The 57671-nt window shown below is 31.1% G+C and carries 49 protein-coding genes, 1 tRNA gene, 1 riboswitch and 1 other annotated feature (1 of these 52 running past the window's edge); of the genes, 35 read left to right on the top strand and 15 right to left on the bottom strand.

Features of this window, described 5'->3' with window-relative positions; all coding sequences use genetic code 11:
* From hcp to HV819_RS10435, 5 genes are all read left to right on the top strand, one after another.
* On the top strand, positions 1 to 323 hold the 3' end of the coding sequence (hcp, locus tag HV819_RS10455) for a hydroxylamine reductase (RefSeq protein ID WP_176270176.1). 1294 nt of this gene lie to the left of the window's left edge; only the last 323 of its 1617 coding nucleotides appear in the window; its start codon lies off the left edge, out of view; its stop codon occupies positions 321 to 323.
* Between the two features lie 220 nt (positions 324 to 543).
* Positions 544 to 2301, top strand: coding sequence for an adenine deaminase (gene ade, locus HV819_RS10450; protein WP_176270175.1), 1758 nt, complete (start codon positions 544 to 546; stop codon positions 2299 to 2301).
* A 165-nt stretch (positions 2302 to 2466) separates the two neighbouring features.
* Positions 2467 to 2988 (top strand): DUF1836 domain-containing protein, encoded by a 522-nt coding sequence (locus tag HV819_RS10445; RefSeq protein WP_176270174.1) that lies wholly within the window; start codon positions 2467 to 2469, stop codon positions 2986 to 2988.
* Positions 2989 to 3573: 585 nt separating this feature from the next.
* Positions 3574 to 4320, top strand: coding sequence for an SDR family NAD(P)-dependent oxidoreductase (locus tag HV819_RS10440; protein WP_176270173.1), 747 nt, complete (start codon positions 3574 to 3576; stop codon positions 4318 to 4320).
* Positions 4321 to 4854: 534 nt separating this feature from the next.
* Positions 4855 to 4930, top strand: a tRNA-Ala gene (locus tag HV819_RS10435).
* Positions 4931 to 5533: 603 nt separating this feature from the next.
* Here the strand turns inward: HV819_RS10435 and HV819_RS10430 are convergent.
* From HV819_RS10430 to HV819_RS10420, 3 genes are read right to left on the bottom strand one after another with little or no spacing between them, the layout of a single operon-like run.
* Positions 5534 to 6574, bottom strand: coding sequence for a s-methyl-5-thioribose-1-phosphate isomerase (locus HV819_RS10430; protein WP_176270172.1), 1041 nt, complete (start codon positions 6572 to 6574; stop codon positions 5534 to 5536).
* Between the two features lie 15 nt (positions 6575 to 6589).
* Positions 6590 to 7414 carry a purine-nucleoside phosphorylase gene (locus HV819_RS10425; RefSeq protein ID WP_176270171.1) on the bottom strand — a complete coding sequence of 275 codons (825 nt, stop codon included), beginning with the start codon at positions 7412 to 7414 and terminating at the stop codon, positions 6590 to 6592.
* Positions 7404 to 8717, bottom strand: a complete 1314-nt coding sequence (locus HV819_RS10420; RefSeq protein WP_154540449.1) for an APC family permease — start codon at positions 8715 to 8717, stop codon at positions 7404 to 7406. The genes HV819_RS10425 and HV819_RS10420 overlap by 11 nt, the downstream gene beginning before the upstream one ends.
* A gap of 167 nt (positions 8718 to 8884) precedes the next feature.
* Between HV819_RS10420 and HV819_RS10415 the strand changes: the two genes are divergently transcribed.
* Complete coding sequence (locus HV819_RS10415; RefSeq protein ID WP_154540451.1) at positions 8885 to 9649, top strand: DeoR/GlpR family DNA-binding transcription regulator; 765 nt, start codon at positions 8885 to 8887, stop codon at positions 9647 to 9649.
* 2 nt (positions 9650 to 9651) lie between these two features.
* Positions 9652 to 10233: a class II aldolase/adducin family protein gene (locus tag HV819_RS10410; RefSeq protein WP_176270170.1), complete on the top strand. Its 582-nt coding sequence runs from the start codon at positions 9652 to 9654 to the stop codon at positions 10231 to 10233.
* Between the two features lie 97 nt (positions 10234 to 10330).
* On the opposite strand, the gene HV819_RS10405 is transcribed toward HV819_RS10410, so the two are convergent.
* Both HV819_RS10405 and HV819_RS10400 read right to left on the bottom strand, forming a co-directional pair.
* A complete protein-coding gene (locus tag HV819_RS10405; protein WP_176270169.1) occupies positions 10331 to 11329 on the bottom strand; it encodes a DUF979 domain-containing protein in 999 nt (332 codons plus the stop codon).
* Positions 11322 to 11993, bottom strand: a complete 672-nt coding sequence (locus tag HV819_RS10400; protein WP_154540457.1) for a DUF969 domain-containing protein — start codon at positions 11991 to 11993, stop codon at positions 11322 to 11324. The genes HV819_RS10405 and HV819_RS10400 overlap by 8 nt, the downstream gene beginning before the upstream one ends.
* Before the next feature lie 114 nt (positions 11994 to 12107).
* Between HV819_RS10400 and HV819_RS10395 the strand changes: the two genes are divergently transcribed.
* From HV819_RS10395 to thiE, 15 genes are all read left to right on the top strand, one after another.
* Entirely contained in the window at positions 12108 to 13277 is a 1170-nt protein-coding gene (locus tag HV819_RS10395) for an iron-containing alcohol dehydrogenase (RefSeq protein ID WP_154540459.1), read from the top strand.
* A 92-nt stretch (positions 13278 to 13369) separates the two neighbouring features.
* Positions 13370 to 13588 (top strand) — a binding site (T-box leader).
* A 186-nt stretch (positions 13589 to 13774) separates the two neighbouring features.
* Positions 13775 to 14881, top strand: coding sequence for a 5-methyltetrahydropteroyltriglutamate--homocysteine S-methyltransferase (locus tag HV819_RS10390; protein ID WP_176270168.1), 1107 nt, complete (start codon positions 13775 to 13777; stop codon positions 14879 to 14881).
* A gap of 208 nt (positions 14882 to 15089) precedes the next feature.
* Entirely contained in the window at positions 15090 to 15914 is an 825-nt protein-coding gene (proB, locus tag HV819_RS10385; protein ID WP_154540463.1) for a glutamate 5-kinase, read from the top strand.
* Positions 15853 to 17115, top strand: a complete 1263-nt coding sequence (locus HV819_RS10380) for a glutamate-5-semialdehyde dehydrogenase (protein ID WP_176270167.1) — start codon at positions 15853 to 15855, stop codon at positions 17113 to 17115. Before proB ends, HV819_RS10380 begins: the two co-directional genes overlap by 62 nt.
* 397 nt (positions 17116 to 17512) lie before the next feature.
* Complete coding sequence (proC, locus tag HV819_RS10375; protein ID WP_176270166.1) at positions 17513 to 18280, top strand: pyrroline-5-carboxylate reductase; 768 nt, start codon at positions 17513 to 17515, stop codon at positions 18278 to 18280.
* A 121-nt stretch (positions 18281 to 18401) separates the two neighbouring features.
* Positions 18402 to 20333: an aconitate hydratase gene (locus tag HV819_RS10370; protein WP_176270165.1), complete on the top strand. Its 1932-nt coding sequence runs from the start codon at positions 18402 to 18404 to the stop codon at positions 20331 to 20333.
* Between the two features lie 2 nt (positions 20334 to 20335).
* Entirely contained in the window at positions 20336 to 21334 is a 999-nt protein-coding gene (locus HV819_RS10365) for an isocitrate/isopropylmalate dehydrogenase family protein (RefSeq protein ID WP_176270164.1), read from the top strand.
* A 1-nt stretch (position 21335) separates the two neighbouring features.
* Positions 21336 to 22682, top strand: a complete 1347-nt coding sequence (locus HV819_RS10360; protein WP_154540473.1) for a citrate synthase — start codon at positions 21336 to 21338, stop codon at positions 22680 to 22682.
* A 283-nt stretch (positions 22683 to 22965) separates the two neighbouring features.
* A riboswitch (TPP riboswitch) is annotated at positions 22966 to 23066 on the top strand.
* Positions 23067 to 23222: 156 nt separating this feature from the next.
* Positions 23223 to 23420: a sulfur carrier protein ThiS gene (thiS, locus tag HV819_RS10355; protein ID WP_154540475.1), complete on the top strand. Its 198-nt coding sequence runs from the start codon at positions 23223 to 23225 to the stop codon at positions 23418 to 23420.
* On the top strand, positions 23420 to 24034 hold the full coding sequence (gene thiF / locus HV819_RS10350) for a sulfur carrier protein ThiS adenylyltransferase ThiF (protein WP_154540532.1): 615 nt from the start codon (positions 23420 to 23422) through the stop codon (positions 24032 to 24034). The genes thiS and thiF overlap by 1 nt, the downstream gene beginning before the upstream one ends.
* Entirely contained in the window at positions 24027 to 24791 is a 765-nt protein-coding gene (locus tag HV819_RS10345; protein WP_154540477.1) for a thiazole synthase, read from the top strand. The genes thiF and HV819_RS10345 overlap by 8 nt, the downstream gene beginning before the upstream one ends.
* 1 nt (position 24792) lies before the next feature.
* The gene (gene thiH, locus HV819_RS10340) at positions 24793 to 25947 is read left to right on the top strand and encodes a 2-iminoacetate synthase ThiH (protein WP_176270163.1); all 1155 of its coding nucleotides are present in this window, start codon (positions 24793 to 24795) and stop codon (positions 25945 to 25947) included.
* Between the two features lie 28 nt (positions 25948 to 25975).
* On the top strand, positions 25976 to 26521 hold the full coding sequence (gene thiW / locus HV819_RS10335; RefSeq protein ID WP_154540481.1) for an energy coupling factor transporter S component ThiW: 546 nt from the start codon (positions 25976 to 25978) through the stop codon (positions 26519 to 26521).
* Positions 26490 to 27311, top strand: a complete 822-nt coding sequence (gene thiM, locus HV819_RS10330) for a hydroxyethylthiazole kinase (protein WP_154540483.1) — start codon at positions 26490 to 26492, stop codon at positions 27309 to 27311. Before thiW ends, thiM begins: the two co-directional genes overlap by 32 nt.
* On the top strand, positions 27308 to 27919 hold the full coding sequence (gene thiE, locus HV819_RS10325; protein WP_154540485.1) for a thiamine phosphate synthase: 612 nt from the start codon (positions 27308 to 27310) through the stop codon (positions 27917 to 27919). Before thiM ends, thiE begins: the two co-directional genes overlap by 4 nt.
* Before the next feature lie 83 nt (positions 27920 to 28002).
* Here thiE and HV819_RS10320 read toward each other — a convergent pair whose 3' ends face one another.
* The 4 genes from HV819_RS10320 to HV819_RS10305 form a co-directional block, all read right to left on the bottom strand.
* Positions 28003 to 29340 carry an MATE family efflux transporter gene (locus tag HV819_RS10320; RefSeq protein ID WP_176270162.1) on the bottom strand — a complete coding sequence of 446 codons (1338 nt, stop codon included), beginning with the start codon at positions 29338 to 29340 and terminating at the stop codon, positions 28003 to 28005.
* A gap of 15 nt (positions 29341 to 29355) precedes the next feature.
* Complete coding sequence (locus tag HV819_RS10315) at positions 29356 to 29871, bottom strand: hypothetical protein (RefSeq protein ID WP_154540490.1); 516 nt, start codon at positions 29869 to 29871, stop codon at positions 29356 to 29358.
* 65 nt (positions 29872 to 29936) lie between these two features.
* Complete coding sequence (locus HV819_RS10310; protein WP_216629244.1) at positions 29937 to 30671, bottom strand: amino acid ABC transporter ATP-binding protein; 735 nt, start codon at positions 30669 to 30671, stop codon at positions 29937 to 29939.
* Entirely contained in the window at positions 30655 to 32226 is a 1572-nt protein-coding gene (locus HV819_RS10305) for an ABC transporter substrate-binding protein/permease (RefSeq protein WP_176270161.1), read from the bottom strand. Before HV819_RS10305 ends, HV819_RS10310 begins: the two co-directional genes overlap by 17 nt.
* Before the next feature lie 474 nt (positions 32227 to 32700).
* On the opposite strand from HV819_RS10305, the gene trhA reads away from it, so the two are divergent.
* The 6 genes from trhA (at position 32701) to HV819_RS10275 (ending at position 36991) form a co-directional block, all read left to right on the top strand.
* Positions 32701 to 33351: a PAQR family membrane homeostasis protein TrhA gene (trhA, locus tag HV819_RS10300; protein WP_154540496.1), complete on the top strand. Its 651-nt coding sequence runs from the start codon at positions 32701 to 32703 to the stop codon at positions 33349 to 33351.
* A gap of 65 nt (positions 33352 to 33416) precedes the next feature.
* Entirely contained in the window at positions 33417 to 34205 is a 789-nt protein-coding gene (locus HV819_RS10295) for an Mrp/NBP35 family ATP-binding protein (RefSeq protein WP_154540498.1), read from the top strand.
* A gap of 8 nt (positions 34206 to 34213) precedes the next feature.
* Positions 34214 to 35182: a DUF1002 domain-containing protein gene (locus tag HV819_RS10290; RefSeq protein WP_176270160.1), complete on the top strand. Its 969-nt coding sequence runs from the start codon at positions 34214 to 34216 to the stop codon at positions 35180 to 35182.
* A 7-nt stretch (positions 35183 to 35189) separates the two neighbouring features.
* Positions 35190 to 36287 (top strand): threonine synthase, encoded by a 1098-nt coding sequence (locus HV819_RS10285; protein WP_176270159.1) that lies wholly within the window; start codon positions 35190 to 35192, stop codon positions 36285 to 36287.
* A 169-nt stretch (positions 36288 to 36456) separates the two neighbouring features.
* Positions 36457 to 36777, top strand: a complete 321-nt coding sequence (locus HV819_RS10280) for a DUF6442 family protein (RefSeq protein ID WP_176270158.1) — start codon at positions 36457 to 36459, stop codon at positions 36775 to 36777.
* Between the two features lie 7 nt (positions 36778 to 36784).
* Positions 36785 to 36991 carry a helix-turn-helix transcriptional regulator gene (locus HV819_RS10275; protein ID WP_154540504.1) on the top strand — a complete coding sequence of 69 codons (207 nt, stop codon included), beginning with the start codon at positions 36785 to 36787 and terminating at the stop codon, positions 36989 to 36991.
* 438 nt (positions 36992 to 37429) lie between these two features.
* On the opposite strand, the gene HV819_RS10270 is transcribed toward HV819_RS10275, so the two are convergent.
* Both HV819_RS10270 and HV819_RS10265 read right to left on the bottom strand, forming a co-directional pair.
* Positions 37430 to 38701, bottom strand: a complete 1272-nt coding sequence (locus tag HV819_RS10270) for a Glu/Leu/Phe/Val family dehydrogenase (protein ID WP_176270157.1) — start codon at positions 38699 to 38701, stop codon at positions 37430 to 37432.
* A gap of 133 nt (positions 38702 to 38834) precedes the next feature.
* Positions 38835 to 39896, bottom strand: a complete 1062-nt coding sequence (locus HV819_RS10265; protein WP_176270156.1) for a C40 family peptidase — start codon at positions 39894 to 39896, stop codon at positions 38835 to 38837.
* Positions 39897 to 40070: 174 nt separating this feature from the next.
* Here HV819_RS10265 and HV819_RS10260 point away from each other — a divergent pair, with 174 nt between their 5' ends.
* The 3 genes from HV819_RS10260 to HV819_RS10250 all read left to right on the top strand — a co-directional run bounded on the left by HV819_RS10260 (position 40071) and on the right by HV819_RS10250 (position 44067).
* A complete protein-coding gene (locus tag HV819_RS10260; protein ID WP_176270155.1) occupies positions 40071 to 42137 on the top strand; it encodes a glutamine synthetase III in 2067 nt (688 codons plus the stop codon).
* Between the two features lie 186 nt (positions 42138 to 42323).
* On the top strand, positions 42324 to 42926 hold the full coding sequence (locus HV819_RS10255) for a hypothetical protein (RefSeq protein ID WP_176270154.1): 603 nt from the start codon (positions 42324 to 42326) through the stop codon (positions 42924 to 42926).
* Positions 42919 to 44067, top strand: a complete 1149-nt coding sequence (locus HV819_RS10250) for an MFS transporter (protein ID WP_176270153.1) — start codon at positions 42919 to 42921, stop codon at positions 44065 to 44067. Before HV819_RS10255 ends, HV819_RS10250 begins: the two co-directional genes overlap by 8 nt.
* Positions 44068 to 44116: 49 nt before the next feature.
* Here HV819_RS10250 and HV819_RS10245 read toward each other — a convergent pair whose 3' ends face one another.
* Positions 44117 to 44392, bottom strand: a complete 276-nt coding sequence (locus HV819_RS10245) for a GNAT family N-acetyltransferase (protein ID WP_176270152.1) — start codon at positions 44390 to 44392, stop codon at positions 44117 to 44119.
* Between the two features lie 143 nt (positions 44393 to 44535).
* Here HV819_RS10245 and HV819_RS10240 point away from each other — a divergent pair, with 143 nt between their 5' ends.
* Entirely contained in the window at positions 44536 to 45318 is a 783-nt protein-coding gene (locus tag HV819_RS10240; protein ID WP_154540518.1) for a hypothetical protein, read from the top strand.
* Positions 45319 to 45357: 39 nt separating this feature from the next.
* On the opposite strand, the gene HV819_RS10235 is transcribed toward HV819_RS10240, so the two are convergent.
* From HV819_RS10235 to HV819_RS10225, 3 genes are all read right to left on the bottom strand, one after another.
* Positions 45358 to 47205, bottom strand: coding sequence for a heavy metal translocating P-type ATPase (locus tag HV819_RS10235; protein WP_176270151.1), 1848 nt, complete (start codon positions 47203 to 47205; stop codon positions 45358 to 45360).
* On the bottom strand, positions 47206 to 47427 hold the full coding sequence (locus HV819_RS10230; protein WP_176270150.1) for a heavy-metal-associated domain-containing protein: 222 nt from the start codon (positions 47425 to 47427) through the stop codon (positions 47206 to 47208).
* A gap of 213 nt (positions 47428 to 47640) precedes the next feature.
* Positions 47641 to 47946, bottom strand: a complete 306-nt coding sequence (locus HV819_RS10225) for an ArsR/SmtB family transcription factor (RefSeq protein ID WP_154540524.1) — start codon at positions 47944 to 47946, stop codon at positions 47641 to 47643.
* A 176-nt stretch (positions 47947 to 48122) separates the two neighbouring features.
* On the opposite strand from HV819_RS10225, the gene uvrB reads away from it, so the two are divergent.
* The 3 genes from uvrB to HV819_RS10210 form a co-directional block, all read left to right on the top strand.
* On the top strand, positions 48123 to 50105 hold the full coding sequence (gene uvrB, locus HV819_RS10220; protein WP_154540526.1) for an excinuclease ABC subunit UvrB: 1983 nt from the start codon (positions 48123 to 48125) through the stop codon (positions 50103 to 50105).
* A 1-nt stretch (position 50106) separates the two neighbouring features.
* Entirely contained in the window at positions 50107 to 52920 is a 2814-nt protein-coding gene (uvrA, locus tag HV819_RS10215; RefSeq protein WP_176270149.1) for an excinuclease ABC subunit UvrA, read from the top strand.
* A gap of 522 nt (positions 52921 to 53442) precedes the next feature.
* A partial coding sequence (locus HV819_RS10210; RefSeq protein WP_176270148.1) for a Rib/alpha-like domain-containing protein occupies positions 53443 to 57671 on the top strand: 4229 nt, incomplete at its 3' end.

Raw genomic sequence — 57671 nt, 5'->3', positions numbered from 1 at the left:
GAGATATAAATGGAATACCAAGAGTACTCGATGCAGGTCAATGTAACGATTCATACTCATTAGTTAAAACTGCACTTTTACTTAAAGATGCATTTGAACTTGATAGCGTAAATGACCTACCACTTGAATTTAATATAGCTTGGTATGAACAAAAAGCAGTTATAGTTTTACTTGCCTTGTTAAGTCTTGGAGTTAAAAATATCCACCTTGGACCAACACTTCCTGCATTTCTTTCAGAAACAGTAGTAAACTTTTTAGTAGAAAACTTCAATATTGCACCAATTACAAATGTAGAAGATGATCTCAAAATAATGACAGCTTAATAAACAATTAAGGGACTGTTGCAAATTATGAATTTCTATCATTACAAGTTACTTATAGACAATTTGAGAATATCCTTTCAGCTCATGGAGGCCAAATTGTCTTTGAGAATCTTGTAATGATAGAACGATTAATTCATTTAGCAATATCCCTTTTTTAATATAATGCCTTAATGATATGTGATATAATATATTTAAATATACATATATGGAGGCTCATAAGATGAGAAGTAAAGATGAAATAATAAAAAATATCAAAGTTGGACTAGGTAAAGAAGATTGCGATTTGGTTCTTAATAATGTTAAACTAATAAATGTTTATTCTAAAGAAATATTAGAAACCAATATTTACATAAATAATAAAAGAATAGTATCTATAGATCCAAATACAAATTTACATGCAAGAAAAGAAATCGATTGCAAGGATATGTATGCTTATCCTGGCCTTATAGACTCCCATATGCATTTTGAATCAACAATGCTCTCACCGGAAGCTTTGGCAAATCTTATAGTTCCATTTGGAGTAACTAGTGTATTTTCTGATATGATGGAGATTGCAAATGTAGCTGGTGAAAAGGGAATAGAAGAGATGTTAATTTCTTCTAAAAATCTTCCTTATCATATGTTTGTAGAAGTATCTTCATGTGTTCCAGCAGCACCAGGTCTTGAGACAACAGGAGATATAATAGATGTAGGATCTATGGATAGACTTATGCAAAAAAATGAAAGTTTGAGTATGGGCGAGATTGATCCTGCTAAAATCTTATCTATAAATGAAGACTATATCCAAATGATTTCAAATACAATTAAAAGAAGAAAAATAGTCAATGGTCATGCTATAGGAAGATTAGGTCATGATTTAAATATTTATGCATCAGCGGGAATTTTAGATGATCATGAATGTGTAACAAAAGAAGAAATGATTCAAAGGCTTAGAGTTGGAATGAGCGTATTTATAAGAGAAGGTTCATCTGAAAGAAATCTTGATACAATGATTAGGGCTATTCTTAATCATAATCTTCCTATAGAAAATTTCATGTTTTGTACTGATGATAAGCATGTTGACGATACCCTAGAAGAAGGTCATATTAACTACAACGTAAAAAGATCGATAGAACTAGGAATGGATATGATAGATGCTATAAAGATTGCAAGTGTAAATGCAGCTAAACACTTTAGAATAGAAGATGAAATAGGTTCTATATCTCCAGGAAGACTTGCAGATATAGTAATATCAAAAGACTTAAGTCAAAAATACCCTGACATGGTGTTTTATGAAGGAGATTTAGTAGCAGAAAATGGAAAGATGCTTAGAAAGATTGAAAAAAGAGAGTATCCAGCTTGGATTAAAGATACAGTAAAGCTTTTAAATCCTATAGATTTTAAGTCTTTCTCAATAAAATCTAATAGAGAAAATAAGACTATGGTAAGGGTGATTGATCTTATCAAAGATCAAATTATAAATAATATTCTAATACAAGAGCTTGATGTAAAAAAAGGAGAAATTCAAAATAATCTTGCTAGGGATATTATAAAAATTGCAGTTGTTGAAAGATATGGAAAAAATGGAAATATAGGTTTAGGTTTTGTTCGTGGGATGGGACTTAAAAAGGGAGCTTTAGCTTACTCAATGAGTCATGACAACCATAATATAGTTGTAGTAGGAGAAAATGATTATGACATGGCCAAGGCTGTAAATCATATAGAGAAGATAAACGGTGGTATAGCAATAAGCCTTGATGGTGAAATAATTGGCGAAATGAAACTTCCTATTGGTGGACTTATGAGCGAGAAAGGTGTAGAAGAAGTAGAAAGTGAAATAAGTGCTTTGAATAAGATAGCAAAAGACTTAGGCTGTGATTTGAAATCACCTTTTATGACCCTAAGTTTTATAGCTCTTCCAGTAGTGCCAAAATTAGGTTTAACTGATTTAGGTCTTGTTGATGTTTTGGCATATAAAATTATAGACTTAGAAGTTTAATATAAGAAAATGAGAATAAAATTCCTTATGAATTTTTTTTAAATAAAGATATTAGAACTAAGTTACTAGTTCTAAGTGATTTAATAAAAGCTTAATTGAATAATGATTTTTTATTTTATATTACTTTTAGATACTAGATAAAGTATAATGGCTTTGAGGTGACTTATGAAAAATATAGGAACGATGAAAGAATTAGAACAATTAAGAAAGCTTACTCTACCAAGTTGGAAAAACATTCCAAATGATGGGCTTTATAAAGAAGAGCTAATAAGTTTTGTTAAAAATATTTTAGCACCTCTTTTTATATATGGAGAAAATTTCATAACATCATCAATGATAAATAACTATGTAAAGCAAGGTCATATTAAGGAGCCTATTAAGAAAAAGTATTATAGAGATTCTATAGCCCAACTTTTAACTATTATTATATTCAAACAAGCCTTGCAAATTGATGAAATTTCAAAAGGAATCGAAATTGAGGTAAAAACTTTTACCCTAAAAGCTGTGTATGATAATTTTGTAGAAATATTCCAAGATGCAAAAGAAAAAATTTTGGCAGATTTTGACGATAGGGTAGGAATAGAATTTTCTATAGAAAATCATCATGATAAGGTCTTATATTACCTAGTTATATCACTATTTACCAAGCTTTATACAATGATAACCATAAAAAACAGACAAATTTGATGAGAAAATTATAAAAAAGTATAATAAATTAGTTGAATAGTAAGATAAATCTTTGAGTTGACCAATAGAAAATAAACGAAAATAATTTTTTACTTAAGTTATACAGTGTTTATAAGTTTTGTTCATATAATAGTAAAATAAGTTAAAATTGAGTATTAAAATATAAGTTTGAAGAAGCATAAAAGTTTCAAATCTCCTATTTATCAAAATTCGCATTTTTTTAACTATTGTATTTGAAGAGTTCTCATACTCTAGAATTTTCTATAATATAGCTAGATTTCACTTAAACTTGTTAGATATTTCTTAAAATTATATATCAAGCTATTGCTATATTATATAACAAATCTTAGATATATTTAGAAAAGAGTGCAACAAAAATAATACTTAATTTAAAGATTTTCTTTTAATAAGTTCAATAATATATTATTATGATTTGTATTAGTTAGGAAAAGTTTAAATAACTTGTTATTTATAAAATGAGATAGTTTTATTTATATTGAAGAATTAATAATATTTTTATTTTTGGTGATTTTTTGAAAAAATAGGGTATATATTAAGATGGAAAATTAAGAAAGGAAGTATACTATGTTATTAAAAGATAAGGTAGCAGTTATTACAGGTGCAGGCTCAGGGTTTGGTAAGCTTACATCAAAGCTTTTTGCAAAAGAGGGAGCTAAGATTGTGGCAGTAGATTATAATGAAGAATCTGCAAAGGAAACTGTAGAAGAAATAAAAAAAGATGGAGGAAAAGCTATCTCTGTTAAGGCAGATGTTTCAAAGGATTCTGATGTTAAAAACTTTATAGCAGAAGCAGTCAATGAATTTGGAAAGATAGATATACTTTTTAACAACGCTGGTGTATTTAAGCCAGGTAATGTTGAAGAAGTAAGCTTTGACGATTTCAAAACTTCTTTCGGTGTAAATGTTGATTCTATCTTTTTAGCATGTAAGTATGCTATGAAATATTTAAAAGAATCTAAAGGAGTTATTATAAATACTGCATCAGCTGGTGGAATCATAGGATTTCCTCAAGCAGTAGCTTATGGTGCAAGTAAGGGGGCAGTAATTTCTCTAACTCAAGCTTTAGCAGTAGATTATGCCAAAGATGGGATAAGAGTTAATGCAATATGTCCTGGTACATCAAAGACAAGCATGACAAAAGAAACTCTAGAAGATAAAGATATGTGCAATGCTTATCTTTCACCAATACCTATGGCAAGATTTGGAACTGTTGAAGATATAGCTAAAGCAGCTCTATTTTTAGCTAGTGATCAATCATCTTATATAACAGGACATGCCCTACCAGTTGATGGTGGATGGACAATGTCATAGACTTAATTTAATAAGAATTCTAAATATTTATAGTAATTTCATAATTTTGAACTAAATGCCAGAGCTAGTTTAACACTTTCTCTGGTATTTTTTACTTTTTATATCTTGTGATATGAATTATTTTACTATTTTAAAGAATAATTTGATAATATAGAGCTTGAATCATTTGAATTTAAAATAAGCCAGTTTGCTTTAAAGTGGGCAAAATATACACACTATGGTAATTCAAAAGCAAAGGCTAAAGAAAATATTAATCTTAATAAGGCTATTGACTTATGATTAGCAAATACTGGAAGTAAAAATATTAAGGAAAGTAAAGCTTTATTGGATATGGATAGCTTAAGGGTCCGCAAGAGCTTAAGTGAGGATTTAAAGACACAAATCGATAACTTGAAAAAATCTGATGGTTAAATATTTAAATTGAATATTTATTAAAATAGGATTATTTAAATTAGTAGAATTATCTTATTTATTAGGGTATTTTTATATGGACTTTTTAAGTTCAATATGATATATTATATTTATTAAATTCATGGGGAATTAGCTCAGCTGGGAGAGCGCATGGCTGGCAGCCATGAGGTCAGGGGTTCAAGTCCCCTATTCTCCACCAATTTTTATAAGATAGCTTAATTTCAATATTAATAAGCTATCTTATTTTATTTCAGTACTTTTAAGAATTTTTCCTAATAAATCTTCCACAATATAAATTCGGACTTTTTGAAATTTATGAGCTTTAAATTTTCATCTACTAATACTAAACTTAGTTTTATAAAATTATTTTTTTGATAAATAGTTTTTGTAATTAATAATGTTGAAACTAAAAAGTACTACAATTACAACTATTATTGATTAGTCTAATATAAATGTAGTTTGAAAAATTTGAACAAGTAATTATTGTAGTTCTCGCAATATTGCTTTTTATGATTAATGTTACAATATACTTAAGAAAGACTAACACTAATCTTTAATTTTCTAAATATTTAATTTATAGTAAGTTTTATATAAAATTCTTATTAGACCATTTCTTTTTTCGATGATTTTATTTTTATGGAAATAACAAAAAGATTAAAAATACTTTGTTAATGATATATTATAGAGTCTTCTATATAGTAGCGATTTTGTTTAAGTAAGAAGACTTTATATCATAGTAAAAAGCGAGTTTTTAATCTCGCTTTTTATAAATTAATAAAAATTCTATTTTTGTGTTATAAAACTAATAAAATCTCTTGGTTTCACTATCAAAATATGTGTGGAGATTTTCAGGATCATAGTTTCCCTTATCAGTTACTATCTTATCTATAAATTCCTTTCCTGTTATATCAAATGAAGGATACAGTGCTTTGACATTTTTTGCTGTTCTTCCTTCTAGGACAAGATTTGGGTCACGCATTTCTATAGTAATATCCTCTCTTGTATATTTATCATCATCTGGTATACCTGTTACATAGTAAGGAATATTAAAATGTTTAGAAAGTATAGCTATTTGGTAGGTTCCTATTTTATTAGCAACATTTCCATCTCTTGTGATTGTATCAGCTGCAGATGTAAATAAATCTATACCAATATTTTCCATAAGATATGCTATGGCATTATCTGTAACAATGGTTGTTTCAAATCCCATTTCACTACAACAAGTTGCTGTAAGTCTTGCTCCCTGATAGTATGGACGAGTTTCGGCACAGTAAAAACTTACATTTTTCTCTTCTTCTTTTAGGATTCTTAACATCATTCCTATAATTGTTTCGCCAAAACATTGAGTTAGAATCTTATCCCCATCTTTTATAAGTGAACATAGATTTTTAGCTACAATTTTCATAGTTGAATATCTTCTATTAAGAGATTTTATGGTATCATTCTTAATAGCTTCAGCTGGATTCTTTTTCTCTTTTATAGCTTTAATTCCAATATACAGACTATTTTCAGTGATTTTTCTCATCCTATTTGCTGTAGTTGGGCGAGCAGTTGCAATTTGTTCGGACGCATTTTTTAGAAACTCTATTTTATCATCATCTTCAAGATTTCTTGCCTGATAAGCTGCAAGAGCCATTCCCATTCCAGCTGCAGTATAAGGACCTGCACTTTGGGTTACCATGTCCTTTATAGCTTGGCGAACATCCATGTATGATTTACAATTAACGTATGATACTTCTTTTGGATATATTCTCCTATCTAAGATTTTGACTTCTCCTTCTTCATACCAAGCCACATGTTCATATTGGAGCATATAAGGCAAATTGTAATCGTATCTTTCCACGAGTACTCCTTTCTATTATATTTTCTTTAAGATATTTAAAATAAGTCTTTGGAACTTATCTGATGCTTTTTCAGCAACTTCTTCCACTTCACTTCCATCCATATTTTCTATCCTATCTGAACTGTAGTTTGTTGCAAGAGATAGGCATAAGACCTTTATACCACAATGGCCTGCTGTAAGTGATTCTGTTAAGGTAGACATACCAACCATGTCTGCACCTAAAAGTCTCATAGCTCTAATTTCTGCTGGTGTTTCAAAAAAAGGCCCCACTGTATAGAAGTAAACTCCTTCTTTTAAGGCAAAACCTTCTTCGATTGCTGACTTTATTGCTACTTTTCTTAATTCTTTATCATATAAGTTATCTATTGGATAAAATCTTTCCCCAAACTCATATAGATTATTTCCTCTGGTTGGACTAACAGATGCAAAGTTTAGGTGGTCTGTTATTAGACATATATCACCAGGATGAATATTGTAATTAATAGCACCAGCTGCATTTGTTAAAATTAGGGTTTTTATACCTAAAAGTTTCATAACATATACTGGTCTTGCAAGTTCACTATATTCATATCCTTCATAATAATGGAATCTTCCAGCCATACATAAGACTTTTTTTCCAGAAAGTTTTCCATATATAAACTTCCCCGGGTGACTTTTTACGGTAGATTCTAGGAAATCAGGTATATCTGTATATGGTATTTCTATCTTATCTTCCATAATATCTAATAGCTTTCCAAGACCTGTTCCTAAAACTACTGCATAAGATACTTCATCTTTTATTATTGATTTTATATAATCAGCTGATTTTTTATAAGAATCATAAGATTTTTTATTTATCATCTTTACTCCTTATTTTTACATATGGTTCTCTTAACTTAGCATAAATGGCGACTATTACACAATAGATAAACATAACTCCTATACCAAATGGACCTATAAAGTCAATATTAGAATAAAACCCACCTGCAAATACAAACAGGCAAAATATAGGTAGAACAGTCATAGCCCATCTAGGAAGTTTAAAGTAAGCCTTTTCATAAGCATCTTTATTTCTTTTTGGTAGAAACATAACAGCTATAATAGGCATCGCTGCAAATATTAGACCTATATTATTTCCTAAAACAGCAATTATTTCAAGTGTTCCACCAGTTACTATTGGAATCATTCCAAGAATATAAAATATTAGTAAAAGGAAGTGAGGGGTATTAAATTTCTTATTTCTTTTAGCTAAAATTTTAGGCAACCAACCATCTTCAACAGCAACAGCTAATCCTTTAGGAGCCCACGCAAAAACAGCATTTAAAGATGATGCAACTGCAAACATAGCACCACCTACCATAAAGAAATAGTAAATAGGTTTCGTGAATATTTCATTTGCTACATTTCCTAAAGTTTTATAAGCAACTTCTTCAATAGGAAGTACTCCAGTTGCTACAAAACCAACACATAAATATATTATTGAAACCAATACAGTTGAAATTATCATAGCTAGCGGAATATTTTTGCCGGGATTTTCAGCATCTTCACCAAATTCGTTTATGTATTCAGCACCAACAAGAGAAAATCTTACCAAGAAAATACCGGCTACAAACTCTGTAAAACCATTTGGCATAATAGTCTTCATTTGGGTATAAGGTTTGAATGTGGTGATTTTTGGAAAGCCTAATACTATAAATAGGCCAATAGAGATTACCAGCACTATAACTAGTAAATTTTGAAATTTTACTGCTGTTTTAACTCCCATTATATTTACTAAAAATACAACTGTCATCATTATACCAGCAACAATACCTACATTTATACTGGGAATTAGCTCTTTCATATACTCTGCGAAACCGATTGCATAGTTTGCTAAAACTAGTTGTCCTGCTGCAAGTAAAGCTACATAGAAGAATCCTGCCTTCTTTCCTATAAGATCTCTTACATAAGTATATTGTCCTCCATTTGCTGGTATTGCAGAACCTAGGGTTGCAAGACATATATTGGTAATAGCGACAATAATTCCTGCTACAATAAATGCTAGGGGAACACCATGTCCTGTTTTTCCAATGGCAATACCTGTTAGAATCATAACTCCTGATCCTATAATTTGCCCCACTCCTATACCTATGAGGTCAAATAAGGATATCTTTGAATTTTTCATAAAACCTCCTTTAAGTTTATTTACAATAAGTATAACAAATTAAAAACAAAAAATAAAGATATTATTGTAAAAAGTTGGAATTTTATGATGATAAAAAACTAGAAATTTTAAGATTTATAGGTTATCATATTATTATAATTGGAAAAAATTGGAATGTAGGAGCTAATATGCTTAAAGAAGAAAGACATAATAAAATTATTAAAGAACTAGATAGAAATCACTTATTAAATTTAAAAGAATTTGCAAAAAAGATAAATGTAAGTGAGGAGACTATTAGGAAAGATTTTATAGCATTAGAAAATTTAAATGTTTTAAAAAGAACTAGGGGTGGAGCAGTATCAACAGATGAAAAGTATTTTGGTATTTCAAATCTAGTAAAGAAAAATTTATGCAAGAAGGAAAAACAATATATAGGAAAGCTTGCTATAAAATATATCCATACCAAGGATACTATTTTTGTTGACAATTCTACTACTTGTATAGAGTTGGCTAAGCTAATAGTTGAGAAAAAGCTTTGTGTAAGAATCATTACCAATTCTATGGAGATAGCGAATATAGTCTGTCAATCAAATAATATAGAACTTTTTATTCTTGCAGGAAAATATAGTAAACATAGTAATTCTTTTATGGGAGCTTTGACTATGAATAACATAGAAAACTATAAGTCGGATATAGCTTTTGTAAGCTTTGCCACTATAAACCATGATTTAGGATTTGGAGATAATAATTTTGATAATTTACTTTTAAGAAGTAAGATGATTAGTCGTTCAGATAGAAGTATTGCATTGATGGACTATACCAAGTTTTCTGATGATACTGCCAAATTTTTTTGTGAAACTAAATTGGTAGATATGATTATAACTGACCAAAATATAAGTGATGATATTTTTAGAAAATTTAAGAAATCAGGTATAAGAATAATAAAGGAGTAAGTATGAATTATAGGAAAAAATTAGTAGAAGCAGGAAAAAAACTTTATAATCTAGGTCTTGTAGCAGGAACAAGTGGAAATATATCAATTAAAGAAAATGATGATAGCTATTATATTACCCCATCTGGTTTATCATATGAAAGTATGAAAGAAGAAGATATAGTTAGGATTCATAAAGATGGTTCAGCATATAAAAAAGAGCAAAAGCCATCATCAGAGTGGATGATGCATCTTGAAATATACAAAAAATATCCAAATTATGAAGCCATAGTCCATACTCATTCTACTGTAGCTACTTCATTTGCAGTTTCTAGGGTTAATATTCCCTTGATATTAATTGAAATGAAACCTTTTTTAGGTGGAGATATAAAAGTTGCTCCATTTAAGCCTGCTGGAAGTAAGGAGCTTGCTAAAGCTATTATTCCATTTCTAAAAGATAGAAACTCATGTCTTTTGGCAAACCATGGGGTTGTTTCATGTGGAAAAGATTTAGAGAGTGTCTTTTTATCAGCAGAATATGTTGAAGATGCCGCAAAAATTTATTTCAATTCAAAACTTATTGGAAATCCAAACATTATAGAATAACAATAAAGAGGAATTGCAAGTTATGACATATACCACTTTACCGTCTTATCTAGTAAAGTGGACATATGAGTTATTTGCAAATCCTCTTTTATTTTACCTAAAACGCTAAGACAAGCATTAGGATAATGTGAACTACTATAAGTGCTAGGGCTACTGGTGTTTGAATTTTCATTATTGATTTTTCATTTTCACACTCAAGTATTGCTGCTGGTACTATATTAAAGTTTGCTGCCATTGGGGTCATCAAGGTTCCACAAAAACCACAAGTCATTCCTAAAGATGCTACTATGGCTGGATCTCCGCCATTTCCTATTACAAATGGAACTGCAACACCTATTGTCATTACCGTAAAGGCTGCAAAGGCATTTCCCATAATCATAGTAAATAAAACCATTCCTATACAGTATGCTATTACACCAAATACTTTTGATTCAGCTGGCACTATTGCACTCATACCAGCTCCTATTATATCACCTACACCTGCTGTTGCAAAGATTCCACCCAATGCTCCTAAAAGTTGTGGAAGTAGGGATGATGAGCCTATTTGCATAAGCATTTTTGCTGTATCTTCACGAGTTTCTTTAAATTTTGCATGAGTAATTGCAATTGCAAGAATTATTGCTATAACTGAAGTTATTCCTAAAACTTGGGCGGCTGAAAAACCGAAGAATATTTCAGATCCATCCTTCGCTGAATCTACTACAATTTTAAAGCTTTTAAATTGAGACATAATCATTGCTATAATTCCCATAGCCAAAGCTGGGATAAAGATTTTATTTCCAGCTATTTTAGCATATTTAATCTTTTGTTCCTGACTTTGTTCTTTAAAATTACCCATTTTAACATTGTTACTTACAGTTATGATAGCAATAACCATAAGGATTGCTCCTATAAATGCACCACCATATTGAAACTTATCGATTATAAATTTACCACATGAGAATAAAAATCCTAAAAGAGTCCAGAATAAAAATGTCCCTATAGGAGCATTCTTATTAGAAAGTCCTTTAATACCTGCAAGCAAACATATTAGACCACAAATTATATAAATAAATTCATCGATAATTATTGTGTTTTGATAGATAAAATTAAACATTCTTATCCTCCTTTCTTATCTTTCTTTCAAATAAATAACATTGGATAAGAGATATGACTATCATAGCAACACCTGCGAATATTGATGCATTAGCTATGCTTGCTGCTGTTACATTATAACCTGCTTCAGCAAGTACACCTTGCATCAATAAAACACCACTTGAAACAGGGAAAATATTTTGACCAAAAAAGTTTCCATAATTTTCACTAGCACCTGCAAGTGCCTTTAATTGCTCAATTTCTTCATCTGTTAGTTTGCGATTTTTCTCTGCTGCACCTTGAGCCATTGGTAAGATTATTGGCCTTATAAATTGAATATGACCACCTAATCTAAGTGAAAGAGCCGCAGCTACAGTTCTTATAACTATATAAAGACCAATAACAGCTCCAGCTGATGCTGATTTAATTTTTTGGATAGCTTCAGCAGCTCTTTCCTTTAAGCCATATCTTTCCATAATTGCTATAAGTGGTAAACCTAACAAAAATAAAGACATGTACCTATTGTTTACAAATCCATTACCAATTAAATCAAGTACTTTTATAAGGCTCATTCCTGAGACAAGACCTGTAACAAGGCTTGAGAATAAAACGACTGCTACTACATCAAGTTTTAGGGCAAACCCTATAACTATAATAAGTATTCCTACTAATACGAAATAATTCATAATACCTCCTTTTTAAAAATTATATATTAAAAAAGATTTTTTTAAAAGACTTTCATAATTTTACTAAATGATATTTTACAATTTTGGGTAAAAATAAACTAGAAGGGGGTTTTTATGTTAAATTTTACTTACGATATACCAACAAAAGTACACTTTGGAGATGATGCTCTAGATTATATAGGGGAAGAGGCGAGGAAGTTTACAGATAAGATTCTTTTAACCTACGGTGGTGGTTCTATTAAGGATAACGGAATCTATGAGAAGGTTTTATTAGAACTTGAAGCAAGTGGAGTAAAAGTTTATGAATTATCTGGAATAAAACCAAATCCGAGAATAGACTCTGTTAGAGAGGGAATAAGAATAATAAAAGAAAAAGAGATAGGTGCAATTATTGCAGTAGGTGGAGGTTCAACTATAGATGCTTCTAAATTTATGGCTGCAGGAGCTATGGTTGACTTTGATCCATGGAAATTTATATCAGAAAATAAGCCAATGAGTCCAGCTCTACCGCTACTTACAGTCTTAACAATGGCAGCTACAGGAAGTGAGATGGACTGCGGAGGAGTCATTACAAATCTTGAAACTAATGAAAAATTATCATCAGGTCATAAAGATACAAGACCTAAGGTTTCATTCCTAGATCCTACACTTACCTATACTGTAAATAAATACCAGACAGCCTGTGGGACGGTAGATATTCTTTCTCACATTTTTGAAAATTATTTTAATGTTGATGAATCTATGTACATGCTCGATAGGATAATGGAATCTCTTATGAAAACCGTAATAAAATATGGTCCAATAGCCTTAAAGGAGCCTGAAAATTATGAGGCAAGAGCAAATCTTATGTGGGCATCAAGTTGGGCTATAAATGGCTTTGTATCAGCATCAAGTAAGTCATCTTGGACTGTTCACCCAATGGAGCATGAACTTTCAGCCTTTTATGATATAACTCACGGTCTTGGACTTGCTATACTTACACCAAGGTGGATGGAGTATGTCCTAAATGAAAAAACAGCCCATAAGTTTTATGATTTAGGAGTTAATGTTTTTGATATAGATAAAAACCTAGATAAGCTAGAAGTAGGAAAGATTGTAATCAAGAAGTTAAATAAATTTTTCTTTAAAGACCTAGAACTTGATTCAAATTTGAAAGATATAGGCATAGATGAAAGTAAGTTTGATCAAATGTCTAAAAAAGCCTGTGGTAAAAAAGGAAAGATAGAGGGATTTGTTGAACTTAGTCCAGCTGATGTAAAAGAGATTTACTCAATGTGCTTATAAAACTGGAAATTTTCATATTTATTAAAAAAATTAAAATTATTTGACATATAATAAATTTGAGGTTAAAATATGTTCTAAGTTAAAGTATTTATTAAAACCAAAAAACGAGAAAAGTAATTTAGCCAAGACTTAACAGAGAGTCCCATAAGCTGAGAAGGGATAAGATGAAGCAAAAATGAAAATGGCCTCCGATGGGCTTGTTCGATATTTAGAGCAAGACGGGATCTCCCGTTATAGAGATAGGATATGAAAGTATCTAAAGTGGCATAATATGCAAAAAAGGTGGTAACGCGGAAAAATTCGTCCTTATTGTTTCGTAAGAAATGATAAGGACTTTTTTAATGGAAACTTCCAAAGAGAAAGTCTAAGAGACATTTAAGTATCCTTACACCGTGAATGTTAATTATTTTATGAGGTTTTACTTTATGAATTTTAAAAGCTATCATAACATTACTATTTAACTTAGGCCTAAAATATAATAATTTTAAGGAGACAATATGACAATCAAAGCACCATACAAATTCGACATAGTAGGATCATTTCTAAGGCCAGAAAGACTTAAAAAGGCTAGAAAAGACTACGATAGTGGATTTATTACAGATGTTGAATTAAGAAAAATTGAAGATGAAGAAATTGAAAAATTAGTAAAAAAAGAAAAAGAAGCAGGTCTTAAATTTATAACAGATGGTGAATTTAGGAGAAGTTGGTGGCATTATGATTTTTTCTGGGGACTTAATGGAGTAGAAAAATACCAATTAGATGAAAAAGATAGAATAAAATTTCATGGTGAAACCCTTAGGCCTGATTCAGTAAGGATAGTTGGAAAAATAACAGCTAAGGGCCATCCGTTCTTAGAACATTTTAAATTCTTGCAACAATTTGAAGAAGAAGAGGTCAAAGCAAAACAAACAATTCCTGCACCAGCCCAATTTTTAAGAACAGTCTATACTCAAATAAAAGAGGGGGCTATCTATGAAAATGAAGAAGATTTTATAAAAGATGTTTCTAATGCTTATGGAGAATTTTTCCAACAAATCTATGATTTAGGTTGTAGAACAGTTCAAATAGATGATTGTACTTGGGGAGCATTAGTAGACGATGATGCTATAAAAGAATATGAAAAAGCTGGTAAAGATGTTGAAAAGTTAAAGGAAATTTACCTAAAAATAAATAACGAATCAATAGACAAGGCTCCAATAGGATTGAACGTACTTACCCATATTTGTAGAGGAAATTATAAATCAACTTTTCATTTTAAGGGTGGTTATGACAAGATAGCAGACTATTTACTAGCTGGTGAACATGTAAATGGATTTTTCCTAGAATATGATGATAAAAGATCAGGTTCCTTTGAAGCTTTAAAAAAAGTTCCAGAAGGAAAAAGTGTTGTTTTAGGTCTTGTAACAAGTAAACTTGCTAATCTTGAAAAAAAGGAAGATATAATAGATAGAATAAAAGAAGCGAGTAAATATCTTGATAAGTCTCAAATAGCAATCTCACCTCAATGTGGTTTCTCATCTACAGAAGAAGGAAATAAATTAAAAGAAGAAGATCAATGGAAAAAAATTGCTTTACTAAGAGAAATAGCTGAAGAAATTTTATAAAATAAGGGAGCTGTTGCAAATTTTGAATTTTTAACCTTGTATCATTATAAGTTACTTATATACAACTTGAGAATAGTCTACCACTTAAGGAAACCAAATTGTAGTAAAGGAGCTGGTAATGGTTTTAGAACGATTAATTCATTCTGCAACAGTTCCTTTTTAATTGCCTAAAGTGGAATTATCCTATACAATATAAAAAGGTGAAATTATGAGAGAATTTAGTAGAGAAATCAAAAAAATAGTTATAAAAGTAGGTTCGTCTTCAGTTACCCATCAAAATGGTGGGGTTAATATAGAAAGAATTGAAGAATTGGCCAAAGAAATTGTAAATTTAGAAAATAAGGGAATAAGAGTAATCCTTGTATCAAGTGGTGCAATTGCAACAGGCGCTCATAGACTTGATATAGAAAGACCGAGAGGAGATGTTTCAGCAAAACAGGCTACTGCGGCAGTAGGTCAAGTTACCCTAATGAATACTTTTCTTAAGGCCTTTGCAGAGTATGGATTTTCTATAGGTCAAATTCTTCTTACAAGAATGGTTGAAACTAATAAGATTATGCATGAAAATGCCGAAAATACCATAAATAGACTTATAGATATGGGAGTTATACCAATAGTAAATGAAAATGACACTATATCAACATTTGAAATAAATTTTGGGGACAATGATACCCTCTCGGCAGTAGTTGCAAAGCTAGTTGATGCCGACCTTCTTTTATTATTATCAGACATTGATGGACTTTATACAAATGATCCAAGAATAGATGAAGATGCAAAGCTTATAAGTGAGGTAAGTATCATAGATGAAAAACTTAGATCCATGGGAAAAGATGCCTATTCTAAAGTTGGTACAGGAGGGATGGCAACAAAGATAAATGCGGCAGCTCTTTGTATGGAAAGAGGAATTGATACAATAATAGCAAATTCAATAGATTTAAAGAACATTAGAAGAATAATTAGAGGTGAGGATATTGGAACAATCTTTAAGGGAAAAACTAATAAAAATGGGGAAGCTTTCAAAAATATCAAATAGAAAGCTTAAAAAACTTAAAACAATAGATAAAAATAAAATACTAGAAAATATAAAAACTTCTCTTGAAAAAAATAGGGGAAAAATCATAAAAGCAAATGATATAGACTATAAAAATGGAGAAGATAATAATATGGCAGATGGTCTATTGGATAGACTAAAACTTGACAATGATAGGATTGATTCTATGATTTTATCAATTGATCAAATGATAGCTTTAAAAGATCCAGTAGGAAAAATGGAAGATGTAAGACGACTTGAAAATGGCTTACTTATAGGAAAGAAAAAAGTACCTATAGGAGTTTTGGCAATGATTTATGAAGCACGTCCGAATGTAACTCTCGATGCATCAATCCTTGCAATTAAATCATCAAATTCTATTATACTAAGATGTGGGAAAGAAGCCATAAACTCATCACTCGCTATAGCAGCTGCTATTAGAGAAGGAATTGATAAGGCAGGATTTGATAAAAATATAGTCCAAATAATAGATGATATAACAAGACAGTCATCAACCGAGCTTATGAGATTAAGTGGATATATAGACCTACTTATACCAAGAGGTTCCTCATCTCTTATAAATGCAGTAGTAGAAAATGCAAGTGTACCAACCCTTGAAACAGGAGTAGGAAACTGTCACCTATATGTGGATAAGTATGCAGATATTGAAAAAGCACTTAAAATTTTTGAAAATGGTAAGACTCAAAGAATAGGAGTATGTAATGCTTTAGAATCCTTGCTTATTCATAAGGAAGTTAAAGATGAATTTTATGATGGCTTAAATGAAATCATAGAAAAATATAATATAAAAGTTCATGCTTGTGATAGAACTTTAGGGAAAATAAAAAATTCCATACCAGCAAATGACGAGGACTATGGTAAAGAATACTTAGACTATGAATTTTCAGTAAAGATGGTAGATGACATAGATGAGGCTATAGACCATATTTATAAATACTCATCAGGTCACTCAGATGCAATAATTACAGAAAAAATAAATGAAGCTAATAAATTTACAGAAGAAGTAGATTCAGCCTGTGTATATATAAATGCATCAACAAGATTTACAGATGGTTCTGAATTTGGATTTGGAGCAGAAATAGGGATATCAACTCAAAGACTCCATGCAAGAGGACCTGTTGGACTTAATGAACTTACGACTTATAAGTATGTTATTTTGGGTGATGGACAAATAAGGGGATAGTTAAATTTTAAATATTATATATAGAATATTGTAAGTAATTATATATTAAAATAATTCTTTGTATCTTGGGAGATATCCCAAGGGGATTTGCTCAATTAAGATAAGCATTATAAATATTAATTTTTAATATTTTTTTGTATTACAAGTAATAATAATTTAACTTTACTTCTTTGTCTTAGGGGGGAGGGAAAAAGGGGAGAATCGAAACTCTCCTGTTCCCTTCGCGCTAAGTATACGTAGAATTATCTTAATAAGAAAATTTATTAAAATATCGAAACTACTAATTAAAGATATTTATTTAATAGATACAAAGCAGCATACTTTTGAAAATAGACAAATTAAAATATAGAAATAAGTAAATTTAGAAAAATATAATTTTCTATAAGGAGGAGGAAATATGAAAATTGGTATTATTGGTATTGGTAATATGGGATCTGCTATTGCCAAAGGACTTTTAGATGACAATGAATTGTTTTTATCTAATAGGGGATCTAATCTTGATTTCTTTAAAGATAAAGATTGCACTATTAGTGATAATGAAAGTGTTGTTGAAAACAGTGATTATATAGTTTTAGCAGTAAAGCCAAAATATTATCCATCTGTAATAGCTGAAATTAAAGATTTTTTAAAAGATAAGATTTTTATCTCTATTGCTGCAGGGTTCACTATAAAAAAACTTCAAGATTTACTTGGAGATAATAAAAAAATAGTTATGACTATGCCAAATACTCCAGCATCAATTGGAGAGGGCATGTCAATTCTTCTTCCAAATAAAAATGTAAGTGATGATGAAATCCAAAATGTTTTATCTATATTTTCATCTTTAGGAAAAGCAATAATAATTGATGAAGATCAATTTGATGTGGCAGCTGTTATAAATGGTTGTCTTCCTGCCTTTGTTGATTTATTTATGGAAGGTTTATCTGATGGGGCTGTATTGTGTGGACTTAAAAGAGATATATCCTATGAACTTATAGCTCAAACTATAGTAGGTGCTGCTAAGCTTATTGATAAGACTAAAGAACATCCAGGTCTATTAAAAGATAAGGTGACAAGTCCTGCGGGAACAACTATAGAAGGAGTTAAAGCTCTTGAATTGAATAATTTTAGGGCTGCCCTTATTAAGGCTGTTGAAGCTTCTTTTAACAAGTCAAAATCTATGTAATTTAGCTATGGAAATCTTTCAAGATAAGTCTTGGGAGATTTTTTACTAGGAAAAATAATTTCCAAAATTCAACATATCAGTGTATAATATTAATACATCATTGGATTAAAGGAGTAAGGTTATGAAAAAATCACTTGCACTTAAAATTTTAGAAAATCATCTCCTAAAGGGAGAGATTAAAACAGGTAATGAAGTTTGTATCAAAATCGACCAAACTTTAACTCAAGATTCTACTGGGACTATGGCTTACTTACAGCTTGAAGCAATGGATATAGAAGATGTCAAGACTGAAAAGTCAATAGCATACATAGACCATAATATTTTACAAGCAGGTTTTGAAAATGCAGATGATCATGAATTTATAAAGTCTGCTGCAAATAAATATGGAATAACTTTTTCAAAGGCAGGTTGTGGAATTTGTCACCAAGTTCAACTTGAACAATTTGGAAAACCAGGTAAAACTCTTCTTGGCTCTGATTCTCACACTCCAACAGGGGGAGCTTTAGCTCAAATTGCTATAGGAGCAGGTGGACTTGACGTTGCTGTTGCTATGGCTAGGGGATTTTATTTTATAAAGGTACCAAAGATTTATAGGATTAATCTAAAAAATGAACTAAAAGATTCAGTCAATGCTAAGGATCTTATTTTATATATACTGGGAAAACTTTCTGTAAAGGGTGGTACAGGATTTATTATGGAATATACAGGAGAAGGAGTGAAGTCTCTTTCTGTAACAGACAGGGCAACAATTTGTAATATGGGAGCTGAACTTGGTGCTACAACTTCTATTTTTCCATCAGATGAAAACACCTTAAAATATCTAAAGAGTCAAAATAGGGAAAAAGATTATGTAATGCTTTCTGCAGATGATGATGCAATCTATGATGAAAGCATGGAAATTGACTTAAGGGATATAAAACCAGCAGTTGCTAAGCCTCATTTTCCAGATCAATATGAAATTGTAGAGAATCTTCCAAAAATAAAGCTTGACCAAGTAGCCATAGGTTCTTGTACTAACTCATCATATAAGGATATGATGAAAGTTGCATCAATACTTGATGGCAAGAAAGTACACCCTGATATTTCTTTAGTAATATCTCCAGGTTCTGCAACAATTTTAGAAAAATTATCTGAAAATGGAGCCTTGTCAAAGATGATAAAGGCAGGAGCAAGGATTCTCGAATCGGGATGTGGTCCTTGCATAGGAATGGGTCAAGCTCCAAAGTCCAAAGGAGTAAGCCTTAGGTCTTTTAATAGGAATTTCAAGGGTCGTTCTGGAACTATGGATGCTGAAATCTATCTTGCAAGTCCAGAAACTTGTGCTGTAAGTGCAATAAAGGGATATATAGCTGATCCAAGTGATTTCTCTTATGAGAAGAATTTTGATGAAAATATAATCTTTAACCATACCAAGGCTTATTTTATTGAAAGAGAAGAGGATTTATCAAAAAGATATAAGAAAACTGTAAAGGGACCAAATATCAAACCATTTCCAAAGGCAAAACCTATAAGTAATATAGATAAAAAGATAATATACAAGGCAGGTGATGGAATTACTACTGACGATATCTGCCCATCAAATGCAAAACTTCTGCCATTTAGGTCAAATATTGAATATCTTTCAAATTTTGCCTTTAGCACAAAGATTAGTGATTTTAAGAATAGATCCATTGAAAATGATGGTGGAGTAATTGTGGCAGGAGAAAATTATGGTCAAGGCTCTTCTAGAGAACACGCAGCCTTAATTCCTTTATATTTAGGTGTCAAAGCTGTTCTTGCTAAGTCTTTTGCAAGAATTCACAGATCAAATCTAATTAATAATGCCATACTTCCTCTTGAGTTTGTAGATTTTAATGACTATGAAAAACTTGGAGAATTTGATAATATCAAGATTTCAAATGTCGAAGATTCCATTGAAAGTGGGAATTTTATCATAGAAAATATAGATAAAAATATTTCTATAAATTTAAAAGGAGTATTTTCAGATAGGGAAAAAGAAATATTAAGAGAAGGCGGTTACCTAAATTACGCCAAAAATTTAGAATTGGAGTAAGTATGAAAGTCACATTAATTAAGGGAGATGGCATAGGTCCAGAAATTTGTGAATCTATGAAGCAAATCCTCAAGCGATTAGGCTCAAAAATAGAATTTGAAGAAATAAACGCTGGAGCAAGTGTTTTTGAAAAAGAAGGAAAGTTTATTCCAGATGAGCTATTTGAATCTATAAAAAGAAATAAGATTGCAATAAAGGGTCCTATAACAACACCTATAGGCCATGGTTTTAGGTCTATAAATGTTGAACTTAGAAAGAAATTTGATCTCTATCAAAATATAAGACCAATTAAATCTATATCAAGTATAAAAACCAAATATGATAATGTAGATATGATTATCTTTAGGGAAAATACTGAGGATTTATATATGGGAATAGAAGAGAAGATTTCAGATGATGAAAGTCATTCTATAAAGGTTATAACAAGAAAGAAATCTCAAAGAATTATAAAGGCAGCTTTTGAATATGCAAGGAAATTTAACAGAAAGAAAATAACTATAGTTACCAAGGCCAATATAATGAAACTAACTGATGGCCTATTCTTAGAAGTTGGAAGGGAAGTATCAAAAGACTATCCGGAAATCGAATTTGAAGAACTTTTGGTAGATAATACTGCCATGCAAATGGTTATAAATCCAAATAAGTTTGATATTATAGTTACAGAAAATTTATATGGAGATATACTTTCGGATCTAGGTGCAGGTCTTGTTGGAGGACTTGGTTTAATTCCTGGAGTAAATAAGGGTAAAGATATTGCAATTTATGAATCAGTTCATGGTGCAGCTCTTGATATTGCTGGTGAAGATTTGGCAAATCCAACAGCTATGCTTTTGACATCTTGTCTTATGCTTGATGATATAGAAGAGAAGGAAAAGGCTAAGAAATTAAGAGAAACTATAGAAGACGTTTTGAAAGATAAGAAGAATCATACCAAAGACTTGGGTGGAAGTTCAAGCCTTTCTGATTTTACCAAGGCGGTTATTGATAAAATAGGAGAATAGTATGATAAGTGCTAGCGATAAATTAAAATTCTATGCAAAAAATATAAAAGAAGAAAATACCATAAAGAAAGACCTTTATGATAAGTATGATATAAAAAGAGGCCTTAGAAATAAAAATGGCACAGGTGTTTTGGTTGGAGTAACCAAGGTTGGAGACGTATATGGTTATAGGATGGAAGATGGAGAAAAAATACCAGAAGAAGGTGAGCTTTATTATAGAGGATATGCCCTAACTGATATGGTAAAAGACTTTAACGATAATAAAAGACTAGGTTTTGAAGAGATAATCTACCTTCTTTTATTTAATCAGCTTCCTAAAGCTTGTGAACTTTCAGATTTTAAGGAAGTATTGACCAATGAAAGAATCCTACCTAAGAAGTTTTTTGAAGATACTATTCTTAATATTCCTGGAAATAATATAGTAAATATTATGATGCGTTCAGTCCTTGCCCTTTATTCATATGACAAAAAAGCCGATGATACTGATACTTTAAATGTTTTGTCTCAATCCTTATCCTTAATATCAAAGATGCCAATAATAGCTGTATATTCTTATATGGTTAAGATTCATAATTTTGAGAAAAAATCTCTGATAATTCATAACCCAATTGAAGATAATACTATAGCAGAAAATATTCTATCCATGCTAAGAACTGATCAAATTTATAAAAAAGAAGAGGCAGAACTATTGGATCTACTCCTTATAATCCATGCAGAACATGGTGGCGGTAATAACTCTGCTTTTGCAACTCACGTTGTTTCATCATCAGGTACTGATACATATTCCGCTATAGCTACAGGACTTGGTTCCCTTAAAGGACCAAGACATGGTGGAGCAAGTCTAAGAGTAAGTCAAATGCTTGAGAATATAAGAGAAAATATCAAAGATTTAAAAGATGAAGATCAAATAAAAGACTATCTATCTAAGATGATTGATGGGAAAGTTTTTGATAAAAAAGGACTTATATATGGACTAGGACACGCAGTATATACTCTATCAGACCCAAGGGCAGTGCTACTTAAAGAAAAGGCTAGAGAGCTTTCTAAAATAAAGAAAAGAGAAGAAGATTTCTTATTTATAGAAAGAGTAGAAAAAATTGGTGGAAAGCTAATTATGGAAAAATTAAAAAGAGACTATCCTGCCTGCGCAAATGTGGACTTATACTCTGGTTTCTGCTATGAAATGCTAAAAATTCCAAAAGATTTATATATACCAATCTTTGCAATAGCAAGAACAGTTGGTTGGTCTGCTCACAGACTTGAGCAAATTGAAGATTCAAAAATAATAAGACCTGCTTATAAGTCTTTAAGTCAAAAAAAGGATTATCTAAGTCTTAAAGATAGGTAGTCTAAGTAAATTAAGATTAAGTTAGATGTGGAAAAAATATTCTAGTAAATTATCTTTAGCCTATCTTTTGGTAAAATTGGAAAGTCTAATATGAAAAACAATCAATTTGTATATTATAATATTTCCTTATATTGAGAATCTCTATATTTGAAGTTTCAAATATATCTTTAATAGTAATCCTTTATATACTTACTCATATATTTACCTAAATATTGCCTAGATATCAAAAAATAGAAATAAAATTAAAATTAATTTTGCAAATAAAAATGATTTGTCTTATAATGAAAATAGCTAGGGGTGCTATTTAGCTGAGAGATGGTATACCATTAACCCTTTAAACTTGATTAGGTTAAAACCTGCGTAAGAAAGCGATTATATATTGAAGTTTAAAGACCCTAGTATTAGGGTCTTTTTATTATGATTCTAATAAAATTATTATTTGTTATTGTTTCCATATTAATTATTGGACACGAAAGGGGCATACCACCTCGGGTATGGTGCACTTTTCGTGTCTTTTTTTTAAAAAAAGGATGTGAGGAAATGCTTTTGATAAATGGATTGGAAGTAGAATTTCAAAATAATTTATCACTTTATGATTTATTAAAAAAAGAAAATTTTAATCCTGACTTTGTAGCTTGTGAAGTAAACAAAGAGCTTGTAAAAAGAGAAGATTTTAAATTGTTTATAGTAAAAGATGGCTATACTATAGAAGTTTTTTCTTTTGTAGGAGGGGGATGATGGAAGATATAAGAGATAAAATTTTAAAAAGACAAGATATAAGAGATAATGAAATCTTTAAGTATGCTAAGGTATCAGTCTTAGGTTGTGGAGGGCTTGGTTCAACTGTTTCTATGATTCTTGCAAGATCTGGAGTAACTGAGTTAAACCTTTATGATTTTGACTATATAGAATATTCAAATCTTAATAGGCAAAACTATAGGCTAGATGAAGTAGGAAAGAAAAAGACCCTTACTACCAAAAAAAGAATAGAAGAAACTCTGCCATACGTTAAGGTAAACACCAAGGATATCTATATAGATAAAGATAACATAAAAGAAATAATTGATGATGCTGATTTTTTCATAGAAGCCTTTGATAATAGGGAGTCTAAAACCATGCTTTTTGACTATTTTACAAATATAAAGGATAAATATCTTTTTACAGCATCTGGCATGGCGGGACTTGGAGATATATCTGATATAAAAATAAAGAAATTTAAAAATATTACAATGCTTGGAGATTTTAAGTCCAACGCCAAAAAGGATGGGCTTTATCTTGCCTATGTGGGAATAGTAGCATCGCTAGAAGCTTTAGAATGTTTAAAAAAAATTAGAGAGGTAAAAAATGGATGATAAATTAATATTAGGTGATAAGGAATTTAGTTCAAGATTTATACTAGGAAGTGGAAAATATGCAATCAACCTTATAGATGCTGCTGTAAAAAATGCAGAATGCGAAATGATTACAGTTGCTCTAAGACGAGCCAATACAAAAGATGTCGCTAATATCTTAAATTATATACCAAAGCATGTGACAATAATTCCAAATACATCTGGAGCAAGAAATTCAGATGAAGCCGTAAGAATAGCAAGACTTGCAAGAGAAATGGGATGTGGTAATTTTGTGAAAATTGAAATTATGGGAGATACAAAATACCTTCTTCCTGATAATGTAGAAACATTAAAAGCGACAGAAATTTTAGCGAAAGATGGATTTGTAGTCTTGCCTTACATGTATCCAGACTTAAATTTTGCAAGAGACCTAAGAGATGCTGGTGCTGCTTCAATAATGCCCCTTGCCGCACCAATTGGTTCAAATAAGGGACTTATTACAAAAGAATTTATAAAAATTATTATTGATGAAGTAGACTTACCAGTAATTGTTGATGCAGGAATTGGTGTTCCAAGCCAAGCTGCAGAAGCAATGGAGATGGGAGCTAGTGCTATAATGGCAAATACAGCTATATCATCAGCATCTGACATAAGCCTTATGGCACGTGCCTTTAAACTAGGAATAGAGGCAGGAAGATTAGCCTATCTTTCAAAACCAGGAAGAGTCTTAGAAGCTGGAGCTGATCCATCATCACCACTAAGGGACTTTTTTGATTAATATGAATATAGGAAAGGTAACAGATTATTTTCCAACAATGGATATAATTGATTCAAATATAAAAGATAAATTAGAAAAAAGCTACAAAAATATAATAAATAAAAAAGTATTACAGGCTGATGTTTTAGCTTCTTTGGAAAAAATTGATTTAGATGATGAAGATTTTTATAACCTATTGTCAGATACAGCTAGTAACTTTCTTGATAAAATGGGAAAGATTGCCCAAGATAAGAGAGTAAGGTATTTTGGAAATAATGTATTTCTATTTTCACCACTTTATATAGCAAACTACTGTGAAAATTCTTGTAGGTATTGTGGTTTTAGAGAAAAATCCAATATAAAAAGAGCAAAGCTTAATAGAAATGAGATTGAAGATGAAATGAAGGCCTTAGCAGATACTGGAATAGAAGAAGTATTAATTCTAACAGGAGAAAGTGAAAGATTTTCATCAATCGACTATATAGCAAATGCTTGTAAGCTTGCAAGTAAGTATTTTAAAACAGTAGGTATAGAAATTTATCCTGCAAATATTAAAGATTATGAAAAATTAAGAGAAGCCGGAGCTGATTTTGTTACAGTTTTTCAAGAATCTTATAATAAAAAATCATACAACTACTACCACCCTTATGGCCACAAGAGATCTTTTGTGTATAGAATAGATACACAAGAAAGAGCCCTAATGGCAGGTTTTAGAGGAGTTGGATTTGGTGCACTTTTTGGATTAAATAATCCGATAGAAGAGGCCTATAAACTTGGACTTCATGCAAAAGAAGTTCAAAGAAAATATCCCCATGCAGAAGTATCCATATCACTTCCAAGAATAAGACCTACTCATGGGGCGGATAAGCTTGATTTTTGTGAGATAGATGATAAGAAATTTTTCCAAATCATGCTTGCATTAAGGATTTTCTTGCCATTTGCATCAATTACTCTTTCTACAAGAGAAGATAAAGATTTTAGAAATTTGGCAATAAAATATGCGGCAACAAAAATATCAGCATCTGTTGATACATCTATAGGTCATAGGTCTAAAAGAAGCAAAGATGAAGGAGATGAACAATTTGAAATTGCAGATTCTAGATCTTGTGATGATGTGATTAAGGATTTAAAAAGTTTTGGTATGAGCCCAGTATTTACAGATTATATCAATCTTTAAGACTAATATATGAAGTCAAGGAGAAGAAATGAAAAAAGATAATAAATTACTTGTAATGATAACAGTTTCTATGTTTGTAACAATTGGGGTAGTTATCTCACCAATTTTAAGATTTGAGGGATTTGCACCAACAGCACATTTTGTAAATGTAGTATGTTCGGTATTTTTAGGACCTTGGTATAGCCTTTTAAATGCTATACTTACAGCTATAATAAGAATGAGTTTTATGGGAATTCCACCCCTTGCCATTACAGGTCAAGTTTTTGGAGCAGTTCTTTCAGGTATATTTTATAGGAAATCCAAGGGAAATCTTCTTTGCCCAGTAATAGGAGAAATTCTTGGAACTGGTGTAATAGGAGCTCTAGTATCATATCCAGTTATGAAATTGTTTTATGGAACGGGAGATATAACTTGGTTTTATTACCTACCAAGCTTTATTATAGCTACAATAATAGGTGGTTCTCTTGCCTTTATTTTTTTAAAAACTTTACAAAAATCCAAGGTCTTATATAGTATTCAAAAAAAACTTGGAGTAAATGTTTATGATAAATCTAAAAAAACTTCTAACAAATAGAGAAAAAATAAAAGAGCAAGAACCACTAATTCATGCTATTACCAATCCATTAGCTATAAATATGCTAGCAAATGCTATACTTTTTCAAGGTGCTAAGGCAATATGTGCAGAACACCCTGATGAAATGAGAGATATTGTTCCAAAAGCAAAGGCACTCTCTCTAAATATTGGAAATATAACGGATGCAAGAATAAAGTCAATTGAAATTTCTTCAAGATTAGCAAACAATAAAAATATTCCCATTATAATTGATCTTGTAGGAATAGGAGTAAGTAAGCTTAGATATGACTTATCCCTTAAACTTTTAGGCCAATATAAATATTCAATTATAAAAGGAAACTCATCAGAAATTCTTGCCTTAAGTGGGAAAATTTCAAATGCAAAGGGCATAGATGTAGGCTGTGAGGATAAGATAAGCGATGAGAATATAGAAGAAATGATTAAAATTGCATCAAAGCTTTCTATTAAATATAAAACAACTGTTCTTATTACAGGAGCTACAGATATTTTAGTAAAAGATAAAGATTATTATCTAATAAAAAATGGATGTGAAGAACTTTCTAAAATAACAGCAACAGGATGTATGTTAACAGGACTCATATCAACATTTTTATCAGTTACTAATGAGATAAATGCTTCACTTTTGGGACTTTTAATTCTTGAAGTATCGGCAGAATTATCAAAAAAAGATAAGCCTTATAGCTTTTTTGTAAACCTAATGGATAATATTGCTACAATAAAAAATGAAACAATAGAAAAAAGTGCAAAGATTAAAAAGGGGATTTTATGAAAAAATTATATCTAGTTACAAACTCAGACAAGTATACCGAAGAAGAATTTCTTAAAAGAGTAGAAGATGCCCTAAAGGGTGGGGTTGATATTTTACAACTTAGAGAAAAGGAAAAAACTGACCTTGAAATCCTAAAATTAGGCAAAAAAGTAAAGGCTCTTTCTGATAAATATAAACTTCCTCTTTTACTTGATGATAAGCCTCATCTTGCATGGGCTTTAGGCTGTGGAGTTCATCTTGGAGCTGATGATATGCCAGTAAATCTAGCTAGAAAACTTTTAGGAGAAAATACTATAATTGGAGCTACTGCAAAAAGTGTAGAAGCTGCAAAAAGAGCTCAAAAAGATGGGGCAAATTACCTTGGAGTAGGGGCGATTTATGAAACAAAAACCCATGTTAATACAAAAAGAACATCTATAGAAACTTTTAAAAGAATAAAGGAGAATGTAGATATAGATGTTTACGCTATAGGTGGTCTTAACTATGACAATATAGATATATTAAAAAATACAGGCTTTGATGGTATATGTGTAGTGAGGTCAATAATGGATGCAAAAAATGTATTTGAAGAAACTAAAAAATTGAAAGAGAAAATACAAAATCTCTAAAAATAGCAAAAGATTAAAAGTTTGCTACTAGCAAGCTTTTAATTTTTTACTAAATAAAGTTTCTATAAGTTAAGTCTAATTTCTTAAAATTTTAGTGTAAAATTTCTTTTCTTTAAATAAAAATAATAAATAGATGATATGACTAAATTAGCTAGCCAACCTAAAGGAACAGAATACCAAACCATACTTATACCAATTATTGGAGCGAAAATCATTGATAAACTTACCCTTATACTTAAATTTACAATATTTGACATAGTAAATATTCTCACATCTCCAAGACCTCTCAATACACCATCAACTACTTGCTTTGAACCAACAAGTACAAAAAAGAAAGCAATAAAGCTAAGATAGGAATACCCAGTTTCATAAGCAAGCTTTGAAGATGACTTGTTCATGAAAGCTCCAATAATAGATTTATAGTATATACTCAGGTATATACATATAAAAAAACATATAAATCCAACAATAATTAAACTGCTGCGAAGTCCCTCACTTATTCTTATCTTTTTACCTGATCCAACATTTTGAGATGTATAAGAAGAAACTGCATTACCAAGGCTTGTAAGTGGTACTATTATAAGACTTTCCACTCTAAAAGCGGAAGTAAAACCTGCAAGTATTTCTGTTCCAAAAGAATTAACAACAGATTGAACCAATACTTGACCAATGGTAATAGTTGATTGTTGGATAATAGATGGAATTGCTAGTCTTGACATGAGTCTTAATTCATGGATATCAAAAAAATTATCAACTTTAGCATCAAATTTCCCCATATATTTTAAAAATAAAATGAAAGAAAAAAAGGCTGATACTCCTTGAGCTAATAAAGTAGCATAGGCTGCTCCCTCTATTCCCATCTTTAAGTCCCTAACCATGTATATATCTAAAATAACATTAAGAATTGATGAAAAAATTAGAAAATACAAGGGAATTCTAGACTCTCCTAAGGAATTATATAAGGCAGATATTATGTTATACATAAATAAAAAAGGGAGCCCATAAAAATAGATATCCAGATATAGGACAGATAAATCTAGTATCTTATCAGGGGTATGTAGCAAAATCATAATATCCTTTGAAAAAATAAGACCAAAAACTGAAAGTGCAATGGCCACAATTAAAAAAGATATTATTGAAGTATAAGTAGCAGTTTTCATCTTTATATAATTTCTAGCACCATAATATCTTGCAATTAAGACAGATGCTCCAACACCTCCACCTATAGCAATACATATAAAAATAGTTGTCAAAGAAAAACTTGCACCAATCGATGCAAGGGCGGACTCACCAACATATTTTCCAACTATTAGAGAATCGACTAAGGTATAGACTTGTTGGAATAAGGATGCTATAATCATTGGTATTGAAAATTTTATTATAGCCTTGTAAGGCTTATCTCTTGTTAGGTAGTGATCCATAATAACTCCAAAACATCAATAAATTTCATTATAAGCGTAGTCCAATAGGATGTTGTCTATTGTTTCTACTTCTAAGTACTTTATATTAACAATTTCCATTTCAAAATCGTCAAAATATTTGCCATTATTTATATCTATAGCCCTTATGTAGACTTTTTCATTATTAATTTTTTCTACATAGCCCTTTATTATATTGTAATAAAGAAGGTCTTCCCCTAGGCTTACAATTTTATTGTTATCTTTTGCATAGCTGAGAATATCAAGAAAAGATAGGTCATTTTTAAAGACTTCACTATCAGATTTTCCAATGTTTATAGATTTCCAATAGGAATTGTAGATTTTAAGCTTATTTAAAAATTCTGATGTTTCCTTTTGCTCTATTAAGCTTTTGTCTACTAGTAAATAGCCATCATACCTACCTTGGTCATCTAAATTGTTTATAAGAATATTTTTGTTATCTTCAAATATCTTGTATCCAAAACTTATTGAATTATTGTTTTTATCATAAATTTCTATTAACTTATCTTCCATAATTAACTCCTTTTATCTACTATACCTAAATTTATGTAAAGAAAAAGCGGGAATTCCCGCTTCTGTTATCCTCTGTATCTTTTAAGAAAATCTTTTGTTCTTTGATTTTTTGGATTTGTGAAAATTTCTTCGGGTGTACCATCTTCAAGGATTATTCCTTCATTCATGAAAAGTACTCTTGTTGAAACTTCTCTTGCAAAATCCATCTCGTGAGTTACTACAATCATTGTCATACCTTCTTCTGCAAGCTTTGTCATAACTCTTAGAACTTCTCCAACCATTTCAGGATCTAAAGCACTTGTTGGTTCATCAAACAATAATACCTCAGGATCCATACAAAGTGCTCTTGCTATGGCAACTCTTTGCTTTTGACCACCTGATATTTGTGATGGTTTAGCATTAATATATTGAGCCATTTCTACTAGCTCTAGGTATTTACGAGCCTTAGCTTCAGCATCAGATTTTAAAGTCTTTAGGACTTTCTCTTGACTTAAAGTACAATTTTCCAAAACCGTCTTATTTTCAAAAAGGTTAAAGTTTTGAAATACCATTCCAACTTTTGTCCTATAAGCTCTTAGGTCAAAGTGCTTTTCAAGTATATTTTCATTTTTGTAGAGAATTTTTCCACTTGTAGGTTCTTCTAGTAGGTTTAAGCACCTTAGAAGAGTAGACTTACCAGATCCTGATGAACCTATTATAGTTACTACCTCACCTTTAGAAACTTCCATATTTATATCTTTTAAAACTAGGTTTTCACCAAATTTTTTCTCTAGATTTTCTACCTTAATTATTGTTTCCATGTATTCCTCCTGTTGAAGATTCTAAGGTAAATTCCTTATTTATATATCTTTTTTCTAATTGCATTATAATCCTTGTTACTACGAAAGTTAGTATAAAGTAGATTATTGCTGTTATTAAATATGTTTGGAATATTTGATAGGTTGAACCTGCTATTGATTTTGATACGAAGAATAATTCTGTGACTGAAATTACATTAAGTACAGAAGTATCTTTTATATTTATTACAAACTCATTACCAATTGATGGAAGGATTGACTTTATGGCTTGTGGTATTACCACATTAAACATTGTTTGAGAATGAGTCATACCAAGAGCTTTACAAGCTTCAAATTGTCCCTTATCAACTGCATTGATACCACCTCTTACAACTTCAGAAAGATAAGCACCAGTATTTATGGACACTATCATTAAAGCTGCAAACATTGTTGACATATCTATATTTAGAAATTGCTTTGCTCCATAAAATATAAGCATGGCTTGTACCATCATAGGAGTTGATCTGAATACTTCTACATAAACTGATAGTAAGAAATTTACTATTTTATGAATTATGTAGCCTACTTTGTTCTTATTTTTATCTACATCAATTTTTCTTATAACTGTAACTAAAAGTCCTATTATAAAACCTATGGATGTTGCAATTATAGATATTAGAAGAGTGTTTACAATACCTTTTATAAATATGGAAGAATACTCATCCCAAATATTTTTCATTTGCCCAAAAAATGATACTTCTTTCTCATCTGCAGCGGTTATTGCCACCATCTTCTCCATCATCTTATCAAAGTCATCCCTATTAAAGCCTTCGACAATTTTTGATATTTCAGCATTCATAGGGGAATTTTTAACAAGTCCTACTGCACAAGTTGTATCCTCATCATTTGTTTTAAATCCTTTACCTTCAGGAAATTCTACATAGTTTAGGTCAGGATTTGCAGCAACTGCTGATAAAGCTCCTACCTTTTCTGAAACATATCCATCAATAGAACCTGCCTTTGTTGCAGAAATCATTGTAGGAAAAGAATCCATAGCAGTTTGTTTATCAATTCCTTGCATCTGATCTAATAAATCATAGTGGAAAGTATTGAGCTGACCTGTCAGTTTTGCTCCCTTAAAGTCATTTATAGACTTTGCATTCATATATTTAGAATTCTTTTTAACTACTACAGTAAGATCTGCAAAATAGTAAGGAGATGTAAAATCAATTTCCTTTTTTCTTTCTGCTGTTGGACTCATACCAGCAATTATGGCGTCAATCTTTCCACTTGTAAGAGCTGGTGGAAGTCCGTCCCAGTCAATCTTATAAATCTCTAGTTTTTTACCTAACTTATCTGCAATCATCTTTGCGGTTTGTACATCTATACCATTAGCATACTCACCCTTTGAATTTGCAACCTCTACAGCTCCATTTGAATCATCAACTTGAGAGAAGTTAAATGGAGCATAGTTTACTTCCATTCCAACCTTAAACGTATCTTCACTAGCATAAGAATTTGTAATATTAAGTACAAAAATAAAAATAAATGCTAGAAAAAATCTCCTGAATTTTTTCATTATTATCCTCCTAAAATATAATTAAGACATTAAAAAAGGCCTCATCCCTAAGGGACGAAGACCGTGTTACCACCCAAATTCAATATTTTCTCACAAAAATATCCTTATAAAGTACCATATATACTTTCAAAGGATTTTAAAATAAGAAAGTACATACATACCCCTTTGCTATAACGTGCAAATTACGGTGCCAAATCAATTAATCCTCGACACGACTCCAAGGCTTTTTTCTCTAATCCTATACTATCTTGTTACACCTTGCCAAGACTCTCTTTAAATATAGCCTATTAGTTACTCTTCTTATCAAAGTCTTTAATATCTTAAGCTAATAATACATTGAAAAAATCCATTTGTCAAGATATTTTTTTTGCTTTAATGTTTAGAAATGAAATTTATAAATTTTTCATAATAAAACTTTATTAAAACATAATTTTGTAATATCATATATATAAATAAAAGATAAGGAAGTAAGTAATGAGAATAATACAATACAAAAAAAGTGAGGAAATTACAAATATATTAAGTCATGCTATAGGTTTTATCCTAACATTAATATGCTTTTTGCCTATTATAATTCCAGCTTTTAAAGAAGGAGACTATCTTAAGGCTGTAGCATTTTTAATCTATATGATTTCTATCGGTCTTATGTTTTTGTCATCAACTCTATATCATTCAATGACAAATCCAAAGCTTAGGACAGTCTTTAGGGCTATAGACCATGGAGTAATATACCTAACCATAGCAGGCTCTTATACTCCTATTATACTTATAGGTCTTAGGTCAGTGCTTTCACTAGTAATATTTGTTGCTGTTTGGATTCTTGCTATAGCAGGAATACTTATGAATATTATTGCCTTTTCAAAGGCTATGGAAGAAAAAATTTCAAAGATATCAATGATTATTTACATAATAATGGGATGGCTTTCTCTAATCCTATTTTATCAAATAATTAAACATATAGGAATAGGATATCTTTTATATATGATATTAGGTGGAATATTTTATACAGTTGGTGCCTACTTTTATTCTAATAAGAAAATCAAATATAATCATGCTATCTGGCATATATTTATACTTATAGCTACCTTTACCATGTTTTATGGAAACTATGTATATCTTGCTTGATAGAAAAATAAGATAAAGAGCATATAATATAGGTGTTAAGATTAAAATTAGCTAAAGGAGATTTTATGGAAAACAAAAAATTAAACTTTGATAAATTTAAGGTAAGTCCTAGAAAAGGCTCAAATATAAAAAAGACAATAGCAGTGATGTCTGGTAAAGGTGGAGTAGGTAAGTCATCAGTGACAAGCCTTATTGCATCAAAGCTTAGAAAAGATGGAAAAAAGATAGCAATCCTTGATGCAGATATTACAGGACCATCAATTCCTCAAGCCTTTGGCATAGAAGATAGGATAAGGGCTCTTGAAGATGGAGCAATGATACCAGCTAAATCAAAAAGTGGAATTGAGATTATGTCAATAAACTTAGTCCTTGATTCAAAAACATCTCCAGTTGTTTGGAGATCATCAATAGTTACCAATGTTTTAAAACAATTTTACTCAGAGGCAGACTGGGGAGATTTAGATTATCTTTTAATAGATATGCCACCAGGAACAAGTGACATTCCTCTAACAGTATTTCAATCTTTAAATATAGATGGGGTAATTGCTGTAACTACACCTCAAGATTTGGTTGGAATGGTTGTAGAAAAGTCATTGAACATGGCGAAAATGATGGGCAAGCCTATCCTTGGAATAGTAGAAAATATGTCATATTTTAAAGCTCCAGATACTGGAAAAGTATATAAAATATTTGGTGAGGGTGCAACAGATGATATTGCTAATAAATTTGCTATAGATACTGTATCAAAACTTGCCATAAATCCTAAAATAACAAAAATGATAGATGAAGGAAGGATAGAAGACGTAGAAGAAAAAGACCTTGATAATATAATCAAAAAAATAAAAAATCTTTAGGTGAGAATATGAAAAAAACATTAGAAAATAAGATATTGGCTTTGATTTTAATATTTACTATTTTTGTTCCAAGCCTTGTAAAAGCCGAACAATTTGATTCAAATAAGCAATCCTACATTTATGGAGCTGGCTTAAATGAAAGTCAAATCCAAGAGGTTAGGAAAAAACTTGATCTTTCAGATGATATTAATATAGCAAGCGTAAATGCAAATGATCTTCAAAGATACCTTGGTTATAGTACATCAGATTATGACATGATTTCTTCAGTTGCTGTAAAAAAACTTCCAAAAGGATCAGGAATAAAGGTTGATATAAAAACACCTGACTATATAAACTCAATAACTGAAGGTCAATATACTAACGCAGCTATAACTGCAGGAATTACAGATGCAGAAATAAAAGTAGCAAGTCCAAAACCTGTTACTGGAGAATCTGCCCTTGTTGGGGTATATAAGGCAGTTGAGTTAAGTGGAGATAATATAGATACAGAAAGAACCAAAACAGCACAAGAAGAGCTTGGGACACTTAAGAAAATAAGTGAAGAAAATTCTGATAATTCCTCATTTGATAAGGGAAAACTTGACCAAGTAGTAGCAGAAGTAAAACAAGATCTTCAACAATACAAAGAAAAAAATGGACAAACAGCTGATTCTAATCAAATAAAAATGTATATAGAAGATGCTCTTAAAAATGTAAATATGGGAGATATTCTATCAAATAACAATATACAAATTCTTATAAATTACTTTGAACAATACCAAGAAACATCAGCTATAGACAGCCAAGATGTAAAAGAAAATTTAAAAAAATTTGCAGGAGACGTAACAGAAAAAGGAAAGAAATTTTACGAAGATAATAAAGACGAAATTGATAAGGTAGGAAATAATATAAAAGAATCAGGACTTTTAGATAAGATAATAAACTTTATAAAAGATATATTTAATTCATTGTTTGGATCAAACAAATCAACAGAATAGGGGAGAAATGGTAGAATTTGAATGTACATGGTGTGGGAAGAAATATCCTACTGATACTTTAGAATATAAGTGTGATTGTGGTGGGCTTTTTAGGCTCAATTATGATATTCCAGATTTTTCTAAAAATCTTATCGACACAAATGAGTGGAATATATTTAGGTATAGGGCCTTTATGCCTTTTGAAGGTTCATCTTATAAGTCTGTGACTTTGGGAGAGGGACTTTCACCTATTATAGCTTACGATGAAAATCTTTTAATGAAAATGGATTACATGATGCCTACCCTATCTTTTAAGGATAGGGGAGCTGCAGCTCTTTTGACTCACTGCATAGATATAGGTGTTAAGTCTATTGTTCAAGATTCATCAGGTAATGCTGGAAATTCAGTTGCGGCTTATGCTGCAAAACTTGGCATAGAATGTGAGATATTTGTTCCGGAAAATACATCACCTAAAAAGATAAGTATGATTGAAGCTCATGGTGCAAAATGTCATGTAATAAATGGAAATAGGGATTATTGTGCTGATGAGTGTCGAAAATATGTTAAGGAAAGTGGAAAATATTATGCAAACCATGTATACAATCCTTACTTTTATGAAGGTACAAAAACATATATTTACGAAATATATGAAGAATTAGCTTATATTCCAGAAAATATTTTTCTACCTTTGGGAAATGGGACTTTGTTTATAGGTTCAATCCTTGCCTTAGAACATCTTTTATCATCAAATCTAATAGATAAAATGCCGAATATAATTGCTATACAAAGTGAAAAATGTGCACCTTTTGCTAAGGCTAAGAGTAAGAATTTAAAAAGAATTCCTGAAATCTCTCCTGAAAGTACTTTGGCTGAAGGAATTGCTATAGGTAAGCCTATGAGGGATAAGGAGATTTTAGAATATATCTATAAATATGACATAGATATAGTAGAAATTCCAGAAGAAGAAATTCTTCCAGCAAGAAAAAAGTTAGCTTTAAAGGGAGCTTATGTGGAGTATACTACAGCAGGAAATCTTGCAGCCTATGAAAAATATAAAAAAGAAAATGATATAAGGGGAAAGTCTATAATTACCTTATGTGGGGCAGGCCTTAAGTCCGACCACTAGATTAAATTTTAAAATATTTAATTTATAATAGTATTAAAAAATCTTGAGATTTATTCTCAAGATTTTTTAAAGTATAGTAAATTTTTAAGTTTGTTTGACAAGTTTACTTGTCGATGATATAATGATATTGCAAAGTATACTTGGCAATGAATTGATAGGAGTAAGAAAAATGAATAGAGATGAAATTTTGTCAAAAAGTAGAGAAGAAAACAAGTATTTTGATGAAATGATGATTGATACTATTATAAAGTCTGGTAAAGCCTCAAGCGAAATAGGTTTAATAATTACTGCATTAATATTTGCAATTGAAGCTTTTTTCTTTAATAGCTTTAATTATGCTATAATTGGGGTTTACTTAGCTATGGAAGCTACAAGATACTTATTCAAGTATTCAAAAATGAAAGAAAGAAAAGAATTATTCTTTGGCATTATTAGTGGCATAGTTGGTTTTCTTGTTATTGTAGGGCACTTTTTTGTATCATTTAAATAGGACTATTATGAAAGAAGAATTGATTCTTAAAAATAGACTAAAAGAAGTAAGAAAAGAACAAGGATTTTCACAACAAAAATTGGCTGACGAGATAGGTGTTTCTAGAAATACTATTAGTTCGATTGAGACAGGTCAGTTTAATCCCACTGCAAAACTAGCATTAATATTATGCATAGCTTTAAATAAAAAATTTGAAGAATTATTTTATTTTTAGCAATTAAGTTATATTTGAAATTTGTTTATATATTAAAATTATAGGTTGATTTTAAATTATATAAGCATGATTTCACCTATACCATAATAATAAGTTAGGTTTTTGTGTGAAATTTATATAACTTTTTGGAAAATTTGTTATTAGATTAACCACATTATCAATCTGTAGGCTAGAAAGCCTATAGGTTGATATTTTTTATATCATTAATCACCATAAGAATAGATTTTATTGATTTTCTAGATTTATGTTATTTAAGTAAAAATCTCCTGAAAGGGGGAAATCACCCTATTCAGAAGATTTATAGTAGAAATATATTTGTTTTTAATTAGCTATTTTGAAATTCTTGTAAGTTTTTTATATTGGTATTTTATTTTGGGATACATACTCTCGGCTAACTCATTGAGCCAGGCGGGCTAGTCCTCTATGGGTCGGACAGGCCTATATCCATCCCCTTAGTTCCATTGCTTCTGCAATTCTCTTTATTGCATACATGTATGCAGCTTGCCTTATATTTGTCTTATATTCTCTTTTAAGTTCATAGATTCCTTTTATAGCTTTTAACATATCCTTTTCTTGTTTTTCTTGGACATCCTCTTGTGTCCAATAGTAGCCATATTGGTTTTGAACCCATTCATAGTATGATACTAATACTCCACCTGAGTTTGCTAATATATCTGGAATTACTTCAATGTTCTTTTCATTAAGAATTTCATCAGCTTCTGGGGTTGTTGGACCATTTGCTCCTTCTACTATTAGTTTTACATTAAGATTTTTAGCTATTTTTTCTGTTATTATATTTTCAAGTGCTGCAGGAATTAGAATATCAAACTCTGTTGACCAAAATTCATCATCACTTATTTTCTTTGCGTTAGGATATCCTGCAAGGGTTTTGTGTTTATCCCTATAGGCTTGGAGTGAATCATAGTCAAAGCCTTCTTCTGAGTAAAGGGCAGATCTTCCACACTCTTCATTTTCATCTCTTATTGAAAGATATTGTATTTTTGCTCCTTGATCATTAAGGTATTTTAAGCTAAAGCTTGCTACATTACCAAAACCTTGAAGTCCTATCCTTGCTTTTTTAAGGTCGATTCCTATTTCATTTGCAGTGTATTTTGTTGCAATTACTAATCCGAATCCTGTAGCCTCATTTCTTCCAAGGCTTCCTCCAAGTATAAGAGGTTTTCCTGTAAAAGTTCCTATGTCTTCCTTATCTCCATTTAGTTTTATATATTCATCTATAAAATAAGACATAATTTTACCGTTGGTATTTACATCTGGTGCTGGTATATCTATCCTTTCACCAAGATATTTGTAAAGCCCTCTTATATATCCACGAGATAGGCTTTCAAGTTCTCTTTCGGAAAGTTTTGATGGGTCTACTGCTATACCACCCTTACCTCCACCATAAGGAATTGCCAAAAGTCCAGATTTAAGACTCATCCAGGTAGAAAGTGCCTTTACTTCTTCAATATTTACATCAGGATGAAATCTAACGCCTCCCTTTGAAGGTCCAAGAGCGTGATTGTGGGCTGATCTATAGCCCTTAAAAATTTTGAGACTTCCATCATCCATCTTAACAGGTATTGAAATTTCAATTACTCTTTGAGGTTCTTTTAAGAATTCATATACTGCAGGATTAAGTCCTAGCTTATCACAAGCCTTTTTTATTTGTATTTGGGCAGATTCTAATGGGTTAAGTGTATCACTCATTTTTAACTCCTTATATTTACTAAAATTTTTCTATAATATTTCACGAATTATTATATCACTATTTTTTTTCACTTACAATATTATTTTCCCAATAAAAAAGTACACCTTAAGGCATACTTTAATCTTTTCTTATCTAATTTTCTATTAATCTTTTAATAAGTATTGGATTTCCGATAGAAGATGTAATAACACCTGCCCTAGGATTAGCAGCATGGATTATTCCACCTTGACCATCTGCTATGGCAACGTGAGTAATATTTGAAAGACTTGTTCCAAAAAATACTAAGTCTCCAGCTTTTTCTTCACCCAAGGCTATAGTTTTTCCGTAGTTTGATTGAGTTTGAGCTAGGTGGGGAAGTCCAATTCCAAATTCACTATATACTTGCATAGTAAAACCTGAACAATCTATACCATTTACCAAGTCAATTCCACCAAATACATATGGATTACCTAGAAATTTGGTTGCAAAATTATAGGCAGATTTTCCTATATCATTGTCATCAACAGTATAGTAGATATATTCAATATCTCTAGTTTCTGAACTTTCTTCGTAAGCTGTTCCCTCAGGATAAATCCTTCTTATTTGGTCGTTTTCTTCTGCCTTATCTTCACCTTCTGGATAAAGACTTAGACCATTTCTTTTAAGATAGTCTATGTATCTTTTTATAGATTCATAGATTTTTTTGTACTTTTCCTTTAACTTATCTAAGTCCTTTTCATCTTTTGTAGATAAATCAAAGTCTTTTATTTTTACAAAACCTTCTTTATCATCCTTTTTAACTTTGACAAAATCTTTATTTTCATCAAAATCTACAAGGGTTAATTGCTCATCCTTTTTTATATCTGAAATTTTGTTAGAACTTTCATCGTTCTTTTCATAAATTTTTGTATCCTTTAAGGCCTTGATATCATCTAGGATGTGAAACCAATATTTTCCTACATAAGCTTTTTTTCCTTCAAATTCTATTTGATAATAATCTTCTGTTTCGCCCTTAATCTCATATATATCTGGGTAGTCAATTCCACCCAAAATATTAGAATTATCATTATCTGAATCATCTTTTCTTACATTGACTCCCTCTGTAAGATCGTAATTAATGATAAGAGACTTTGCTTCAGATTTCTCCATTGTGCCAAAAATACCAAATGATAATGCAGTTGTCAATAATAATATAATTTTCTTGCTTTTTTTCATCTTAAATCCTTTTATATGTAATAACTATCTATAATCTATCACTATTTTACTTTAGTGTCAATGAATCTTAATTTATTATAGCTAGCTAATAAAGTTGAAAAATTATTTTCATATAAAAAAAATCGTGTTATAATCTAGAAGTAAATCTGAAAAAAGCATTAGAAAGGTCGGTATATGAATTTAAAAGAATTTGGAAACTTAGCTTTTGATAAGAAGACAATGAAGGAGAATGTTCCCTATCCTGTATATTTGAAATGGAAAGAGGCTGCCAGAAATAATATAAATCTTGATAAGGAAACAGCAGACTCCATTGCCCATGCCATGAAAGCTTGGGCTATTTCAAAAGGTGCTACATCATACACCCACTGGTTTCAACCTTTAAATGGAAAGACTGCCAACAAAAAGACAGCTTTTTTAAATAGAGATGATAAACATAATCCAATACATAGGTTTTCTGGAAATGAACTTATAAAAGGTGAGCCTGATGCATCATCATTTCCATCTGGTGGAATGAGATCAACTTTTGAGGCTAGGGGATATACTTATTGGGATTTGACAGCTAACTCATTTATAGAAGACGAAACTCTTTATATACCATCAGTTTTTGTTTCATTTTATGGAGAAAAACTTGATAAAAAACTTCCACTAATGGAATCAATGAATAGAATAAGTAAGGAAGCTTCTAGAGTTTGTAATTTATTTTTAAAGGATGAAAAAACTTATAGGGTAAAGCCTAAGGTTGGACTTGAACAAGAATTCTACCTTATTGATAAAAAATATTTTGATAAAAGAATAGACCTTGAGTACTGTGGTATGAGTCTTATAGGTTCAGATCCTATGGTCGAAAAAGAATTAATTTCTCACTATCTTGGAGCTATTCCTCAAAGAGTAAATGATTTTTTTGAAGATGTAAATAAACAACTCTATGACCTCGGTATCTATATGGAAGCTGAGCACAACGAAGTAGGTCCAAATCAGTTTGAGATAGCTATAATGTTTGAAAATTGCAACATATCTGTAGATAATAACCAACTTCTTATGCATATACTAGAAAAAACTGCAATTAAACATAAGTTAGCCTGTCTATTAAAGGAAAAACCATTTAAAAATATGGCAGGAAGTGGAAAGCATAACAACTACTCACTAGCTACAAATTATGGGAAAAATTGTTTTTCACCAGGAAAAGACCCTAAGAACAATCCTATATTCTTGCTTTTCCTATCTGCAATGATAGAAGTTTGCTATAAGTATCAAGACCTAATCAGAGTAACAACATCATCTGTAACCAATGACTTTAGGTTAGGTGGAAATGAAGCACCCCCTTCTATAATCTCTATGTTTATAGGTAATGACCTAGAAGATATGCTCAAATCAATTTCAGAAAATAATTTTGAAAGTGTTGATATAGATAATAGGGTTAATATACCTCATCTAGGTGAGATAAAGACAGATTCATCTGATAGAAATAGGACTTCACCTATTGCCTTTACTGGAAATAAGTTTGAATTTAGGATGCTTGGATCTTCAAAGACTGCATCTGATTTAAACACCCTTATAAACCTTGCTATGGCACAAAGTATGAAAAAAATTGCTGATAGACTTGAAAAAATTGATGAAAAAGACCTAATGAATGAGGTTTATAAGATTGTCAAAGAAATTTATGATGAAAATAAAAACATACTCTTTCAAGGAGATGGATATTCAAAACAATGGCTTGAAGAAGCAAAAAAGAGAGGACTTAAGAATCATAAAAGCTTCCTTGATGCCCTAATAAATGCCAGAAATTCTAATGCTTATAAGCTCTATAAGGATGAGAAAATTTTTACAGATAAGGAAATTGAATCAATCATAAATGTAGAATTAGAAGAAGTTGGTAATTTTTACTCATCAGAACTTGAAATCTTAAATAATATGATATACCAAGAAATATTACCATCTTCCATGAAGGAAATAAAAGAAATTAAAGAATACTTATCCTTTGTAGAAAATGAAAAACTTAAAGAAAAGGCTCAAAGAATCAATAAAAAGGTAGAAGAATTACTAGAATATGGGGAAGATTTAAAAGAAATTCTTAAAAAATTTGACCAAATAGATGATATAGAGGAAAAAGCTTGCTTTATACAAGAAAAAGCCCTTGTTATAGCAGGAAATATAAGAGAGGTTTCAGATTCGCTTGAGATTGAAATTTCAAGAGAAAACTACTCTATTCCAAGATATGTAGATATGCTTAAATCTTTATAAAAATAAAAAAAGAAAGCTTTCAAAAAATAAACAGACCCCAAAAATTGAACTTAAAAACTCGATTTTTTGAGGTCTGTTCACTTATATACCTTTTTTATAAATATATTATCAGCAATTTAAATTCTATTAAATCTTAATCCAATTTGATATAATAATAATAAATTAATAAGTAATTAGGAGAGAATTATGATTATACTTGACATACTTAATCAAGACTTATGGCTTGATGATTATGATTTTTTTAAAGATTTTAGAAAATCATCTTACTATAAGATTCTTTTAGACACATATAGAAACTTAAATACCGATATCCTATATAAAAGTAAAGTTCATGGCCAAGGTCATATAGAAAGAGTAATTTTATTTGCTATGCTCTTATCTTATAAGTATAAGCTTAATTCTAACGATACTGATGTGCTAAGATATGCAGCAAGTCTTCATGATACAAAAAGAGTAGATGATTCTTATGATACTGAACATGGATATAGGGCTGCCCTTTATTCAATAGACTTTGCAAAGATAGATGCATCTGACAAGAAAACCCTCCAAGCAGTTCTTGCAGCTCACTCTAGGATAGATAAAAAAATGGATGATACCATAAAAGAGTTTTTTGTAGAAGATTTTGATAGGGCGAAGAGACTTTCCAAATTTTTTAAAGACTCTGATGGACTTGATAGGGTTAGGTTAGATGATTTAGACGAAAAATTTTTGAGATATGACTTTTCAAAAGAGATGGTAGGCTTTGCTAAGAGATTATTTATCGCTTATAAGGAGCGAGAAGATGTCTAAGAGTCAGAATATAGCTCAAAAACTTGCAATACTTTCGATATCATTACTTCTTGCAAGCAATAATGCTATATCAGGCTCTCTTATCTATATTCAGCACGCCTTTAACCTAACAAGATCCAATACTGAGTTTATAGTAACTTTAGCATCTTTTAGTACTATGATTTTTATACTTTTGGCAGAATATATAGCCCAAAATATAGGAATGAAAAAAACAGTCCTTTTAGGGCTATCTCTAGTGAGTATAAGTGGGGTAATTCCTGTGATTTTCAACTCTTATCCTCTAATTTTATTATCTAGGGTTATCCTAGGTTCAGGGCTTGGACTCTTTAATGGGCATTCTGCAAATTATATAAATCTTTTATATAATGATAATGATGAGAGAACAAAGCTCCATGCTCTAAGAAATGCAGCTGAATTTATAGGACAGATTTTCTTATATACCCTTGCAGGTATTCTAGTTCAAGTAAATTTCATCTATACATTTTTGGTCTATTCAACAGCTATAATTATATTTATTATTTTCAAAATAAATGTACAAGATGTTAAATTAGAAAAGGAAAAGACAAGAGTATATTTAGATTCAAACATATTCTTATTCATAATTTTTGCTATGATTATGATTTTAAATATGACCTGTATGCAAACAAGATTTCCCTTTGTGGCAAGTCTAACTAGGGGAATGGGAATTAATATCAGTTTTTACTTAAACCTTGTCCCAATTATTGGTATGTTTTCAGCTATTTTATTTACACCTATTAACCTAAAACTTAGGGAATATACTATATTTTTGGGACTTTTCTTATACACTTTGGCAAATATTTTAATAATAGGATACGAAAATAGTTTTTGGGGCTTTTTGTCTTGTATTCTCCTTGCTGTCTTTGCCCAATCTTTGTGTATGCCTTATATATTTGCCGAAGTACCAAGATATGTAAGAGGACAAAGCTCAAGGCTTGCAACCAACCTTATTTTTATAGGTTGTAATGTGGGTGTCTTTATGGCTCCCTTATTTTTAAGTTGGATTGATAAATTCCTCAATACCAAATCTTTATCAAAAGGCTTTATTGCCTTTGTGATAATACATATAATCTTAATTGCAATATTTGTCTATAGAAATAGGATGAACAAAAGAAACAGATAAAAAGGACTGTTGCAAAGATTAATCCATTCTGCAACAGCCCTTATATTAGCTATTTAAGATAAACATCATCATATGAGTCATCCTTTTCAAACTTATCTCTTATATAAGGACAAGAAGGGATGATTTTTTTATTATTCTCTCGAGCATATTCTACAAGTTTGTCTACAAGCTTTCCTGCTATACCTTGACCACCATATTCTTTTTCTACTCTAGTATGGACAGCATCTATAACATTTCCCTTAAAAATCATATCTATAAGGCCTATTTTCTTATTTCCATCAAAAACTTGTACTTGTTTTTCTTCTTCATTAATTTTGTATTCCATTATATCACCTCATTATATATATACCCAAAATTAGCAACAATAATATATAGATAGATTATAATTAATTATATATAGATTTTTAATATTAATTTTAGTGGGTATAAATATAAAAATGAATTTTTAGAAATAGAGAGGAAATAAATATGAAAAGAGAATATAGCTATGGCTCAGTGTTTATAGTTAATATGATATTTGCTATTTTAAGTGGTCTAGCATCTTATGTAATTATGACATTACTTAACCTAAATGAATCAAACTTTTTAGTAGGATTTATAAGAGGTATTATTACTTTGTTTTCTTCATTTTTGATTACTGCAGGTCTTATAAATAATAGAACTGGTGGAGTTGGGGATTATCTTAATCAAGTAAGTAGAATTAATGGAAAAGTTATTATAATCAACCTTTTAGTTTTACTTATATCAACAGCAATAACGTATTTATTAGGAACAGGAGCAATATTATCAGTTATTAGTAAAAATCCACTATCATTATTATCAGCTACTTCTGTTGGATATTTAGCAACAATAGTTTTTGACCTACTAACAACTTATACCAATCACATTTTAGTAGATCCTAGAAACAAAAACCAACCAATAAGCGAGTCAATCAAAGATATATTTAGCACAAGTATAAAACTTTTAGGAAAAACAATTACAGTATATTTACTTTATATTCTTATACCAGTTGCTATTTTAGCTGGTCTTTTAACAATTCTTTTTCTTGCAACTGATGACCCTATGACTACATTGGGAATAGGAGTTATAGTTGGTGGATTATTTTTTATATACTTTTTGATTATAGGACCTATAATTAGGGCGAGAATTGCAGATAACTACCTTGACTATAAAGGTGATTTAAAAAGAGAAGATGATATCTTTACAGAAGAAAGATATGACAATAATCATACAATAACAAGAAATGTATAAAAAAGCTAGGTTAATTAATTAGCCTAGCTTTTAAAAATTTTATATTTTTTTATTTAAAATCCTCATAGCCCATAAGGTAGCTATAATAGAAACCCCAACATCTCCAAATACTGCAAGCCACATTGGAGCGTAACCAAATAGTCCTAGGATAAGTATTATTATTTTAGCTAAAAGTATGAAAGATAAGTTCTCTTTGGCAGTCTTATCGACTATTTTTGAAATCTTTATTAAATCTTTAATCTTTGAAACTTCTCCATTTACTATAAGTATATCTGATGCTTCTATAGCAAGATCTGATGCAGTTTGTCCCATAGAAATACCAACATCAGCACTTTTTAGAATAGGGCCATCATTTATACCATCACCCAAATATATAACAGAGTGTCCTTTTTTTTGTTCATCTCTCAAAAGCTCTAACTTTTCATCAGGAAGAAGTTTTGCACAATATCCTATTCCAAGTTCTTTAGCAACCTCTATAACTGCCTTTTCATCATCACCAGATAAAACAGCAATTTGATTGAAATTTTCCCTTATATCATCTATAGTTTCTTTAGCATCATCTTTTAACTTATCTTGTAAGATAATCTTACATACCAAAAGATTATTTATAGTCATATAAACAGCCTTGCCATTAGTATTATCAACTTCACCTACAAAGTCAGCAGATCCTATCTTTATTTCATTGTTTTCATAAGTTCTAGCCCAAACTCCCATGCCAATTATATTTTTACTAGCAATAAAATAGGAAGGATTATCGTTTCTGTTGAGGCTATTTACAATTGATTTTGCTATAGGATGATTTGAAAGTTTTTCAAGATTATATATATAATCAAGGATAAGATTTTTACTATAATCTGTGTAGTAGACTATAGTTTCTATATCAAACTCTCCTTTGGTTAAGGTACCTGTCTTGTCTGTAAAAAGGGTATCAGAATCCATAATCTTTTCAAAAAAATTGCTTCCCTTAAGAAGAATTTTATTCTTACTAGCAAGACCAAGTCCTGATATATAAGTTAAGGGAATCGAAATAACCAAGGCACAAGGACAGGCTATAATTAAAAATGTTCCAGCTCTTAGAAGATATTCCCTCAAACCAAATCCCAAAAGTGGTGGGATAATAGCGATAAAAGTCGCAAGAGCTACTACTATGGGAGTATATATTTTAGCAAATCTTGTAATAAGTCTTTCACTATCAGACTTCCTTTCATTAGATTCTTCGATAAGCTCAATAATTTTATTTGCAATAGAATCATCAAATACCTTGCTAGCCCTATATCTTATAATGCCACTTGAAAGAATTGAAGATGATAAAATTTTAGAACCACTTTTAATAGATTTTGGCAAAGACTCTCCTGTAAGAGAGGAAGTATCCAAAAGTCCCTCACCATCTATAACAATTCCATCAACAGCAATCTTTTCACCATCACTGGCAAGTATTATATCGCCTATTTCTATATCTTCTATGTCAACTTCTGTAAAAGTTCCATCAGGATTTACCTTTTGTGCCTTTTGGGGAACTATATCCATAAGGGATTTTATATTATCCCTAGACTTATCTGTAGCTATATCTTCAAAAACTTCTCCAAAAGAATAAAAAATCAACACAGCCAAGGCTTCTTCATATTGACCTAATAAAAATGCTATAAAAGTTGCTATCGTTATAAGAAAATTTTCATCCATACTATTGCCATGGGTGATTGAATAAATCCCTCTTTGAAAAATTCCCCCACCAAGTAGGAGGTAAACAATCAAAAAGCCCATAACAATAGAAAACTTCTTGCCTACATGACTATAATACCTATATAAAATAAAGCTAATAATAGTAAAAAACAAGAGTCTTAGAAGATTGACCTTGTTTTCTTTTGACATATTTTTGAAAACTTCCATTTAATAAACCAACTTTGCATCATATTCTATGGACTTTATAATCTTAGATGACTCTTCTAAAATATAGTCTATATCGACACCATCATCTAAATCAAGTTTCATCTTTTGGCTTATAAATGAAATATTTACATCCTTTACACCATCGAGTTTTTTTATTTTATCTTCCATCTTAGATGCACAAGAAGGACACCCTAAATTTTCTATTTTATATTTCTTTTTCATAATTGCTCCTAACTAAAACCTAGCTCATATAATGAAACAAAAGGGACATATCATTAAAAAAGCTAGATTTTTTAAAATTGAATTATATATATTTTAATAATTATGTGAAAATCATTGACTAAAATCGCTTAAATGCTTACAAAATTCATCTACTATTACTGCATAAGATAAAAATATTTGATTATTTTTATCAAATGAATATATAATGCTATATTATTTCTCCCATAAATGTTCAAGTCCCATTTTTATTATTGTCTTCACATGGTCATCTGCCAAAGAATATATCATTGACTGACCAGCTCTTTTTGAACTTATTAGGTTTGTTTCCTTTAAATATCTTAGTTGGTGGCTTATAGCAGATTGAGTCATTTCAAGTTCTGTTGAAATCGTATTTACATTTTTTCCTTCATCAAAGAGAGAATAGAGTATCCTTATTCTTGTTGAGTCAGAAAAAACTTTAAATAAATCCGCCAAATCAAACAAGTCATTGTCAGATATGTTTTTTAATAATTTTCCCATATTACATCCTTTCATATGAATATCTACCCATAAAAAATTATAGCAGAAAGTATGCTAATCGGCAAACTTGTCCAGTTTATAATCCCTAGTGAAAAGATTGAAATTAAACTATTAAAGTGTATACTAAATAGGACGATTAATGACTTATTATATTTATTTATATAAGGAAGTGTTATATGATAGAAAATAAATTTATCCTAAAATCAGACTATTCTCCAAAAGGAGATCAGCCTGAAGCTATAAAAAAACTTGTAAATGGATTAAAAAAAGGTAAAAAACACCAAATACTCCAAGGAGTTACAGGTTCAGGTAAGACCTTTACTATGGCTAACATTATTCAAGAGGTTCAAAAACCAACCTTGGTCCTTGCCCATAATAAGACACTTGCCTACCAATTGTTTACAGAATTTAAGGAATTTTTCCCAGACAATGCAGTAGAATATTTTGTATCCTACTACGATTACTACCAACCAGAAGCCTATGTTGCAGCAACTGATACCTACATAGCTAAGGACTCATCTATAAATGATGAGATTGACAAGCTTCGTCACTCGGCTACTATGAGCCTTTTTGAAAGGCGTGATGTAATAATAGTAGCAAGTGTATCTTGTATATATGGTTTGGGAGATCCTCAAGAATATAGAAAATTAGTCCTATCTCTTAGACCAAGTCAAGAGATAAGCCCAGAAGAAGTCATGAAAGAACTTATTGATAGGCAATTCGTAAGAAATGACTTTGACTTTTCTCGTGGAACATTTAGAAAAAGAGGAGATGTACTTGATATATTCCCAGCTGGAAATGATGAAAAAGCTATTAGAGTAGAATTTTTTGGTGATGAAATAGATAGGATTTCAGAATTTGATTCTCTAACAGGCAAAATCCAATCCCATATATCCCATGCCTACATCTATCCTGCAAGTCACTATGCTACAACAAGTGAGAAAGCAGAAGCTGCCATTGTTACTATAAAAGAAGAATTAAAAGAAAGGCTAGCTGAGCTTGAAAATGAAAATAAACTTGTAGAAGCCCAAAGACTTGAACAAAGAACAAACTATGATATAGAGATGCTTGAAGAGATAGGATTTTGTTCGGGTATAGAAAACTACTCAAGACATATGTCCCAAAGACCAGCAGGTTCAAGACCTTATACCCTTATAGACTACTTCCCAGATGACTTTATCCTTTTTGTAGACGAATCTCACGTATCAATTCCTCAAGTTGGAGGAATGTATGAAGGAGATAGGTCAAGGAAGCAAAACTTAGTAGATTATGGATTTAGACTTCCATCAGCCCTTGACAATAGACCACTAAAATTTCCTGAGTTTGAAGAACTCATAAAACAAGCAATTTACGTATCAGCAACACCAGGAGATTATGAACTTAGAAAAACTGGTGGAGAAGTTGTAGAGCAAATTATAAGACCAACAGGGCTTTTAGATCCTAAGATAGATGTAAGACCTGTTGAAAATCAAATAGATGATTTAATAGAAAATATATATAAAACTATAGAAAAAGAAGAAAGAGTCCTTGTTACTACTCTAACAAAAAGAATGGCAGAAGATTTGACAGACTATTTGTCAGAAAATGGAATCAAGGTAAAATACCTTCACTCAGATATAAAAACCATAGAACGTAGTGAAATAATAAGAGATTTGAGATTAGGAAAGTTTGATGTTTTAGTCGGAATAAACCTCCTTCGTGAAGGTCTTGACCTTCCAGAAGTTTCTCTTATAGCAATACTAGATGCAGACAAGGAAGGATTCTTAAGAAGCGAAACCTCTCTTATTCAAACTATAGGAAGAGCAGCAAGAAACTCAGAAGGTCATGTAATTATGTATGCAGACAAGATTACCAAATCTATGAAAAAGGCCATAGCCGAAACTGAAAGAAGAAGGTCCATCCAAAAAGACTTCAACAAAAAGCATGGTATAACTCCAACAACCATAAAGAAAAATATCTCGGAAATTATCCAAGTTACCAAGTCTGCTGAAGAAAAAGACCAAGAAATCAGAGATGAATTCTCATCAGATCAAATTGATACTATTCTAATCAATATGGAAGCAGAAATGTATAAAGCTGCGGAAGAATTAGACTTTGAAAGGGCAGCAAGGCTTCGTGATCAAATAACAAAGATGAAAAAACAGTTAGCAGAGGTGTAAAATGAGTGAAAATAAAATAGTAATAAGGGGAGCAAGAACAAATAACCTAAAAAATATAAATCTTACTCTTCCTCGTGATAAAATGATTGTATTTACTGGACTTTCCGGATCTGGAAAGTCCACTTTAGCCTTTGATACAATTTATGCTGAAGGTCAAAGAAGATATGTGGAGAGCCTATCTTCATATGCTAGGCAATTTTTGGGAAACCTAGATAAGGCTGATGTTGATTCTATAGAAGGGCTTTCCCCATCTATCTCAATAGATCAAAAAACAACAAACAGAAACCCAAGATCAACAGTGGCAACAGTTACAGAAATATACGACTATTATAGACTTTTATTTGCAAGGATAGGCGATCCTTACTGCCCAGTTTGTGGTAAAAAAATAGAGGCCCAATCTATAGATCAAATGGTAGATAGGATTCTAAAATTAGATGATAAAACTCGTATTCAAATCCTTGCTCCAGTAGTAAGGGGAAAAAAGGGGCAACACAAAAAAAAGCTTGAAAATATTCAAAAAATGGGATATGTAAGGGTTATGATAGATGGACAGCCTTATGAGATAGAAGATGATATAGAACTTTCTAAAACCAAAAAACATGACATATCTATAATAGTAGATAGGATAGTAATAAAAGAAGGCATAGAATCAAGACTTGCAGATAGCTTAGAAACATCCCTCAAGCTTACAGAAGGTTTAGTTGAGATAAATGTTATAGGGGGAGATGACTTTATGCTTTCATCAAAACTTGCTTGTCCAGATGGTCATGTTTCCTTACCAGAGATTACACCAAATATGTTCTCCTTTAATGCACCCCAAGGTATGTGCCCTGAGTGTAATGGATTAGGTTTTCACCTACAAATCGACCCAGAGCTTGTAATACCAGACAAGAGCCTATCCATAAACCAAGGAGCCATAGACCCATATGCCACAAGTGCTAAGGGAACTTATTATAATGAAATGATAAAAGCCATAGCTCAAAATCATAACTTTGACCTTGATGAACCAATTAAAAATGCTCCAAAGGAAATGATAGATGAAATACTTTATGGAACAAAAAAGGAAATTTCCTTTATGTTTGACAGTCATTTTTCGGGTAGAAAAAGATTCACAGGACATTTTGAAGGAGCGATAAAAAACCTATCCGATAGGTATGAAAGGACAAACTCAGATACCCAAAAGAAAAGAATGAGAGATTTTATGAGTGAAGAAGAATGTAAGACTTGCCATGGGGCAAGACTTAAACCTGAAATTCTTTCTATAAAGGTAGGAGAGATGTCTATATCAGATATAGCTAATATGTCTGTGGATAAAACAATAGAGTTTTTTGATAATTTAAAACTTGAACTAATGAAAGCAAAGATTGCAGAACTTATAATAAATGAGATAAAGGCAAGACTTAAATTTTTGCAAGATGTTGGCCTAGGCTACCTATCCTTATCAAGGTCTGCGGCAACCCTTTCAGGAGGGGAAAGTCAAAGAATAAGACTTGCAACCCAAATAGGCTCAGGACTTGTAGGAGTATGCTATGTATTGGATGAGCCTTCCATAGGGCTTCACCAAAGAGATAATAATAAATTGATTAAAGCTTTAAGAGATTTAACAGATATAGGAAACACACTAATAATAGTAGAACATGATGAAGATACCATGAAGGCTGCGGACTATCTTGTAGATATAGGACCAGAAGCAGGTGTTCATGGTGGACAGATAGTTGCCAAGGGTAGTCTAGAAGATATAGAAAATGAAAAAAGATCTATAACAGGAGCCTACCTATCAGGCAAAAAGAAGATTCCAGTACCAGAAAAAAGAAGAAATTGGAATAAGTATATAGAAGTTAAAAATGCTAGAGAAAATAACCTTAAAGGCATAGATGTAAAATTTCCCTTATCAACATTTACAGCAGTAACAGGAGTATCAGGCTCTGGAAAATCATCCCTAGTAAATGAAATACTTTATAAATCAATAACAAAAAAGTTAAATAAGACAAAAACCCACCCAGGAAAACACGATTCAATAGAAGGGGTTGATCAAATTGATAAAATTATATCTATAGACCAATCCCCAATAGGAAGAACCCCAAGGTCAAACCCTGCAACCTACACCAAACTCTTCGACAATATAAGAGATGTTTTTGCTATGACCAATGAGGCCAAGATGAAAGGCTACGACAAGGGAAGATTCTCCTTTAACGTAAAGGGAGGAAGGTGCGAAGCTTGTAAGGGTGATGGAACAATAAAAGTAGACATGATGTTCTTGCCAGATGTATATGTACCATGTGAAGTATGTCATGGTAAAAGATACAATCGTGAAACCCTTGAAGTAAAATACAAGGGAAAAGACATATCAGAAGTCTTAGATATGACAGTAGAAGATGCTCTTAAATTTTTTGAAAACCATCCATCTATAATAAGAAAACTACAAACCCTTTATGATGTAGGACTAGGCTATATAAAATTAGGACAACCATCCACAGAACTTTCAGGAGGAGAGGCTCAAAGAGTAAAACTTGCATCAGAACTTGCAAAGAGATCAACCGGTCAAACCTTATACATCCTAGATGAACCAACGACAGGACTTCATATGGCAGATGTCCATAAACTTATAGAAGTTTTAAATAGGTTGGTAGAGCAAAATAATACAGTACTAGTAATAGAACACAACCTAGATGTAATAAAAGTAGCTGACTATATAATAGATTTAGGACCAGAAGGTGGCGATGGTGGTGGAAGCTTAGTAGCAAGTGGAACACCAGAAGAGATAGCCAAGTGTAAAAAATCATATACAGGACAATTTCTTAAAAAAGTCTTATAGAACTAAACGCCTTAGGGCGTTTTTTCTATATTCATATAGAATTTTAAAAGCACAATCTTTATACAAATTATAAAGAGGAATATAAGTAAAATTAAAATTTTTATATAAAATAAATAATTATTCATTGACTTAAAACATAATCTATAAATAAAATAATCATAAAAATAATCTTATCAATAAACATCTCGAAATATCAAATAAATCTTTTGTAAATAAATATGAATAAAATAAGCATATTTTTTTCAAAAACTTAAAACTTGCAATAATCATTAAAAATATTTGGTTTAAACTTATATAATGTGGTATAATCTTTTAAAGAAATAAGGCGTTAGGATAGCTAAATTATCTTATAAATCATGATAAGATTATTATTGACTATCACTGACAATACCCAATATTTCTTATAAAATATTTATAAATAATATCTACCAAAGTCAATTTGGATATAATTAACCTATTATATCTAAAATTAGATTAAAGTAGATATTATTAAAGTTATCTTAAAGATAAGAAAGGAAAAATATGAAAAATTTGAGAGGATTTGAGGAAGTTATTAAAAATAATAAGTCTAAAAATCAAAACAAAAAACCTAAATATGCAATGAGGAAACTAACGGTGGGCTTAGTATCTTGTATGATGGGTTACTTAATAGCTTTCACTCCATCAGTTTCTAATGCTGCAGAAGTTGGAACAGAAAATGTAGCACCAAAAGAAGCAGCACCAGAAGAAACTAATGCAGGGGTAGAAGGGGATCAAACGCCAAAAGAAGCGATTTCACCAGCTGGAGAAACTAGTGAAGCAACATCAGCTAATCCAACCACAGAGAAAGCTGTTGCTCCTAACAAAGACAGTCAACCAGCAGGAGAGCTTAATACAAGTAAGGAAAATGCCCCACAAGCTGAAACAGCAAGTGGAGAAGTAGTTAAAAAACAAGCTGATAGTTTTAATGCAAGCATTAAAGATATAACAGTTAAAGAAAATCAAGAAATAAACTACAAAGATGCTGTTGAAAACCTACCACAAGATGCCAAACTTGAAGTACTTACTCCAGCAAAAACAGACAATATTGGAGAAAGTATAGCTAAGGCTAAAATAGTATTTTCAGATGGTTCTGAAAAAGAAATTAAAATAAAAGTTACAGTTGAAGCTAACGATGAGTTATCTGCTAATAGCCAAGCTACAGAAGCAACAACTGAATCTGCTGGTTCAAATGTTGCAAAAAGAAGAGTGCCAAGAGCCGCTTCAATGATAGCAAATAATACAGATGGAATAGCTACAAGAGAAGCTGCTGCTCCTGAAGATACTACTACAGATAAAAATGCCAAAAATGCTGTTCATGGATATGTAGGAGTTCAATCATCAGGAGACATAAACCTAAATTTAGGATCCGCTACAGGTGGAGCATTTACTCCAGTTGAAGGCGTAAGAGTATATTTCCAATGGTTTGAAAATGGTGGCTATGTTTCCCCAACCTATACAACAGTATCAGGTCCTGATGGAAGGATACACTTGGCTATTAAGCCATTCTTGGCTGCAGATGGAAAAATCATTAAATTTGACGCTGATCCAACAGTATCAGGAGGAAATGAAAGATATAAGTTTTGGGTAGATGAAAAAACAATTCCTGAAAAATATCAACTCCAATATATTATAGGCGAAAATGTTGTAATACCAGATGCGGGACTTCCAATAACACAAGGTGGAGCTAGTTCAGATACTGTATCAAACACTCATAATAACTGGAAAGTTCTTCTTATGGAAAAACCAAAAGAAGATATGCATAAGGAAGCTACACCAACTGAAGTTAGAGCTGATGGTGGTTTTGTAGAAGGAACAGTAAGCTATGATTATAATTCAGGAATTGGTGGAGTTCAATGGAATACTGTAGCTGATAAGACTTCTCCAGCACAAGGTGTTACAGTAAAGGCATCATATCTTTCTGATTATGCTTTAAAGCAAATCTATAGTGAAGATACTGTAGCTAGAATGAGTTTAAGGTCAGTTGATGATATACGTGGAAGTGGATGGACAAAAGCATTAGAAAACCAACTTCAAGATTGGATAAAAACCCAAATCGCAACTGATCCTGATAGATGGATTGCAGAAACAGTTTCTGCCCAAACAAATGCTGAAGGTAAGTATTTGATTCAATTCAAGGGAACTTGGGGTGATTATAAAAATGCAGATGCTGGTAAAAAAGAATATACCTATAAAGTAGGGGATCCTTCAAGTGGACAAATTTGGAATAGGTGGACTGATGAGCAAATTGCAAGACTTGGACAAGTTGCAGATTCTGCAAGCGAAGGTGGTTTTACAACATCTGCTACAACAAACCAAAAGAAGCATGTAAATTATGATTGGCTATTTGTATCATTAGAAGGTGCAGATAACTTACGTGAGATGACTCCATATAATAATAACCAATATACACTTATGCATAATACCTATGGTATCCATAGTGGATGGTCAGGAGTAGGATTTAGCACTGGAGTTACAAATGCGACAAACTCTTCCTTAAGAGCAGACTTTGCCCTAGCACCAGCTGAAATTAAATTTAATATCGTAAACTATGATGCAGGAGCAAATACCGCAACACCAGGAGATATTGCAAAAACATCTACTCAAGGTCTACCATATTCTAATACACCAGATTCATTTAGAATAGTTTGGTATGATGAAAAGGGAGCTGAAGTTAAGTCAGAAGATATTTCAAAACCAAATTCTCTAGGAGCATTACCAGAAGCAACACTTGATACAAGTGGAGTTAAAGAGAACAAACTTTATACTGCAAAACTTTATAGGGTTGACTCAAGAGGTAACAACGCAGAGCTTTTAGCTGTAGATTCATTTGCAGTTATAGTGGATAAATATATTGGTTCAGTATATGATGATTTTACCCATGATACTAAGGGTACAAAAGGTGCAACATTTAGTGCTCAAGGATTACCTAATGGTTTAGAGATAGATAGCAATACTGGAATTATTAGTGGTAAACCAACTGAAGCTGGAAAATTTGATGTGACAGTTACAACAACTGTAAATGATCAATCAGGAGCTCTTTCAGCTAATAGAACATATAGTTATTTAATAACTGATTCACCAGTTCCAGAAGGAATGGTTGGAAAAGAATACAATCAAACTGTAAGTCCAAAAGCAATTGACGGTTATGTATTTAAAAATGTTAAAGTTGAATTGACAAGTGCAATAGCAGGTCTTACAGCTGAAAATAATACTATATCAGGAACACCAACAGTTGCTGTTGATGCAGATCAAGAAAAAACTAATGTTGATGTAACATATGATATATATAAATTAAATGATAATAATGAAGAAGTTCTATTTGCAGAAGGACATGTAGATCATGTACCATTAGTAATAAAACAAGCTGATAAAGCAACTTCATATGAGCCTCACTATGAAGAAACACAAGCAAAAGTAGGAGAAGAAGTTACAACTAATGTTCCAAGCTTTACAGATATTGAAAATGCTCCAACTCCAATACCAGACGGAACAAAATTTGAATTAGGTGATAACCCACCAGCTAATGCTAGTGTTAATCCTCTAACAGGTGCTGTAACATATACACCAAGTGCAGGAGATGCAGGAAAAACTATAAATGTTCCAGTAAAAGTAATTTATTCAGACGACACAACAGATACTACAACAGCAAAAATCAACGTAGAAAAATTAGACGACATAATTGAAGTAACAGACCCTAATCAAGAAACACCACAAGGATATGTAAGAGTAACACTTGAAAGTGGAAAAAATATTGCTAGTATTACTGGAACACAAGCTTATGATGTCAAAAATGATGGAACTGTTAAATATTCTGATCTAATAAATGAGATTACTAAAGATGGTTCTAAGACTACAATAAATGTTGATCCTATAACTGGTAGAAACTCTTTAGAGTGGTCAGTAGATGGTAAAGAAGTAGTTCCAACTGATTATCCAACAACAGATACTACACTTAAAGTCAGCGCTAAAGATGCCTATGCTCCAAAGGGAACTGAACAAACTGTACAAAAGGGAGCTGTGGTTGATGCCAAAGATTCAATAGCAAATAAGGATACACTTCCTGAAGGAACAACATACGAATTTGTAGATGATAAAGGAGATCCGATTACTCCAGATACAAATTCAATTGGAGAAAAGGATGTAAATGTTAAAGTAACTTATCCAAATCCAACAGAAAATGGTGGACCAACAATTGTTAAGACAAAGATTAACGTAATAGAAGAAAAAACAGAAGCTGAAAAGAATCCAGCAGTAGCTCCAGAAAAGACAACTGTTGAAAACAAAGAGAAATTAACACCGGAAGAAAAGCAAGAAGTTGAAGCAAAAGTTAAGAAATCAAATCCAGAAGCAACAAAAGTAGAAGTTAAAGACGATGGAAGCGTAACATTAACTTACAAAGATAATTCAACAAATACTCTAACACCGGAACAAACAATAGTTGAGAGAGAAAAAACAACAGTAGAAGGCGAACCAACAGAAGTTAACCCTACTAACGAAGAACAAAAAACAGGTTTAACAGTTAAAAACCAAGATGAAACTACACCAACAACAGTAACAGCCAAAGATGAAGACGGAACAGAAATTCCAGTAAAAGTCGATCCAGAAACAGGAGAAATCAAGGTAACACCAGGAACAAATGTAGATGGACCAATAACTGTTACAATTCAAGACGATGACTTCAAGACAGAAGACAATCCAAAGGGAGAAATCACAAAAGAAGTTCCAGTAAC

The sequence above is a fragment of the Anaerococcus faecalis genome (genome assembly GCF_013371425.1).
Classification (GTDB): domain Bacteria; phylum Bacillota; class Clostridia; order Tissierellales; family Peptoniphilaceae; genus Anaerococcus; species Anaerococcus porci.
Note: the sequence above shows the minus strand (reverse complement) of the source record. Positions and strands in the feature narration are given on the sequence as shown.

What these genes read in the sequence shown, in the direction of transcription:
- ade (WP_176270175.1), top strand. Translation starts at nt 544, where the DNA reads ATGAGAAGTAAAGATGAAATAATAAAAAATATCAAAGTTGGACTAGGT.
- HV819_RS10445 (WP_176270174.1), top strand. Translation starts at nt 2,467, where the DNA reads ATGAAAAATATAGGAACGATGAAAGAATTAGAACAATTAAGAAAGCTT.
- HV819_RS10440 (WP_176270173.1), top strand. Translation starts at nt 3,574, where the DNA reads ATGTTATTAAAAGATAAGGTAGCAGTTATTACAGGTGCAGGCTCAGGG.
- HV819_RS10425 (WP_176270171.1), bottom strand. Translation starts at nt 7,414, where the DNA reads ATGATAAATAAAAAATCTTATGATTCTTATAAAAAATCAGCTGATTAT.
- HV819_RS10420 (WP_154540449.1), bottom strand. Translation starts at nt 8,717, where the DNA reads ATGAAAAATTCAAAGATATCCTTATTTGACCTCATAGGTATAGGAGTG.
- HV819_RS10415 (WP_154540451.1), top strand. Translation starts at nt 8,885, where the DNA reads ATGCTTAAAGAAGAAAGACATAATAAAATTATTAAAGAACTAGATAGA.
- HV819_RS10410 (WP_176270170.1), top strand. Translation starts at nt 9,652, where the DNA reads ATGAATTATAGGAAAAAATTAGTAGAAGCAGGAAAAAAACTTTATAAT.
- HV819_RS10405 (WP_176270169.1), bottom strand. Translation starts at nt 11,329, where the DNA reads ATGTTTAATTTTATCTATCAAAACACAATAATTATCGATGAATTTATT.
- HV819_RS10400 (WP_154540457.1), bottom strand. Translation starts at nt 11,993, where the DNA reads ATGAATTATTTCGTATTAGTAGGAATACTTATTATAGTTATAGGGTTT.
- HV819_RS10395 (WP_154540459.1), top strand. Translation starts at nt 12,108, where the DNA reads ATGTTAAATTTTACTTACGATATACCAACAAAAGTACACTTTGGAGAT.
- HV819_RS10390 (WP_176270168.1), top strand. Translation starts at nt 13,775, where the DNA reads ATGACAATCAAAGCACCATACAAATTCGACATAGTAGGATCATTTCTA.
- proB (WP_154540463.1), top strand. Translation starts at nt 15,090, where the DNA reads ATGAGAGAATTTAGTAGAGAAATCAAAAAAATAGTTATAAAAGTAGGT.
- proC (WP_176270166.1), top strand. Translation starts at nt 17,513, where the DNA reads ATGAAAATTGGTATTATTGGTATTGGTAATATGGGATCTGCTATTGCC.
- HV819_RS10370 (WP_176270165.1), top strand. Translation starts at nt 18,402, where the DNA reads ATGAAAAAATCACTTGCACTTAAAATTTTAGAAAATCATCTCCTAAAG.
- HV819_RS10365 (WP_176270164.1), top strand. Translation starts at nt 20,336, where the DNA reads ATGAAAGTCACATTAATTAAGGGAGATGGCATAGGTCCAGAAATTTGT.
- HV819_RS10360 (WP_154540473.1), top strand. Translation starts at nt 21,336, where the DNA reads ATGATAAGTGCTAGCGATAAATTAAAATTCTATGCAAAAAATATAAAA.
- thiS (WP_154540475.1), top strand. Translation starts at nt 23,223, where the DNA reads ATGCTTTTGATAAATGGATTGGAAGTAGAATTTCAAAATAATTTATCA.
- thiF (WP_154540532.1), top strand. Translation starts at nt 23,420, where the DNA reads ATGGAAGATATAAGAGATAAAATTTTAAAAAGACAAGATATAAGAGAT.
- HV819_RS10345 (WP_154540477.1), top strand. Translation starts at nt 24,027, where the DNA reads ATGGATGATAAATTAATATTAGGTGATAAGGAATTTAGTTCAAGATTT.
- thiH (WP_176270163.1), top strand. Translation starts at nt 24,793, where the DNA reads ATGAATATAGGAAAGGTAACAGATTATTTTCCAACAATGGATATAATT.
- thiW (WP_154540481.1), top strand. Translation starts at nt 25,976, where the DNA reads ATGAAAAAAGATAATAAATTACTTGTAATGATAACAGTTTCTATGTTT.
- thiM (WP_154540483.1), top strand. Translation starts at nt 26,490, where the DNA reads ATGATAAATCTAAAAAAACTTCTAACAAATAGAGAAAAAATAAAAGAG.
- thiE (WP_154540485.1), top strand. Translation starts at nt 27,308, where the DNA reads ATGAAAAAATTATATCTAGTTACAAACTCAGACAAGTATACCGAAGAA.
- HV819_RS10320 (WP_176270162.1), bottom strand. Translation starts at nt 29,340, where the DNA reads ATGGATCACTACCTAACAAGAGATAAGCCTTACAAGGCTATAATAAAA.
- HV819_RS10315 (WP_154540490.1), bottom strand. Translation starts at nt 29,871, where the DNA reads ATGGAAGATAAGTTAATAGAAATTTATGATAAAAACAATAATTCAATA.
- HV819_RS10310 (WP_216629244.1), bottom strand. Translation starts at nt 30,671, where the DNA reads ATGGAAACAATAATTAAGGTAGAAAATCTAGAGAAAAAATTTGGTGAA.
- HV819_RS10305 (WP_176270161.1), bottom strand. Translation starts at nt 32,226, where the DNA reads ATGAAAAAATTCAGGAGATTTTTTCTAGCATTTATTTTTATTTTTGTA.
- trhA (WP_154540496.1), top strand. Translation starts at nt 32,701, where the DNA reads ATGAGAATAATACAATACAAAAAAAGTGAGGAAATTACAAATATATTA.
- HV819_RS10295 (WP_154540498.1), top strand. Translation starts at nt 33,417, where the DNA reads ATGGAAAACAAAAAATTAAACTTTGATAAATTTAAGGTAAGTCCTAGA.
- HV819_RS10290 (WP_176270160.1), top strand. Translation starts at nt 34,214, where the DNA reads ATGAAAAAAACATTAGAAAATAAGATATTGGCTTTGATTTTAATATTT.
- HV819_RS10285 (WP_176270159.1), top strand. Translation starts at nt 35,190, where the DNA reads ATGGTAGAATTTGAATGTACATGGTGTGGGAAGAAATATCCTACTGAT.
- HV819_RS10280 (WP_176270158.1), top strand. Translation starts at nt 36,457, where the DNA reads ATGAATAGAGATGAAATTTTGTCAAAAAGTAGAGAAGAAAACAAGTAT.
- HV819_RS10275 (WP_154540504.1), top strand. Translation starts at nt 36,785, where the DNA reads ATGAAAGAAGAATTGATTCTTAAAAATAGACTAAAAGAAGTAAGAAAA.
- HV819_RS10270 (WP_176270157.1), bottom strand. Translation starts at nt 38,701, where the DNA reads ATGAGTGATACACTTAACCCATTAGAATCTGCCCAAATACAAATAAAA.
- HV819_RS10265 (WP_176270156.1), bottom strand. Translation starts at nt 39,896, where the DNA reads ATGAAAAAAAGCAAGAAAATTATATTATTATTGACAACTGCATTATCA.
- HV819_RS10260 (WP_176270155.1), top strand. Translation starts at nt 40,071, where the DNA reads ATGAATTTAAAAGAATTTGGAAACTTAGCTTTTGATAAGAAGACAATG.
- HV819_RS10255 (WP_176270154.1), top strand. Translation starts at nt 42,324, where the DNA reads ATGATTATACTTGACATACTTAATCAAGACTTATGGCTTGATGATTAT.
- HV819_RS10250 (WP_176270153.1), top strand. Translation starts at nt 42,919, where the DNA reads ATGTCTAAGAGTCAGAATATAGCTCAAAAACTTGCAATACTTTCGATA.
- HV819_RS10245 (WP_176270152.1), bottom strand. Translation starts at nt 44,392, where the DNA reads ATGGAATACAAAATTAATGAAGAAGAAAAACAAGTACAAGTTTTTGAT.
- HV819_RS10240 (WP_154540518.1), top strand. Translation starts at nt 44,536, where the DNA reads ATGAAAAGAGAATATAGCTATGGCTCAGTGTTTATAGTTAATATGATA.
- HV819_RS10235 (WP_176270151.1), bottom strand. Translation starts at nt 47,205, where the DNA reads ATGGAAGTTTTCAAAAATATGTCAAAAGAAAACAAGGTCAATCTTCTA.
- HV819_RS10230 (WP_176270150.1), bottom strand. Translation starts at nt 47,427, where the DNA reads ATGAAAAAGAAATATAAAATAGAAAATTTAGGGTGTCCTTCTTGTGCA.
- HV819_RS10225 (WP_154540524.1), bottom strand. Translation starts at nt 47,946, where the DNA reads ATGGGAAAATTATTAAAAAACATATCTGACAATGACTTGTTTGATTTG.
- uvrB (WP_154540526.1), top strand. Translation starts at nt 48,123, where the DNA reads ATGATAGAAAATAAATTTATCCTAAAATCAGACTATTCTCCAAAAGGA.
- uvrA (WP_176270149.1), top strand. Translation starts at nt 50,107, where the DNA reads ATGAGTGAAAATAAAATAGTAATAAGGGGAGCAAGAACAAATAACCTA.